Origin of the sequence: Algoriphagus sp. AK58 (assembly GCF_014324365.1) — a bacterium.
Classification (GTDB): Bacteria; Bacteroidota; Bacteroidia; order Cytophagales; family Cyclobacteriaceae; genus Algoriphagus.
In genome coordinates this window covers 1-57,671 of the sequence record NZ_QEIG01000001.1, presented here as the reverse complement: position 1 = coordinate 57,671, position 57,671 = coordinate 1, and the positions used below count along the sequence as shown (strand labels likewise).

Sequence of the window (57,671 nt, the reverse complement as noted above, 5' to 3'; positions counted from 1 at the left end):
AATAGAAAAACTGAATAGGCCTGACATTTTCTTTCAAAATGAAAATGCCCAAGATCGTGGTGAAAATCGGAGATAAGTACTGCATCGTCACAGCACTGGCCAAAGGAATCCGCTGAAGCGTATAGAAAAAAAGAATCAAACTGATCGAACCTACAACTCCCCGGGTGATCAGATTCAATTTATTATTGCCAAAAATGGGTATGCCTTTTTTACTAAGGACAAGCACAGTAAAGACCAAGCTAAAAACCGACCGAAACCAGACAATTTCTATCGCTGGAATATGGGGTATGTACTTGACAGACACATTCATCATGGCAAAAAATATTCCTGCCAAAAGCATGGACTGTACGCTGCTGATTTTCAAAGGAAGGTGATTTTAACTTAAGGGTTCGAATTGCAAATCTATTTCAAAGCCCAATAGTTCTTGCAAACAAAAGTTTGTTTGGAAGAAACCTTCAATCCAGCGGCAGAGTTCTTAAAAGAAAATATCCAATGGCACTCGCACTAGGAACACAAGCACCTGACTTCACCCTACCTTCTACTTCAGAAAAAATCATCAAGCTTTCAAAAGACCTAAAAGGAAAGTCCTTGATCTTATTTTTTTATCCCAAGGACTTTACCCGGGGATGTACTGCCGAAGCCTGTGAATTCCGGGATCAGTTTGCTGAATTCAGAGATTTACAAATCCCGGTATTCGGAATCAGCAGAGATGATATTCCTACCCATGAAAAATTCAAAAAAGCATACAAACTCCCTTTTGAGCTGCTTTCCGACGAATCAGGAAAAGTATGTAAAGCCTATGATGCCTTGATTCCTCTGATCAAAATGCCCAAAAGAGTGACCTATCTCTTGGACAGTGATCACAAAATCGTCGGAGTTTACGAAGGGCTGTTCGAAAATAAGTCCCACGTAGAGGCCATGCTGAGAAAACTCAAAAAGTAATCAGGCCGAAATAATCAACCCATCTTTCATGATCACCTTCCGGTCTGCCATACCGGCCAATTCCTCATTATGGGTGACTATCACAAAGGCCAGTTTCAACTCCTCTCTCAACCGAAAAAACAATTCATGGAGACCTCTTGCATTATGAGTGTCCAAGTTTCCGCTGGGTTCATCTGCAAAAACCACATCCGGATTGTTGATCAACGCGCGGGCCACAGCGACCCGTTGCTGCTCACCACCTGACAGTTCCGAGGGTTTGTGATCCAGCCGGTGACTGATTCCAAGAATTTCAGCCAAACCACCTGCCTGTTTTTTCAATTCATCTTCACTTCGCCCTTGGATAAATCCGGGAATAAAGATGTTTTCCATGGCGGTAAATTCAGGGAGCAGATTGTGAAACTGGAAAATAAAGCCCACTGAATTATTTCTGAATTCGGCCAGTTTATCGCCTTTCAATTGCAAAAGGTCTTTTCCATTCATTTTCAGTTCCCCCCGATCAGGTTGGTCTAATGTTCCCAAAATGTGCAGCAAGGTACTTTTCCCTGCACCGGAAGAACCCACAATGGATACAATTTCAGAATTGGAAATTTCCAAATCCACCCCTTTCAGGACGTGTAAACTTCCATAGGATTTATGAATCCCTTTGGCAATCAGCATGGTAACTTTTTTTGAGTTTTTAAAAGTAAAACAAATCCCTCAAATCCAGGAATTAACGGGCTTTTTTGCCAAAAATTGAAAAATGTGAGTTTGATTTATCCATGTCATCCGCTTATCTTCGGGCAAAAATTTGGTAAGATGAATATTCACGAATATCAGGCTAAAGAAGTATTGAAAGGTTACGGAGTAAGAATTCAGGAAGGCATTGTAGCTGACACTCCTGAAGCGGCTCACGAAGCAGCAGTAAAACTCAACGCTCAGACAGGTACTTCCTGGTACGTGATCAAAGCCCAAATTCACGCAGGTGGTCGTGGAAAAGGCGAAATTAAAGAAACAGGCTCAAGAGGTGTAGTTCTTGCCAAAAAGCTGGAAGACGTCAAAGAAAAAGCTGCGGCGATCTTGGGAGGCACATTGGTAACCATCCAAACCGGTGCCGAAGGAAAAAAAGTAAATAAAGTTTTGGTCGCTGAGGATGTGTATTATCCTGGAGCCTCCGAACCTAAAGAATATTACATGTCCATCCTTTTGGACAGAGCTACCGGATCCAATGTGATCATGGCTTCTACCGAAGGGGGAATGGATATCGAAGAAGTAGCAGAGCACCATCCTGAAAAAATCATCAAAGAATGGATCGATCCAAAGGTTGGTCTTCAGGGTTTCCAAGCCAGAAAAGTAGCCTTCAAATTGGGCCTTTCCGGAAATGCTCATAAAGAAATGGTGAAATTTATCACCGCTCTTTACAATGCTTACGTTGCTACTGACTCTTCTCAGTTTGAAATCAACCCAGTGTTGAAGACTTCTGATGATAAGATTTTGGCTGTAGATGCAAAAGTAAACTTGGACGACAATGCGCTTTACCGTCAGCCAAAGCTTGCTGAACTCAGAGACTTAGCCGAAGAAGATCCTTTGGAAGTAGAAGCCGGAAAATCTGGTCTGAATTATGTAAAGCTTGACGGAAACGTGGGTTGCATGGTAAACGGCGCTGGTCTTGCGATGGCTACCATGGATATGATCAAGCTTTCCGGAGGAGAGCCTGCAAACTTCCTTGACGTAGGAGGTGGAGCAAATGCCACTACGGTAGAGGCTGGTTTCAGAATCATTCTTCAGGATCCAAATGTAAAAGCTATTCTGATCAACGTATTTGGTGGTATTGTAAGATGCGACCGTATTGCAAACGGAGTGGTAGAAGCTTACAAATCAATCGGTGACATTAGAGTTCCGATTATTGTAAGACTTCAAGGCACTAATGCTGAAGAAGGTGCCAAAATCATCGACGAATCTGGTTTGAAAGTATTTTCAGCCATTACATTAAAAGAAGCAGCAGAGCGAGTAAAAGCAGCTCTTGAAGCATAATAAACAAAACGCACTCGTAGTTCAACTGGATAGAATATCGGATTTCGGCTCCGAGGGTTGAGGGTTCGAATCCTTCCGAGTGTACCAAGCTCAGACGAAAGTCTGGGCTTTTTTTTTGCAAAGACATAATCTAAAAGTGGATCAGACAAACTTTATTATCCTTTGATAAAACCTTCCCAAAATGATCAGATTTCAGGAATAGGAACATATGAAATCCGGGGATAAACGATCCAATTGATTTGCAAAAAAATTGCACTATTCAAGGACTCAAAAATAAAAAAGCAGGAGAAGATCCCCTGCCCTTTATTTGAAAACTAAACCAACTATTATTTAACTACCACAATGAATTCAAAAATAATACAATTCTCATTAAATCAAAATCCCAAATAAAAAATTGCATTTTTTTATTTCTTCTCAGGAAAGTTGCCCCGTTTAAATACCAACCCAATCCCCAAGCCCTGGCTAAATTGTACTTTTTCGTCCTGGTCCAAATCATAAATCACCAGACTGGTGAGAGTCACACTGACCAAATTGGAAACCTTTGCTGCCAGAACCAAATCAAGGCGATGGTCGATGGCATCGAAAGCAAAAGTCTCGTAGTTAGCATACATTTGGTATCTGGCCTTGAGATTGATGTTTTTTGAAAGTTGTTTATTCCAATCTGCCAATAAATTAAAGGCAAGCCATTCGGTACGAACTGTCTGACCTATTGGAACACCATAGTTCTTGGGTTCATTGAGATAAAGTTCCTTATCCGTCACAAAAGTAAACCTGGGGGAAAAGGGGGATATTCGTAAACTGAATTCCTCATTGGGTTTGTACTCCATACCAAGTGAGGTCGTAAAGTAGGCGGGGTTTGCAAATTTGGAAATTAACGTCCTGTCTGTGTCGGTAAACCTATATCCGGGTGCAAACTGTGACAAGAAATTCGCTGAGAAGAAATAATTCCATTTATCTCCTGCCTTAAGACCTACTTTGGAGTCAATGAATATCCTATCATTGGATTTCCTCCCGTCTTCGCCTTGGTTTTTGACGACCCCGTATAACAAATCAAGATTGTTGTCCCATGACCATAGACCTTTGGCATAATTGGCCCTAGCGAGCAGACCCGCACTAAATGCCACCGAATTCACGCCACCTCCAGTCCAATTGCCACTGAATGAAGCCTGATTTAAGGCAAACGTTCCTTCTATTGATTTTAACCAATAACTGGTGTCTTTCTTGACAGGAATAGTGTCTGTTTGTGAAAAAGCCGATGTTGAGATTCCCAAAGCGAACAAAATAATAAACAGTCTTTTCATAAATATTTATTTTAGAAATGATTAAAACTCAAAATAATATACAGCGGATTTTAATTTCTAAAAAGCTAACCCATAAAGAATTCTAGAAATAGTAAATTGAACAAAGTAACTAAAAGACGTAGTGAATCACACACACTTTTTATAAAAAAGAGGCTGTCTCATAAAGGGGCATTATTGTCAGCCCGACCCTTCGACTTCACCCAGGGTGACTGGAGTCGAAGGCCGATTCTAGCGATCCAGGACACATTTCGATCTGCCCAACTCTCGTTGGTCAGGTGCTCAATGTCACAAACAGTCCTTATGAGACAGTCTCTTTCATTTAGTCTACTAATTTCACCTTCATCACTTCCTCTGCATCCACATCAAAAAACTCCTTGTGTACATTAAAGTCAGGTTCCCCTTCATTGGGTACTTTGACCACGTAGGTACCGTCTTCCTGCATGACATAGGAATTCACATTGTCTTTTAGGTTAAAGGCAAGGATATTCATCAATTGTCTTTCAAGAAGCGGGGATTCTACTTTAAATAAGGACTCTAAACGCTTGTCAAAACTTCTTACCATCATATCCGCGCTGCCCGAATAGGTACGTGTATGGCCATTGTTGTGGAAGTGGTAAATACGGCTGTGTTCCAAAAAGTCCCCTACAATGGAAATGACCTCGATATTGTCACTAAGACCAGGTCTTCCTGGACGGAGACAACAGATCCCCCTTACAATAAGCTTTATTCTCACCCCGGACTGAGAAGCACGGTAAAGGGCATAAATAATTTCCGAATCCTCCAGAGAGTTTACCTTGATAAATATCCCACTTGGAAGGCCATTTCTGGCATTTTCGGCCTCCTGCTCGATAAACTCGATCAATTGATTCCTCATATCCCTTGGTGCTGTGATCAAATTGCGGTAATCACTAGGTACCGAGTGACCTGTGATTACATTGAAAAACTCCGACACATCATTCGCCAGAATTTCATTGGTAGTCAACAAGCCAATATCTGTATACAGCCTCGCTGTATCCTCATTATAATTTCCGGATCCTAAGTGAACATACCTTGTGATTTCCTGATCGTCTTTTTTGACGATCAATAGGAGCTTGGTGTGGGTCTTTAGGTTTGAAATCCCGTAAATCACAAAACATCCCGCTTTTTGAAGTTTTTTAGCTTCCCGGATATTATTTTCCTCATCAAAACGCGCTTTTACCTCAAAGAGCACAGACACGTGTTTACCGTTTTCGGCTGCTCGGAGGAGGGCCTTGGTGATTCTGCTTTCTTTGGCCAATCGGTAAATAGTCATTTTTATGGCCATTACATCAGGATCTTCAGCAGCCTTTTCGATCAAATCCAAAATGGAATCGATGTTATTGTAAGGGTGGTGAAGCAGGATGTCTTTTTCTTTGAGGATTTCAAAAATGTCAGCACGTCCCTCTTCGGGATAAGAAAGAGGCTTGACAGGTTCGGGGATCTGCGGCAAACGGTCTCTAAAACGCTTATTGCCAACGATCTGCCAAAGGCCTGTAAAATCAATCATGCTGGCACGTCTAACCAGGAAGACTGAATCAGGACGGAGGTTCCATCTTTCTAATAAAGAGTTGAGCATCCATTTGGAGTAGCCTTCCTCGATTTCAATTCTCACTACCCTTCCTGTCTTTCGCTCCATAAGCTTTCGCTTTACTTCCTCCAGGAAGTTGGCATCCATATCCTCACTTTCCTCCAAGGTGAAATCCCCGTTTCGAGTAATTCGGAAAAGGCTTACCGACTCGATCTCCACATTTCTGAAAAGAGAAATCAGGTTTTCACGGATCACTTCTTCAATAGGAATCAGGGTAAGGGAGTTTTCCCTTTCGATTTCAAAAAACCTGGGGATATTGGCAGGAATCTGCACGAAACTCATCTTTCGCATATCCTTCCGCTCTCCCGGACTGGTCGTTACCACCCCAAAAACCAAAAGTTTATTCATCAAAATCGGAAAGGTACGATACCCGTCATACACCATGGGCGTAAGCATGGGATAAATCGCTTTGATGAAGTACTGTCTTACTTTTTCTTGCTCCTCTTCAGTGAGTTTGGAAACATTGACCACAGAAATACCCTCCTGATGTAATTCCGGAAGAATCACTTGGGTAAAATGCTGATGTTGGTCCTGATGAAAGCTCTGACAGTCTTTCATCAATTTTTCTTTGAAAGGTTCTTCTCTAAGACCAGAATAATCCACCCTTTCCTTTTCGTAGTCGAGGTAATTGTACAAAGAACCCACACGGATCATAAAAAACTCATCCAAGTTTGAAGCTGTAATAGCCAAAAACTTCAGTTTTTCGAAAATTGTCCTGAACGGTTTTTTGGATTGATCCAACACTCGCTCATTAAATTTTACCCAACTTAGGTCTCGGCTGACCAAGTCACTTTTTTGGATGATGGACTCGTATTTATCTCCCACTGCCAGTTTCATAGTTCGAGAAGATCTTATGTGATAAAATTCCAAAAGGATTTTTCTATGCTAATCTTTGCAAAAAAGGGGCTTAAACTAAGCCCCTGATGATTAGGTGTCGATTTTCGCGTATTTGGCGTTTCTTTCGATGAAGTCTCTTCTTGGGGCAACTTCATCTCCCATCAGCATGCTAAATAGGTGATCTGCCTCAGCCGCCGATTCGATGGTGACCTGTTTGAGCGTACGGGTATTCGGATCCATCGTGGTAGACCACAACTGTTCCGGGTTCATTTCCCCAAGACCCTTATATCGCTGAATCCCCACACTGTCTTCCCGTCCATCTTTGGCCATTTCGGCTACCAGCCTTTTCCGTTCCTCTTCAGTCCAGCAGTAGCGTTCATCTTTTCCTTTTTTAAGCAAATACAAAGGTGGAAGTGCAATGTAGACATATCCCCTTTCGATCAGTGCTCGCATGTATCGGAAGAACAAGGTCAGAATCAAGGTCCGGATATGGGAACCATCGATATCGGCATCCGTCATAATGATGATCTTATGATAGCGAAGGTGAGAAAGGTCCAGTTCTTTATCGTCATTGGCCGTTCCAAACTTCACTCCCAAGGCGGTCAGGATATTTTTGATTTCATCGTTGTCGTAGATCTTATGCTCATGGGCTTTTTCTACGTTCAGGATTTTTCCTTTCAACGGCAAGATCGCTTGGAAATCACGATCCCGTCCTTGCTTGGCCGACCCACCTGCAGAGTCCCCTTCCACAAGGTACAACTCACAGACGGTAGGATCCGAGTTAGCACAATCCGCAAGTTTACCAGGCAGACCTCCTCCTCCAAGCACATTCTTACGCTGCACCATTTCTCGGGCTTTTCTAGCCGCATGTCTGGCTTGGGCAGCCAGGATCACTTTTCCTACAATGGTCTTGGCTTCCCGGGGATGCTCTTCCAACCAGGTCTGAAGCACATCAGAAACTGCAGAATCCACAAATCCAACCACATCAGAGTTACCCAACTTGGTCTTAGTCTGTCCTTCAAATTGTGGCTCGGCAACTTTCACGGAAATAACAGCAGTCAATCCTTCCCGGAAGTCGTCACCTGAAACCTCAATTTTCAGTTTTTCCAGCATGCCTGACTTGTCTGCGTAAGCTTTCAAAGTACGGGTCAAAGCTCTTCTGAAACCTGTCACGTGGGAACCACCTTCGTAGGTATTGATCGTGTTGACATAAGAAACCACATTCTCTGTGTAAGAGCTATTGTAGTTCATGGCCACCTGTACGGGAACTTCCTGATTTAGAGACTCGATATAGATTGGCTCTTCGATGATTTTTTCTCGAGTCTCATCCAAATACTTGACAAACTCCACCAATCCACCTTCGGAATAAAACTCATCGGACTTGGGATTTCCATCCTCTTCGATTTCACGAAGGTCTTGGAGGTGGATTCGAATACCTGCATTCAAGTACGCCATCTCCCTAAGTCGGTTAGCAATGGTTTCGTACTTAAATTCAGTCACAGTAAAAATACTGGCGTCAGGCTTAAAGTGGATAATCGTACCACGTTTGTCAGTTTTTCCCACTTCACGGGCAGGATACTGAGGCACACCGATTTTAAATTCCTGTTCGGTAATGACGCCATTTCTGTGAACTGTCGCTTTGAGATCAGTGGAAAGAGCATTTACGCAGGAAACCCCTACACCGTGCAGACCACCGGAAACTTTGTAGGTATCTTTGTCGAATTTACCACCGGCGTGCAGGACGGTAAGTACGACCTCCAAGGCTGATTTTTTCTCCTTGGGGTGCATATCAGTAGGAATCCCCCGACCATTATCTTCTACTGTGATGGAATTGTCTTCATGAACCGTGACATGAATGGTATCGCAATGCCCCGCAAGCGCTTCGTCTACGGAGTTGTCGACCACTTCCCAAATCAGGTGATGGAGTCCTTTGATTCCGACATCACCGATGTACATTGCAGGTCTTTTCCTTACTGCCTCCAGGCCTTCTAATACCTGAATATTTCCAGCTCCGTATTCTGCCGGATTCTTCGCTTTGTCTTCACTCATATTTTTTGGAGAAAAACCCTAAAAATGGGCCTAAAAAGGTGATTTAGTGTTCTTTTTTAGATGGGCCAAGATAGACAAAAAAAGTGACTTGGCACAGCTTTATCCCAAGCATCTACCGGAGATTTTTGACTCCCAAATCATCAAAATTGCCCTGTGCTCAGCATGACCAGATTACAGGCTGGAAGTACCTCTATCCCAGCTTCTTTAGCTTTCTGGTAAAAAACGGGATTCTCGGTGCCTGGATTGAAGATGATTCGCTTGGGCTTGAGGCCAATCAGATAATCAATCCACTCCGCCTGATTTGATGGACCGATATAAAGTGTAATGGTATGGATACCTTCCAGGGCGGGCTTTTCACTTAAGTCAAGAATTTCTCTTCCCAACACCTGCCCTTTTTTGATACCGATGGGAATAAATTCCAAACCCCTTTCCTCAAACATTTGGGCTGCCATGAAAGCGTATCTTGAGGGATTAGTTGTTGCTCCCACCAACAGGGTTTTCTTCTTTTCAGCTTTGGCGACTTCCATAATTCCTGTCCCGCTCAAAAGTGTCCATGTGGCGGTGTTTTTTACTTTCATAAATGTCAGCCAAGGTGATCATGATTCCGGTCTCTTCCACCTCTCCAAACTCATCATTGAGCGCAGTTCCGAAAGTCCGCATGGTCGGAGAAAGATTCATGTAGGTATTGATCAGCGGGGGAATGTTTTCTCCCAAAGCTCGGATACGTCCGTTGAGCACCTTGTAGCCTTCTTTGTAATCCAGGCCTTCAAATGGATTTGGCCGGTTAAGAATATCAGTCTCATAGCTCAAGCGTAGATTTTGCTTAGGCCTAACCAATTCTTCATGATCAGGAAAATAATGATTCATAAAAAAGAGCAAAAGATCTCTTCCTTCCCGATTGAAATGGGGATACATCGTCACTTTCCCAAACAGATACTTGACATCGGGATTGAGCAAAACGACCGCCCCCAAACCGTCCCAAAGATTGTCCAGACTGAAAATTCCCTTTCTGTTGTCCAAGCCCGGCTGATATTTTGGCTGGACAAAAGATCTCCCCAACTCTAGCGTGTAGGGGATAAATTCTTTGATAAACTTCTCAGAAAAATCGAAAAGATGCGTTGTGGACAAATTGATGGAACCATCAGGTAGGATGGCATTTTTACACATGATGAGTCGATATCCGGCTACAATTTCATCATCCTCCGGATTCCAGGTGATCAGCTGATCGTAGCATTTTTCGCAGGTGTCATTGTCATCGAGATCCAAAGCCATGCCCGTACCTCCGCCTGCAGCCCGAAACGTCAACTCCCGAAGCCGTCCAATTTCCCTGACCACATTGGGTGCGTTATGGTAATTGACTAGATACACCAAGTTGTCTCCATTATTGGTATGCCGCAAAAACCGCTCTTGGGTTAGCTCTTTTTTCAGCAATTCACGGGAAACAGGTTGGATGATAGGTTCGAGTTTATGCATTAGATCCTAATTTATAGGCCTCGTCTTTGATTTTTACTGCCCAGGAAGCATCGTTTTTTGGATGATCAAACTGAGTGTGGGAAATTGGCTTTCCGATACGAATATCGATTCGTTTGCCTCGCTGCTTATACATTTCGTCCACCAGCCAAAACATCTCTATGTTTGCCTTCACTCCCAATTTTTTTCGCCACATGGCAAGATTATAAAAAAACTCAGAATTCCTACCTCCGATATGGCAAGGCAGTATATCCAATTGGTAATTTCTTGCTTTGGTGACAAAACTTTTTTTCCATTCCAAGTCTTTTATTATTCCATTTTGCTTGCGGGATACCAATCCTGCCGGAAAAATCAACACCGCATGTCCATTGGAGTAAGCTTCTTCAATTTTCAGATTGGCCTCTTTGGAGTTTTTCCCATGCTTATTGACCGGCACAAAAATGGGTTCGAAATTATTAAAAGCCGTGGTCAGCAGGTCATTGACCAAAAAGCGGATATCGGGACGGATTTTGCCCACAGCATGAACAAAAGCAATCCCATCCATTCCACCTAGGGGATGATTGGCCGCTAGGATTACGCCTCCTTCTTTGGGTATATTTTCCACTCCATGAAGCACCACCTCTACCTGATATTCCTCGATCAATGCGTCGGCAAAGTCCACCCCCTTTTTTTCCAAATGCTTCTCAAGCACCTCATTGAGCCAAGCTTCATGAGTCACCCGCTTGATGTACTTCAATACAAAGCCAGGCATCCACTTCAGAAGCTTGGGATTTTTGGAGGCGATAGCCTTTTCGATATCGATAAATTTCTTTGACATAAGGTCAAAAAAGGTCAGGTTAAGCAGGATTTTCTGCAGGAAAATTCAATTTTTCTCAGGCGATTAGTCCAAAAGTACAAAAAATTGCTCCAAGGAACTTTTTCAAAATCAAGGTCATTTTCATACTCTTGAAAACCAAGCTACTTGATTTTTTGTCTTTATCACAAACCTCCTCAATATATGAATCTAGTACTTACAGGAAGCACTTCCGGAATCGGTTGGGAAACACTCAAGGCCTTAATGCCGATTGCTGATCGGGTATTTTTGCCAGTCAGAAATATCAAGAAAGCCGAGAAAATGATTCAGCACCTATTCCAAAAGGAAAAAATCGTGCTGATCCCCATGGACCTGAGCATCATGGCTGAGGTCAAAAAAGGCGCGATCCAGATTCTTGAGCAATGCAAAGAAATTCACCTGTTGATCAACAATGCGGGGGGCATGTTTCCTGCAGGGAAAAAGACTTCCGAAGGACTCGATCTGACTTTCGCTACCAACCATCTCGGGCATTTTCTTCTGACACGGGAACTGATGCCTGCGCTGATCCGAGGAGAAGCAAAAATCATACACGTCAGCTCCATCGCACATCAAATCGCCACTGATCCAAGCAAGGATTTTGGTCTACTGAAGAGCGCAAATACCGGAACAGCCTATGGAAAAGGTAAACTTTATAACATACTCTTTTCCAATGAATTGAAAAATAGATTTGAAAGCAAAGGAATAAGTACCTACGCCCTGCATCCGGGTGCGGTGAAAACGGCTTTTGGATCGGAAACTTCCCTCTGGGCCAAGCTGATCATTGAGATAAGCAAGCTCATTTTCATCAGCCCAAAAGCCGGTGCACAAACCACTATTTTCCTAGCTACCACACCCAAAAGTCAACTCCGAAATGGAGGCTATTACATCAAGAAAAAGCCAAAAACGCCGAGTGCCCTGGCAAGAAATCAAAAGCTTTCTGCAGGACTTTGGGACTACAGCGAATCGGTCTTGAAAAACTTGGGAGTGATTTAAATAATTACATCTATGACAAGAGATGAAGCTCAGACAGCTTACATAAAAATAGTTGAGACGGGATTTTCAGACTATAACAAACTAAGCAGAGAACAACGAGTATGGTTCAACATTGAACCATTGATCACAGACGGGCTATGGGATCATTACATGAATAATGGGGCAGACAGAAATTCAGATACCATTGAGGACTTAGAATATCTCAACTTTACCTCCATAGCAAATCAACTAAGAAAGTTCAATAAATCATACTTCCCTGAGGGTATTCCGCAAGGTCCAGATGCCAGACAAGAACAATTTGATAAATTTCCTGAGTCCCAATTGGAAAAAGATATAGAAGAAATGGACTCTAAATTTTGGGAAATATGCAGTGCTTTAGATCAGGCTTTACTTGACCACATTAATAAAACTGGAATAGGAAAGAGTTGAAATAGAGTTAATTCAAGAGTATCAATTCCAAAAACTTTAGACTAAAAGAAATTTATCAAATGGATCAAAGGTCATTTTGGAGAATATAAATTCCTTTGAAATCCATCAATACCCAAACCTGAAAAGGTATTCCATAGGGAGCTTTTAAATCAACCCAAGGGAATTGCCTATTTTTGTCCCAATGAACGAAACCATCCTATCCCTTTGTCCCGGACCCTGGAAAGATTACGAACTGATCGATACCGGGGGATTTGAAAAACTGGAGCGCTTCGGCAAGTTTATCCTCAGCCGTCCTGAGCCTCAAGCCATCTGGGACAAAAGTCTTCCAGAGTCTGAATGGCGAAAACTCGCCCATGCCCACTTTGCCAAAGAAAAAAACAATCCCGAAAAAGGGCAATGGCAACAACTCAAATCCATGCCGCACAACTGGCAGATCGGCTATGAAAATACCGATGGACTAAAGATAACCCTCAATTTGGCTCAAACTTCCTTTAAACACATCGGACTTTTTCCAGAGCAGGCAGTCAATTGGGATTATTTGTATCGAAAATTGAAAGCATTTCCCGGTCCTACACCCAAGGTTCTGAACCTTTTTGGCTACACCGGGGCAGCAAGTATCGCAGCCCGAGCGGCCGGAGCGGAAGTTTCGCACCTGGACTCCGTCAAGCAAGTGGTCACTTGGACTAAGCACAACATGGAGTCTTCCCATCTGGACGGCATCCGCTGGATTGTGGATGATGCGATGAAGTTTATCAAGCGGGAAGCCCGGAGAGGAAATAGGTACCAAGCAATCATTCTCGATCCTCCAGCCTATGGCAGAGGACCTGAAGGAGAAAAGTGGATTCTCGAAGAGCAAATCAACGACATGCTCAAAACCTGCAAGGAAATCCTCGACCCAAAAAATCACCTCCTATTGCTCAACATGTATTCGCTGAGCTTCTCCTCCATCATTGCGGCCAACCTGATCCAATCCAATTTTGGATCGGTGAAAAATGCCGAGCATGGAGAATTGTATCTTCAGGAAAAACAGGGCAAAAAGCTTCCTTTGGGCATTTTCTTCCGTTTTTCCAGTTTTTGACCGAGAGTTAAATAAATGAATAACCGACAGCTTTTTCTGGCTCATTTGGCTCAAACCACGGATTTTCCCTTGATGATCGAGGTGGAAAAAGCCGAAGGAATCTACCTTTTTGGACCGAATGGGGAAAAGTACATTGACCTAATTTCAGGAATAGGGGTGAGTAACGTTGGGCATCGCCACCCAAAAGTGTTGAATGCGATTCAGGACCAGCTTGACAAATACCTCCACCTCATGGTGTATGGGGAATATGTGCAGACTCCTCAGACCCTTTTGGCCAAGGCACTCACCGATACCCTCCCCTCCCACTTGGACAATGTCTATCTGGTCAATAGCGGTTCAGAGGCAGTCGAAGGTGCCCTCAAGCTGGCCAAGCGATTCACCAACCGACGTGAACTCATCTCCTGTGTCAATGCCTACCACGGCAGCAGTCACGGTTCGCTAAGTGTTGGGGGCAATGAGATTTTCAAAAGAGCTTACCGACCCTTGCTTCCCGGAATTTCCCATATTTTCTATGGAAGCTTTTCTGATTTGGAAAAAATCACGGACCAAACGGCAGCCGTCATCATCGAAACCATTCAGGGAGAAGCCGGAATCCGAGTGGCTTGTCGGGAATATTTTCAGGCTTTGCGAAAAAAGTGTGACAAAACGGGAACGCTCTTGATCCTGGACGAGATTCAGGCGGGATTTGGGCGAACCGGCAAAATGTGGGCTTTTGAGCATTTTGATATCATTCCCGACATCCTAGTCTGTGCCAAAGGAATGGGCGGAGGAATGCCGATCGGGGCATTTATCGCCAATCGGGAAGTGATGGGAGCGTTTAAAAACAATCCGCTTTTGGGTCACATCACGACCTTCGGAGGCCATCCTGTTTCAGCAGCCGCTTCTTTGGCTACGATCCAGATTTTGCAGGAAGAAAACCTTATTTCACAAGTAGAAGCCAAAGCCAACCTGTTTAAATCTCTTTTGGTCCATCCAAAAATCAAGTCAATCCGAAACAAAGGGCTGATGATGGCGGTGGAGTTTGAGTCGTTTGAGGTCTTGAAAAAAATCATCGATCGGGCAATTGAATTGGGTGTGATTACCGACTGGTTTTTGTTTTGCGACGATTCGATGCGGATTGCGCCTCCATTAGTCATTACCGAGGAGGAAATCCAGGAGGCTTCTCGCCTCATCCTTCAAGCTATAGAAGAATCCTGACTCAGGTTGCCATGGGAGAAAAAAGGTGTCCAACTTGTGGAAAATGGTCTAAATGGTCTCAACAACTCCAGGATGTCTGCGAACACTGCGGCCAAGAACTCAGTATCAAAGAGCAGGAAAACATCAAACGGATGGAATCTCACCTTCAAGGGAGGGAAGAAAACTGGATGTTTTATATCAAAGAAACTGATCCGGTCTGGCTGGTGTACCTGAAAAAGACAGGTAATTTTTTTTACACCATTTTCATGGCCATTATCAGTTTTATCCTTTGGCTAGTTGCCGCCTTTCCGGGATGAGTGTGATCAGAAACCCTTATTTTTCCATTCCTGTGGTACTATTTTCCATCAATCAGGTTTTTGAAAAAGTATTTGGGGTGTTTATTCCTTGGATTCATGCCTACCTGGATGATCTTTTGGCCATCCCTGTGATTTTAGGAATCACCTTACAGATTTACCAATGGATTCATCCTCTGAGGCAAAACTTCAGATTCAAGAAGGAGCATGTTTTCGTAGCCTTTCTTTATGTTTCGATTGTATTCGAGGGATTCCTCCCTTGGTATTCCAACTTGTATGTCCGAGATTTTTGGGATATAGTCTGCTATGCCTTTGGTTCATTGGTTTTTTATTTCAAGATCAACCGCTAAAGAAGATAGTTTTGACCCCAATTCAAAAACTGATTTTTCCCCTTCATCCTTCCCTCCTTTTCCCAAATCCTAGGATTCAATTAACTTTCCGAAAATTGAACCCAAATGAAAAAACTGGCGAGTATTCTTGGCGCACTTCTTTTGATCCTAGTATTGGGAGTACTTGGATTTATCCTTTGGCAAACTCCCAGCTACAAAGGCGAACTCCAGCTCAGTGGCTTGGGAAATGAAGTGGAAGTCTATTTTGACAAGTTTGGAGTACCCCATATCTACGCTCAAAGTGAAGCGGATGCCTATCAAGCCTTGGGATACATCCACGCCAAAGAACGACTGTTTCAGCTGGAAATGATGAGAAGAGTGGGCTCGGGAACCTTGGCAGAGTTTCTGGGACCTGACCTTCTGGAGATCGATCAGTTTTTTCATACGTTGGGAATTCCCAAACACGCCAAGGAAAGCAATGCTGCCTTTTTGTCTCAAGGCGATACCCCTTGGAAAAGAGCTGCGGATGCCTATGTAGCCGGAGTGAATCAGTTTATCGAGAATGGCCAATTGCCTGTCGAATACCTTCTTCTGGGAGAAAAGCCAAGGCCCTACACCTTGGAAGACATGCATTCCATCATCGGCTACATGTCTTTTACCTTTGCCATGGGATTGAAAACAGACCCATTGGTCACCAAAATGGCTCGTGAACTTGGGCCGGATTATTTAGCTTCCCTTTCGGTTCAGACCCTTCCGGAGCACCATGTCATCCCCAATCATTATCCTGATTCTCTTAAAACGGAAAACCTTCTGGTGACTTCCGAGCTGACAGCTCTTTTGGAAAAGCTTCCTGTTCCCCTTTTGGAGGGTTCCAATGCCTGGGTGATCTCCGGAAGCCGTACCAAATCGGGTCAGGTGCTTTTCAATAACGATACACACATTGGCTTTGCCTCTCCTTCGGTTTGGTTTGAGGCACATGTGGAGTATCCGGGTTTCAGCTTTTATGGAAATCATCTCGCAGGAGTTCCTTTTGGGCTCGTAGGACATACCCGTCAACACAGCGTAGGCTTGACCATGTTTGAAAACGATGATCAGGATTTTTTCGAAGAAAAACTCAATCCCTCCAATCCCAATGAAATTCTCATCGGTGAACAAGCTTTCCCGATAACTTCCAGAAAGGAAACCATCCACGTGAAAGGAAAAGATCCGGTGGAATTTGAAGTCAGGGAAACCGTGCACGGTCCGATTATGAATCCGGTCGTGAAGGAAATTGCTGCTTTGACTCAAAATCCAGTTTCCTCCTGGTGGGTGTACATCCTCGAACCTACCAAAGCCTTGGAAGCCTTGTATCACATCAATCATGCAGAAACCATGCAGCAGGTAGCGGATGCGGCGGCATTGATTCACGCACCCGGATTGAATATCATGTATGGGGACAAAGCCGGAAATATCGCCTGGTGGGCAGCTGCCAAGCTTCCGATCCGTGCCGAAAAAGTGCATTCCAAGATCTTTGCAGACGGTTCGGATCCAGAATCACAGCCGAAGGGTTGGTATCCCTTTACCGAAAATCCGCAAAGCATCAATCCTCCATCAGGATTCGTTGCCTCAGCGAATAACCAGCCGGATACGACCCGAAGTGGAATTTTCTTCCCTGGCTATTACTATCCCGGAGAGCGCTGGAACCGTATCGCCAAAACCATCACTTCTCGGGAAGATTGGGATTTGGAATCCATCCAATCCCTCCAATTGGAAACCATCAATGAGGTTTCGGTGGCAAATGCCAAGTTTATGATCTCACAGATTGATCATCGCCAGTTTGAAGACAATGCTCAAATTTTGGATGACTTGGCAATTTGGGAGGGAAATCATGCCTTGAAACTTTCGGCTCCGACACTTTATTACAAATGGCTTTACCACACACTCCGATTAGCCATGGAAGATGAGTTGGGAAAGGAGGGCTTCGAAGCTTATCTCCAAACCTTTATGATGATCCGAAGCACAAGGCATTTTCTCACCCATGAAGAAAACAGATGGTGGGACAATCGAGCTACAGATGTATTGGAATCCAGAGCTGAAATCATTTCAGAAGCCTTGAAAATCAGTTTAGAGGAATTGAGCAAGCAGTTTGGAGACAATTCCAGAGACTGGGATTGGGAAAAAGCCGTGACCATCGAGCATCCTCACCCACTTGGCGTACAAAAGCCTTTGGATAAAATCTTTAACGTGAAAACAGACGCTGTGGAAGCCAACGAAGAAGCAGTTAATAAACTGGCTTTCAAGCTCAATGGAGAAGGAATCTACAAAGTCACCTCAGGACCGGCCATGCGAATTATCATGGACTTTGCCGATGTGGAAGGTTCCGTATCCGTACTTCCTACGGGCAACAGCGGCAACCGATTCAGCAGGCACTACGCAGATCAAAAAGAGCTCTACACCAAAGGCAAATACCGCCCTCAACTGATGAACGAGGAAACCATCAAGGAGAAGTCCGAAAACAAAATAGTGCTGAAGCCGGGCAACTAAAACGGATTAGTTGAAGTTATCAGAACAAAGCAAAGATCTCGATAGCGCAGCGAATTAGGATTGAGTTAATCAGTTATAAAGATGTAGAAATGGGAATATTTGATCGAAATAAAGGAAAAAAGGAACCGAAAGTGTATCCGGTTCAGAAGGAGGAGACGGAGTGGCAGGAGATTTTAGATCCTCATTCTTATCATGTATTGCGGGAGAAAGGAACAGAACGACCCTTCACCGGGCAATACTATTTAAACAAAGACACCGGAATCTACGAATGTCGTGCCTGTGGAAATGAGATTTTCCACTCATCCAAAAAGTATGACAGCGGTTGCGGTTGGCCCAGCTTTACCGAACCTATCCGTCCTGAAGCCATCGAGGTGCAGATGGACTACAGCCACTTCATGATCCGCGAAGAAATCCTCTGCGCCAACTGTGGTGGACACCTGGGGCACCGCTTCCCAGATGGTCCAAAAGATCAGGGAGGCATTCGGTATTGTATCAATTCCGTGAGTATGGATTTTAAGAAGGGGGAGTAAAATTTGGATTGAATCAATTGGATAGAAGCACGCCTTTAGCCCGCTTATTCAAGGTTTTAAATCGATTATGGCTTTAGCCGAAGTTTCAAAAAGCTAAAAAAATATTGGCTAAAGCCCTAAAAAACAAATCATATCCTGAAACCTCCAACTAAAGTTGGAGGCAATTCATTTTCCGAATTGCCAAGGTGGATTTCTTCAAAACGTGGCTTTGCTCCATTCCCTTTTTTCCTGAATTAAAAACACTCGCTCCATTTGGATGTTTCTATTCCAAGTCTATCTTTGCCAACGAAAATGGAAAACACCAATAGAAATATTGAATTTTTAGCAACTGCACAGCATGCGCACATGTTGCATCATTTCCATCATTCCTCTTGAGAGGAAGACTTTTACACACCCACCCGGTGATGCTGATGACAGGGATTCGGCCATTCACCAAAATTTAATCCAATCCAAAACTTTCCTAGCGTAACTTGTCCCCATGGAACAGATTATCCGCATTGCCGTGCAGAAAAGCGGCCGACTATCCGATGACTCACTCAGTTTGATTAAAGAGTGCGGCATCAAATTTTACAACGGAACGGGCAAACTCAAGTCCACTTCTAGCAATTTCCCGGTTGAATTCCTTTTTCTTCGCGATGACGATATCCCCGGCTATGTAGCCGACGGCGTGGCTGATTTGGGAATAGTAGGTGAAAACGAACTGGTCGAAAAAGACAAAGACGTCCTCACACTCAAGAAACTGGGCTTTTCCAAATGCCGACTTTCCTTAGCCATTCCAAAAGGCCAAGAATATCCCGGAGTACAGTATTTTCAGGGAAAAAGCATCGCCACCTCCTACCCTAAAATCCTCGGCGATTTCCTTCAGTCCAAAAATATCCAAGCCGAAATCCATGAAATCAGCGGTTCGGTCGAAATTGCCCCTAGCATCGGTTTGGCTGAAGGCATTTTTGATATCGTGAGCTCGGGCTCAACCCTAATGATGAACGGTCTAAAAGAAGTCGAGGAAGTATTCAAATCCGAGGCAGTTCTGATCGGAAACAAGAACTTGGCGGATTGGAAAAAAGCCATTTTGGACAAACTTCTCTTCCGCATCAATGCCGTCCAAACGGGCAAAAGCAATAAGTACGTGCTGATGAACGTGCCCAACAAATCTATCCCAAGAATCATCGAATTGATTCCCGGAATGCGCAGTCCGACGATTCTTCCTTTGGCACAGGAAGGCTGGTCATCTGTTCACTCCGTCCTTAGCGAAGATCAATTCTGGGAAAACATCGAGGAACTCCGCGCCGCCGGTGCTGAGGGAATACTAGTCGTCCCTATCGAAAAAATGGTGTTGTAAAACCCTTTTAGTGAATAGGAATTCGATTCCTTTTATGAATAAACAAAAAAGTTTGAAGTTCAATTTAAGCTCAAATTTTGTGATTCTTCGGTCTTCTGTCATCGGTCTTCCGTCCCAAAGACTTGATAAAAATTGCAAACTCGCTGAGTTACGTACTTATAAAAAAATTGCAACAACATGAAACTCCTGGTCAATCCAAGTCCCGAAAAGTGGAAAAAGCAGCTGGCCCGTCCGGTGCAGAAAACCAAGGAAATCAATAAAATCGTCAAGCCGATCTTCGAAAAGGTGGAGAAAAACGGGGACAAAGCCCTGAAAAAATTCGCCCAAGAATACGATCATGTGAGCTTGGACAGCCTTTTGGCCACCTCTGAAGAAATCAAAGCAGCCAAAGACCAAATCAGCAAAGAACTCAAAGAGGCGATCAAAACTGCCAAAGCCAATATCGAAAAGTTTCATGCGGCACAGGCAAGTCCAGAACTGATCGAAGAAGTGATGCCTGGTGTAGTCTGCCGAAGAAAAAGCGTTGCGATCCAGCGCGTAGGACTTTATATCCCCGGAGGTACAGCCCCACTTTTCAGCACTGTACTGATGCTCGGAGTTCCGGCAAAAATTGCAGGTTGCAAAGAAGTGGTGCTATGCACACCGCCCAATCGGGAAGGAAAAATTCATCCGGCCATTCTATACACCGCCGACTTGGTGGGAATCACCAAAATCGTCAAAGTTGGAGGTGCACAAGCCGTGGCGGCTTTGACCTTTGGAACAGAAAGCGTGCCTCAAGTGGACAAGATTTTCGGCCCGGGAAATCAGTATGTGACCGCAGCCAAGCAGTTTGCCACCAAATACGGTGTCGCCATCGATATGCCTGCCGGACCTTCCGAGGTCTTGGTGTATGCAGATGAAAGTGCTGTTCCGGCATTCGTTGCTTCAGACTTGCTTTCTCAGGCCGAGCACGGCGTGGATTCTCAGGTTGTTTTGGTGACTCCTTCGGAAAAGTTTGCCAAGAAAGTCTTGAAGGAAATTGATGTGCAATTGGAAGACTTATCCCGAAAGGACATTGCTTTCAAAGCCCTTCAAAACTCTACCGCTGTGGTGATGGAGGATCAAAAGACCGCTTTGGAACTCATTAATGACTATGCTCCGGAGCACTTGATCATTGCGGTAGAAAATGAGGAAGAAGCTGTGGAAGCGATTTACAATGCCGGTTCGGTGTTCATCGGAAACTTCACCCCTGAATCAGCCGGTGACTATGCATCAGGAACTAACCACACCCTGCCGACTTACGGCTATGCCCGCAATTACAGTGGCGTGTCATTGGATAGCTTTTTGAAGAAAATGACTTACCAAAAAATCACTCCCGAAGGACTTAAAACCCTCGGGCCTGTGGTGGAAGTCATGGCTGCCAACGAGCAACTGGACGCGCACAAAAACGCCGTCACGATTCGTCTCAACTACCTGAAAGAGAACAAAAAATGAGCTTTGACTTAAATTCGCTTTTGCGACCACATATCGCAAAACTTCAACCTTATACTTCAGCTAGAGACGAGTACACCGGTAAGGAAGGGGTATTTTTGGATGCCAATGAAAACCCGTACGGTTCGATTACCGAGCAGGATTTCAACCGCTATCCTGATCCTTATCAAAGTGCGCTGAAGGAAGAAATTGCCAAGATCAAGGGAGTTAGACCCAGTCAGATTTTCTTGGGAAATGGATCTGACGAAGCCATCGATTTGCTTTACCGCGCCTTTTGCAATCCGGGAAAGGATAACGTGATTCTTCTCCCTCCCACCTACGGGATGTATGAAGTGAGCGCCAATATCAATGATGTCGAAATCCGCAAAGTCGCCTTGACTCCGGATTTTCAACTTCAGCCTGAAAAGATCCTCGCCGCGGCAGACGTCAACTCCAAAATCCTCTTCATCTGCTCTCCGAATAACCCTTCGGCCAATAAGGCCAAGCGGGAAGACATTCTCTTCCTGTTGGAAAATTTCAAAGGGCTGGTTGTCGTAGATGAAGCCTATATCGATTTCAGCGACGAACCGAGCTTTACCACTGAATTGGATCAATTTCCAAATCTGCTGGTCATGCAGACCTTTTCCAAGGCTTGGGGCTTGGCTTCCCTCCGACTTGGGATGGCTTTTGCCAGTGAGGAACTGATTCGAATCTTGAACAAGATCAAGCCTCCTTACAATATTTCCGGCTTGACCCAGGAGACCGTTTTGGCAGCGATCAAGGACAAGGCCAAAGTGGACCGGATGATTCAGGACATTTTAGCCGAACGGGAATTTCTGAAAGGTGAATTGGAAAAGTTGCCATTCGTCCAAAAAATCCATCCTTCCCACGCCAACTTCCTTTTGGTCCAAATCCCTAATGCCAATCAGGTATATAATGATTTGATCGAGGAAAAAATCATCGTCAGAAACCGTGCAAAAGTGCTGCTTTGCGAAGATTGTCTGAGAATCACGGTGGGAACGAGGGAGGAAAATGAAGCGCTGTTGAAGGCATTAAGGAAGGTTGTAAAGTAAGCATTAATTGAGGTAAAATACTGTTATCAGGTTATCGGGTTGTCAAGGTTATCAGGTTGTAAAAGCTTAAGATTAGCATGATTACCACAGTCAATCGGACAACATTGACAACTTGGACAACAAGACAACCTTGACAACTGGATAACACAAAGTACTGGATCTAAGGATCTAACAAGACAAAAAACAATGAAAAAGAAAATACTCTTCATAGATCGCGACGGCACAATCATCAAAGAACCGCCTACAGACTTTCAAGTAGACAGTCTGGAAAAACTGGAATTTGTTCCAAAAGCCATTTCCAATCTTCGGAAAATCGCCGAAGAAACGGACTACGAATTGGTCATGGTGACAAATCAGGACGGCTTGGGTACGGATTCCTTTCCTGAGAAGGACTTTTGGCCGGCACAGTACAAAATGCTCAAAACGCTGGAGCAGGAAAATGTCTTTTTCAAGGCCATTCACGTGGACAAGACATTTGAACACGAAAATGCGCCTACCCGAAAGCCAAGAACCGGACTCTTGACCCAATATTTCTCCGAAGAATACGATTTGGCCAATTCCTATGTGATCGGAGATCGGTTTACCGACGTACAATTGGCGAAAAATCTGGGTTCTAAATCCATTTTCATCGGAGACCCTAATCCTGATGCAGCCCTTTCTACCAAAGATTGGGACGAGATTTACAATTTCCTGAAGATGCCTCCCCGACAGGCCGAAGTGAAGCGAACCACTTCCGAAACGGACATTTACATCAATTTGAATCTGGACGGAAGCGGAAAATGCGACATTTCCACCGGCTTGCATTTCTTTGACCACATGCTCGAGCAATTGGGTAAGCACGGCAGCACCGATCTGGAAATCAAGGTCAAAGGCGACCTCCACATCGATGAACATCATACCATAGAAGATACAGCCCTGGCTTTGGGAGAAGCTTATTTGAAAGCTTTGGGTGACAAAAAGGGAATCTATCGCTATGGATTTATGCTTCCGATGGATGATGCGTTAGCACAGGTAGCGATCGATTTTGGAGGAAGACCTTGGATCGTTTGGGATGCGAAGTATACCCGTGAAAAGGTGGGAGACATGCCTACCGAGCTGTTTTACCATTTCTTCAAATCCTTCTCCGACACTGCCAAATGCAACCTCAACATCAAAGTGGAAGGTGACAATGAACACCACAAGATCGAGGCTACTTTTAAGGGGCTTGCCAGAGCCATCAAAATGGCGGTGATGCGAGATCCGAGAAACATCAATCAACTCCCGAGCACAAAGGGGGTTCTTTGAGTAGTTGGATATCCATTTCAAAAAGCGATTTCATTATGAGATCGCTTTTTTCTTTAATGCTCCCTTCTTATTAAAAATCCCTTGGATTTCACCTTCATTTCATCCCTATTAAATTTTACAGCTCACCCTCCCGAAATAGGTAACTCGCATCGGGACTGCCGCTTCAGGGCTCAAAAATCTCCTCTTACAAATTGCCCCAAATTGAATTTGGAGCCTTTACATAATGCGCCTTAAGCGCAAGTATTCAATTTAGCGCCAAATGCACATAATGTAACAAACCCAGAATTCAATTCTGGGCAAAGAAAGTATCAACCATAAAAGAGTGCTGTAGGCACAATCCATCTTAATCAATAAATACAGTTTAAGAAAAGTACCTTCATCAATTTTTAATTCTTAAAAAGAATCAAAAACCCTTTAAGTCGCTTTTCCCGTTCCTTAGAAAAAAATTACAAGAGTTCTTTTATCTGATGATTTTTATTTTGTTTATTTAGGTATGAAACGATTTAAACATATACTTACGATTATTTCATCTACCCTTCTTCTGTATTCCTGCTCGGCGGATCCTGCTGAGATCGAGTCCCTTTATCAGTCAGGAAAGTATGAAGAAGCTATTTCTGCCATTAATAAACGGCAGTTTTTCCATGTCGGAGAGATCAAAATGTTTCACATACGGGCGAGGTGCTATGAAGAACTCGGAAATACCAAAGAAGCCACCAAGGACTATGAAAGAATCCTTGATATGGACCCAAACTATGCCCAAGCCTATGCTGGAATTGGTAAAATCATGTTTGAAAAAGAGTATTATCGTCAAGCAGAACTGCCCATCTTGAAAGCAGCAAGTCTGGATCCTGAAAATTTTGAGATCATCTATCTAGCTGGAAGATCCCAACTCATGGTCAAAAACTGGGAAAGAGCAGAGGAATTCTTGAAGCAGGCTCAAATGATGGATCCAGAGTTTGCCGGAGTTTATTATTACACAGGTATGGCAAGAGCAAGTCGTGGAGACATTTATGGAGCAGCTGCCTCGTTCAACATTTACCTTCAAAAAGAACCCGATAATCTGGTAGCCAGATATAACCGTGGCTTTGCCATGATGAAAATCGGGTACCTGCCCTGGGCATTGGAGGATTTTGAATTTGTCTTGAAAAACAATCCTGATCACTACGAAGCCTTAGGTAAAAAGGGCATCTGCCTAGCAAAAATGGGGAATCCGGAAGGCTGTCAGTTGATTCAGGAAGCTGCCAAAAAGGGGAGCGATTATGCCAAGAATAAGATAGAAGAAGTATGTTCGTGATTTAAGGAATTGCTTTAAAATATCTGTGAGTACCTGTCTTGGGTGGGTACTCACAGTGGATAAATCTAAACATCAGAGCATCAACCTCCTCTTCAACGCCTCCCTATAATTCGGAATCGCCTTATCCGAAAGCCCCAAAAACAAGTACGGCTCGATCAACTCTAACTCCATCAGGTAAAATACCCCGTCAATCAGGACTCCATCTACCCTACCGTATAGCGTTCCTTTTCCAAAGGTATCGATCAGCTTTTGTGCTGGTTCCAATAGACTGGAATCCGGCTGGATTTCCTGAATTGTACCTCCGTAGTAGTGCTGAACCCTGAAATCTGATTTTGCAGGAGTCTTCAACACAGCATGTGAAAACTGTTGGTTGAAGAAAATAAGAGAATACTCTCCTACCTCAGACACTTCTTTCACATAAGGTTGAGCCAAAAAGGCTTCTTCTTTGACCAACTCAGTTACTTTTTCCTCAAAATTTGACCACTCGGAAACAGGTATTCTCAGGGTATTTTTTGCACCTCCGCTCACCAAAGGTTTTACGACAATCGTATCCGAGTTTACTTTTTTCTGAATCTGATCCAAAGTCGGCTTGCTGCCTTTTTCCAACATCACCCCTGCAATGGTTGGGAATCCTTGGGATTCTATTTCCAGCAAATAGTCCTTCGAAGAATTCCATCGGACGATGTCCAAATCATTCAGTACGGGAATACCCAAAGCCTTGATCTTTTCAATCCAGAGAAGAAATTCGGGATAAAAATCAAAGTAATCCCAAGTGGATTTAATCAAAAGAAGGGAAAAGGAACTCCAATCGACATTTGGATCTGACCAAGCCTGAATCTCATGCGAAACTCCCAATTCGGTCAGGATCTCTGACAAAAGTTTATCCTCATCGATAGTATTGGTATCGTATGCTCCCGTGGAGAAATAACTGACTATGGCGATATGCTGTGACATGGGGAATATTTTTGCGCAAAAGTAGCCTTTACGCTTTTTTCACCTAGACCATTCTTCAAAAATCCACCTGAAACCTTACTTTTGAACATTGAAAGCACTATGACCCACCGCAAACTCGTCATCATCCCCACCTACAATGAGCTGGAAAATATCAGCGACATGGTCCACACGGTGATGAACCTGGAAGGAAACTTCGAACTGTTGATCATCGATGACGGTTCCCCTGATGGTACGGCGTCAATTGTCAAATCCCTTCAACCCATCTTTTCCGACCGCCTGCACCTCATGGAGCGAAAGGGCAAATTAGGTTTGGGAACCGCCTATATTGCGGGGTTTCATTGGGCGTTGGAAAGAGGGTATGATTTTATTTTTGAGATGGATTGCGATTTTTCCCATGATCCAAAAGATCTGATCCGGCTTTATAACGCAGTAAAAAATCGGGATTATGACTTGGCAATCGGATCCAGATACATCACCGGCGTCAATGTCGTCAATTGGCCAATTGGACGGGTATTGATGTCCTACTTTGCCAGTGTCTATGTAAAGTTCATTACCGGATTGCCTGTAAAGGATGCCACGGCGGGATTCAAATGCTATCACCGAAGTGTCTTGGAAGGAATCCAATTGGATGAAATTAAATTTATCGGGTATGCTTTCCAGATTGAAATGAAATTCACAGCCTGGAAACTGGGATTCAAATTGATCGAGGTGCCGATTATTTTTACTGACCGAACCCGCGGCCAATCCAAGATGAGCCCAAAAATCTTCAAAGAGGCTGTTTTCGGGGTAATTTGGATGAAAATCAAAAGTATTTTTTCGCCTTACCGCCTCAATCAAAGCGGATCGATTTGATTGGATCGACCTTCGAAATCACCAAAACAGGAATCCAAAGTACCAGAGCAGTCAGAATAGAAATCCCTACATTTAAAAGGATAAAAATCGGCCAGTTCCAGTCGATCGGCACATAAGCCATGTAGTAACTGATCGGGTCTAAAGGCACCAGACGGAATTGATCCTGCATAAACCCGATTCCAAGACCAAAGGCATTTCCGATAATCAACCCTCTCCCAAGGATTTTTATCCCATTCCAAAAGAAAATCCTTCGAATTTGAGAATCTTTTGCTCCCAAAGCTTTCAACAAACCAATCATCTGCGTTCGCTCCATGATCAGGATGAAGAGAATGGCCCCCATATTGAAAACAGCTACAAAACCAATCAGGGAAATAAAGACAATCACATTGGTATCCAAAAGCTTCAGCCAGTCAAAAATCTCCAAAAACCTTTCCCGGCTATCAATCAATCGAAGATCAAAGTCTAATTCTTGGTCAATTCTTTCGAAATATTGATCCGAATTCTCAGCTCTATCTACAAACACCTCCAAGCCGCCCACCTGATCTTTGGTCCATCCATTTAGGTTTCGAATGGTCTGCAATTCTCCGATCACGATCTTTTCATCAAAATTCTCCAAGTAGGTCTCAAAAATACCGACCACTTCCACTCTTCGAAATCTGGGAGGCTCCTGCACAAAGTACATGGTCACTTTGTCTCCTACCTTGAGCAACAGCTTATTGGCAATCAAGCGACTAAGCATCACTTCATTGCTTACTCCTGAGTCCGGGATATGGAGCATTCGCCCATCCACGAGGTATTTGGCAAATTCGAGGGAATCAAAGTCACTCCCCACCCCTTTCATCAGCACCCCTTCCACTTCTTCATCTCCCTTGAGCAAAGCAGCCTTATGCGCAAAAGATTGCACTTTGGTGATAAAAGGAAGATTGGAGTAGTTTTTGTAAAAATCCGAATTCAGGGAAAAAGGAAGTTCCTCAAAGGCATTACTCATCTGGAACTTTTGAACCTGAAAGTGTCCTGTAAACCCGTAAACCCGATCTGAAACAGTCTTTTGAAAGCCTCCCAAGACCATAATCGCCAAAATCGCAACTCCCAGCCCCACTGCCAAACTCCCCACAGCAATCCGGTGAATCGTTCCCGAAAACCCCCCGGCTTGCTTAAAACTGATTCTTTTTGCGATGAAATAGGAAAGGTTCAAGGGACTCGGTTAAATTTGTTTGTCACAACTCCCCGCAAAATAGCATGAAGCAAGCGAAAAATTCACTCCTGATTTGTTTTTTGGCCTTTTTCATATCGGCTTTACTTCCCCAATCAGCTAAGGCTCAGCAGGTACTTGTCGGTGCAGAACAATCTCAACTTTACCTTCCGCTTCTTCAGGGCAAAAAAATCGGGCTGGTAGGAAATCAAACTTCCATCCTGCCCCAATCTTCCAACAAGCATGTCGTGGATTTCCTGTTGGAAAAGGGAGTACAGGTCAAAAAGGTATTCGTACCCGAGCATGGCTTTCGCGGTACGGCCGATGCGGGTGAAAAGGTGGACAACAGTGTGGATCAAAAAACTGGGTTGCCCATCATTTCCCTTTACGGAAATAATAAAAAGCCTTCTGCAGACCAAATCAAGGATCTGGATATAGTGATTTTTGATTTACAGGACGTAGGCACCCGTTTTTTCACCTATATCAGCACTATGCACTATGTCATGGAAGCCTGTGCCGAGCAGGGCAAAAAGGTGATCATCTTTGACCGACCCAATCCAAACGGTGGCTATATCGATGGACCGATGCTGAAGCCCGGTTTTGAGTCATTCGTAGGTATGCACAATATCCCGATCGTTCACGGATTGACCGTAGGTGAATTGGCCCAAATGATCAATGGAGAAAAATGGCTGAAAGGAGGTTTGACCGTGGACTTGAAAGTGATTCCGGTTGCCAATTGGACCCATGCTCAAGCCTACAGCCTTCCGGTGAAGCCTTCACCAAATTTGCCGAGCGACTTGGCGATCAAACTCTATCCCAGTACCTGCTTTTTTGAGGGCACAGTAATGTCTTTGGGACGGGGAACTTACGATCCATTTCAAATGTACGGCTATCCCGAACCCAAATTCGGCACCTTCACCTTCAAGCCTGTCAGTATCGATGGCATGTCCAAAACCCCTCCACACCAGGACAAACTTTGCTACGGCGTGGACCTTCGAGGAGAGTCTTTGAACCATCACTTCACCCTCAAGTATATCTTGGATGCCTATCAGAAATCAGGAATGAAAGAGAAGTTTTTCAACAACTTCTTCAACACCCTGGCTGGCACAGATGAGTTGAAAACGCAGATTCTGGCAGGAAAAACAGAAGCAGAAATCCGGGAAAGCTGGAAGGCTGGACATGAGGATTACAAGACCAAGAGGCAGAAATATTTGATTTATAAGTGATTGAAAATTTGAGGTTTGATATTTGAGATTGGCGTGAATTAAATCTCTAATTTCAAATCTCAAATTTTTAATATCGAATAAAGAACACCGAATGTCGAATAACGAAGTTGTAGCGGGTAGATCCCTCAGAATAGTGTACATGGGCACACCGGAGTTTGCTGTGCCTGCCCTGGAAAAACTGGTTGAAGCAGGCTGGAATGTAGTCGGAGTTATCACTGCGCCTGACAAGCCTCAAGGCAGAGGACAAAAATTGGTGGGTTCTCCGGTGAAGGAAGCCGCTGAGCGACTGGGGCTTCACATCCTCCAACCCACCAATCTGAAAAATCCTGAATTCCAGCAGGAATTAAGAGACTTGAAAGCTGACCTTCAAATCGTAGTGGCTTTCCGGATGCTTCCCGAATCAGTATGGAATATGCCTCCCTTGGGTACTTTCAATCTGCACGCTTCCCTCCTTCCCAATTACCGTGGAGCCGCCCCGATCAATTGGGCGATCATCAACGGGGAAACTGAAACCGGAGTGACTACCTTTTTTCTCAAACATGAGATCGATACCGGTAGCATCATTTTCCAGGAAAAAGTTGCCATACTTCCGGAAGATGACCTTGGCTCCTTGTATGAAAAGTTGATGACTATAGGCTCCGATCTCGTTCTCCGCACAGTAGATGCCATTGCCAAACAGGAAGTTCATCCACTTCCTCAAGACGAAAACAAGGCCATCCATCACGCCCCAAAAATCTTCAAGGAAACGGGCAAAATCGACTGGAGCCAACCGGCTGAATCCATTCATAACCTAGTCCGTGGACTTTCTCCCTATCCGGCTGCCTGGACAGAATTCCAAGGTAAAACATGCAAAATCTTCAAAACCAAAGTTCTGGATTCCCCTATCAATGGAAAGGAGATTGGGGATTGGGAAAGTGACGGGAAATCCTACCTTCGATTCCAATGTGGAACAGGAAGCCTGGAAGTCCTTGAAATCCAATTGGAAGGAAAAAAACGCATGAAGACGGAGGAATTACTCAGAGGGCTTAAACTTTAAGCCCTTTTTATTTTTCAATCTTTCCATAAAGCTTATTTTTATAGTATTGTTTGACATTTTTAATGACTGTTCTATGATAAAATTCATTTTCTCAGTTTCCGTTTTGATTTTGCTCGGCTTCTTCTCAGGTACTGAAGCCCAAATCATGAAAAAAATTCAGAATGCCGCAGCTCAGGGAACTCAAAACGCACTCAATAAGAAAGCCGGACAAGAGGCTGAAAAAGCCACGTCCAATCAATTGGACAAAATGTTTGCAGGCATTGGCGGTGAACCAGCCGACACCCAATCTGAGTATCAATTTACCGGCTACATGGTCATGGAAGTGACTACCATAGACAAAAAAGGAAAAAAAGATGAGCCCGTGAAGATCAATTATCTTTTGTCGCCTTCCGGAGAATACACGGGAATGTGGTTTCAGGACGAAAAAAATCCGGACACCCAAACCTCAACCATCCTTGACTTTAAAAATCAGGCGAGCATCATTTTAATGAATGATGGAAAGCAAAAATCAAGTCTTGCGATCAAAATGGATTCAAAAAGCATCCAAAAATGGACGGAAGAAGAGATGGAAAACCAAATGGAAAATAAGGAATATGAATTGGTGAAAACGGGCAATTCCAAGACAATTTTGGGATATGAATGCGAGGAGTACCTTGTCAATTCTGAGGAAGGAACTGGGCAATATTGGGTTACCAAAGAACCCATTGAGGGCTATTCGCTTTTTTCACCCCAAAGCAATCCCTTGGTGTCTCAAAACACCATGGACAAGTATGCAAGCTTTTTCAGCAAAGCGCCAAAAGGATCTTTTTTGGAAATGATTTTCACAGAAAAAGACGGATCAAAGTCAGAGATGAAAGTGATTGAAATGCAGAAAAACAAACCCCAAAAGTTTGTGATGGCAGATTACCCCAACCTGATGTCGGGGGACCAGAATTAAGTCAAGGGCAGTTTTTCTGCCCTTTTTCATTTTTTAAACACTCAAAGAAGGTAAATTCAGGCCAAACTTTGGAGCCTTGTGAAATCGAGCCTGAAACCCTCCATAACACGGGAATAAATGCCCATTGCGATATTCCAACAGTCCAACGGCTGAGGCAAGTGCGTTCTTTGAGAAGTTATTTGAAGATGCATGGAATGCACATGGTCCTGAATGTTGGGGATCACAAAGGGGTATGATTAGTAAATAAAGGCATTCCACCTGCCAGCAAAGGTAGGTTTGCCGGCTAAAAACAAATTATAAACAGATGAAAATCATCCTCATCGTAGCAAAAGCGAAAAATCAGGTCATAGGCAAAGACAACCAGTTGATCTGGAAACTGTCTGCTGACCTCAAAAGATTTAAAAATCTTACGACCGGAAACTTTATCCTCATGGGCCGAAAAACTTTTGAATCGCTTGGAAAACCCCTACCCAATAGAACACACCTGATCATCACCCGCAACCCGGATTTCCAGGCACCTGAAGGACATTATGCCTTTCTTTCTTTGGAAGACGCGGTCATTTTTTGCAACAAATTAGGCGTGGATAAACTTTTCATCATTGGCGGAGGTGAAATTTATCGGGAAGCTTTACCACTCTGTGATCAGTTGGAAATCACAGAGGTAGATGCTGAACCAGAAGGAGATACCTTTTTTCCGAAAATCGATTCAGACCAGTGGAAGGAAGTCGGAAGAGAGGAATTTCCCTCAGATGAGAAAAATGAATATCCCTATGCTTTTGTGACTTACGAAAAAATTTAAATCATGTCCCATCCTGTGATCTGGATTACAGGGGCTTCTTCAGGAATAGGAGAAGCCGCTGCCAAAAAGTTTTCTAAAGAAGGGTATTCTCTGATTCTTTCTTCCAGGAAAATCAATGAGCTCCAACGTGTGCAAAAGGAATGTAGTCATCCTCATGCCATTCGAATACTTCCTCTAGACCTATCAGACAGTTCGGATTTCGAAAATATAACCCGACAAGCCATTTCTTTTTTTGGAAAAGTAGACATCCTGCTTCACAACGGGGGAATCAGCCAACGCTCTCTGATCAAGGATACCAACCTGGAGGTAGACAGAAAGCTAATGGAAGTGAATTATTTTGGAACAGTGGCCTTGACCAAAGCCATTTTACCTCACTTCATCCAAAGAAAAAGCGGTCAATTTGCCGTAGTGACTTCTTTGGTAGGAAAATTTGCCTCGCCCTATCGATCCTCTTATGCCGCATCCAAGCATGCCCTTCACGGGTTTTTCGATACACTGAGAGCAGAACACTTTCAGGATGGGATCAGTGTCACCATGATCTGTCCGGGATTTATCCGAACCAAGGTATCTATCAACGCACTCACAGCTGATGGAAGTCCATTAGGAGAAATGGATGAAGCACAGGCCAAAGGAATGAGCCCTGAAGCTTGTGCGGCCGAAATGTTTGATGCGATACGATCCCAAAAAGAAGAAGTCTATATCGGAGGAAAAGAAACTCTTGCAGTGTACCTCAAACGTTTCTTTCCGGGAATTTTCTCCAAAATCCTTCGAAAAGCTAAAGTCAGATAATCACTCAACTTCCTATGCAACAAGTAAAAGCCGAAATCATCGCTATTGGCGATGAGCTATTATATGGACAAATCATGGACACCAACTCCCATTGGATCAGTCAGGAACTGGACCTGATGGGGGTGAAGGTCGTAAGAAAAACCACGGTGGGTGACAACCGGAAGGATATACTTACAGCCTTTGCCGAAGCAGAGCAAAGGGCAAACCTGATCTTGATCACGGGTGGTCTAGGTCCAACACAGGATGACCTCACCAAGCCACTTCTGGCAGAATATTTTGGCTGTGAAATCATCGAATTTCCCGAGGCAGTGGAAGCAGTCACTTCATTTTTTAAAAGAAGAGGAAGAGAAATGACCCAATTAAACATCCTACAGGGCTATCTCCCTTCCTGCTGCACCTACGTGCCCAATGAAGTAGGCACCGCTCCGGGAATGTGGTTTGAAAAAAACGAAAGCTACTGGATGTCCATGCCCGGGGTACCTCATGAGATGAAAAAACTCATGAAAGACTTCGTGCTCCCCAAGCTGCCGGAAATTTTCGACCTGCCCGTCATCTATCATAAGATGATCAAAACTGCCGGAATCGGCGAAAGTTGGCTTGCAGATCTGATCAAAGATTGGGAAAATAACCTTCCCGAGCATATCCGATTGGCCTATCTGCCCTCCCTTGGTCACGTTAAGCTTCGATTGACAGCCTTTGGTCAAGATAAAGTTCAATTGGCAAACGAGGTAGAACATCAAATCCAAGCCGTCATGCCTCTGATTGACAAGTATGTGTATGGCTACGATGAAGAGACTCTGGAAAGCGCGATTGGCAAACTTTTGAAGAACGCCGGGAAAACTTTAGCTTTAGCCGAAAGTTGCTCCGGAGGATATGTTTCCCATTTGGTGACTACGGTTCCCGGCAGTTCTGAGTATTTTCAAGGATCCGTGGTTGCTTATCATAATCAGTTCAAAGAACAAATCCTGGGAGTAAATGTAGAAACGCTACGTTCTTTTGGGGCAGTGAGTGAGAAGACGGCAAGTGAAATGGCAGAAGGAGTAAGAAACTTATTCGGTTCTGACTTTGGATTGGCTAGCACAGGAATCGCCGGACCGGACGGGGGTACAGATGAAAAACCTGTCGGCACTGTCTGGATCGCCTGTGCAGGAGAAGGATTTTTGGAGACCAGAAAGCTCCAACTCACCCAAGACCGAATGCTGAATATTCAATTAACCGGCGTTTCGGTTTTGAATTTGTTAAGAAATTGCTTCAATCAGAATAACAAATAAAATTTTATCTAGATGGTTTGGGTAGGTGTTCAATAAAATTTAATTTTAAAAGTTGAATATAAACCCAATTAAATTACCTCAACCGATATGGCAAGTGTAGAAATGCTGATGCCCAAAATGGGCGAAAGTATCATAGAAGGCACCATCCTTACCTGGCTGAAAAAAGAAGGAGACGCAATTGAGCAGGATGAATCAGTTCTGGAAGTGGCTACGGATAAGGTGGATACTGAGGTACCTGCTACTCACGGTGGGATCCTGAAAAAGATTTTGGCCAAGGAAGGCGATGTGGTGGCAGTAGGCGCACCTATTGCAATCATCGAAACTTCCGGAGAATCCTCCACTGCTCCTTCCCAATCCAAAGCGGTGATCGAATCAGCCAAGGAAGAACTTATTGCTGCAGCGCCTGCCAACACATCCACTCTTTTAACTGAGCCTGAAGTCCTGGATGAAACTCCCGGAGAAGACGGCAGATTTTATTCTCCATTGGTAAAAAGTATCGCGAAAGAAGAGGGTATTTCCGCTTCGGAGCTTTCCAAAATCCCCGGAACAGGAAAAGAGGGAAGAGTGACCAAGCAGGACATGATGGATTATTTGAAAAATAAATCCGTACCTGCACCTGCCAAGGCTGCTTCTGTGGCACCTGCCCCATCGATTGCAGAACCAAAAGTATCAATCAGCATTTCGGCTACCGATGAAATCATCGAGATGGACCGTATGCGCAAAATGATCGCCCAGCGAATGGTAGATTCCAAGCGGATTTCTCCGCATGTGACTTCGTTCGTGGAAGCAGATATGACCAACATTGTCCTCTGGAGAGAGAAAAACAAGGACGCTTACAAGGCAAAATATGGGGAAGGAATCACCTATACGCCTTTCTTCATCGATGCGGTAGCGAAGGCGATCCGGGATTTCCCGATGATCAATATTTCTGTGGACGGTGACCGTATCATCAAAAAGAAAGACATCAACATAGGAATGGCCGTAGCCCTTCCTTCAGGAAACCTGATTGTTCCCATCATCAAAAATGCGGATCAGCTTAATTTGGTGGGCATTTCTAAAAAAGTCAATGATCTAGCCAACCGAGCCAGAAACAACAAGCTTACCGCAGATGACCTTGCCGGAGGTACTTACACCGTATCGAATGTCGGGTCCTTTGGGAATGTCATGGGTACTCCAATTATTCCTCAGCCACAGGTGGCGATTATGGCTGTAGGCGCTATAGTGAAAAAACCGGCTGTAGTCGAAACCCCAACCGGTGATGTCATTGCGATTCGCCACAAGATGTTTTTGTCCCATTCCTATGACCACAGAGTGGTCGATGGTTCTTTGGGCGGAATGTTTGTGCGTCGAGTGGCTGATTACCTGGAGGCTTTTGATCTCAACACTACCATTTAAACTTAAAGAGCCCCAAACTAATGGGGCTCTTTTGATTTAAGGTCATCTTGATTTCTGTTCTATTTCAGATGCCTTACCTTTCTAAAATAAAACTCGAGTTTATCTGCCAAAACCGCCAGACGGATGGGTTTGGTGAGGTAATCGTCCATACCGATTTCTAAGGCTTTCTTTTGGTCTTCTTCAAAAACATTCGCAGAAAGGCCTATGATGATCAAACCTTTTCTGTTTTCCAGTTTTCTGATCTCCTGAGTGGCCTCCAGCCCGTTCATGACCGGCATTTGCACATCCATCAACACCACATCAAAATCCTGAGATTTAACCATTTCGAGCGCTTCTTGGCCATTTTTGGCGATTTCAAACTCGAATCCTAACTGCTGAAACATCAGTGTCATCAACTGGAGATTGAGTTCATTGTCTTCTGCCAATAAAATTCGCAGTGGAAACTCCGTTCCCATTTCTTTGATATCCTTCCAGGTGAGTTCCTGATCTTTGGATTTTCTGATGGATTCATCTGCCTTTTTAACCAAGACTGAAAAGCTGAAAACAGAACCTTGTCCGGGTTCACTTTCTACCGAAAGCTCTCCCCCAAGGAGCTCGATGATCTTTTTGGCAATTGCCAAACCAAGGCCTGTGCCTTGATAAGATCTGGAATTGGAGCTTTCCACCTGATAAAACGGGTCAGTCAAGTGGGCGATATGCTCCGGAGAGATTCCAATACCGGTATCCTCAATCCTATAAGCAAGAGACACCAACTGCTCATCAATGATCTCTGCCTCCATAAGGATACTCACTTTACCTTTTTCCGGAGTAAACTTGAGTGCATTTCCAATGAGATTCAGCAAAACCTGATTGATTTTTTCCTTATCTCCTTCCACCAAGAGCTCCGGTTGATGACCGTAGTCCAAAACCAGGTTGATTTGTTTCTTCTTAGCAATTCCGGTCAGGATCTCTACCTGGTTTTTAATTTCCTCCACCGGGGAAAACACGGAAACCTGAATCTCAATTTTTCCTGCCTCAATCTTGGAATAGTCCAAGATGTCTTTGATAATCGAAAGAAGGGAGTTACCCGAATTTTTGATAATCTCCACGTATTGTTTCTGAATCTTATTGAGATTGGTTCCTTCCAACAGGTCAATGATACCCAACAGACCGTTCATAGGCGTTCGGATTTCATGACTCATATTGGCCAAAAACTCGGACTTGGCGCGACTGGCCTGATCAGCAGAATTCATCGCCTCCACAAGCCCCTTCTCCCAAATTTTCTGACTTGTGATGTCCTTCGAAATGGAAATCATATTACTTTGATCCAAAGGAAAAAACCGCATCTCATAATGCTTAACTCCCTCTGGAGAATCCTTCCAAACTACATCAATCGTTTGTATTTTCCCGGTTTTCCTCGCCTTGTCAAAAGCTCCCAAAATGCGTTCTTTTTGATCTATTGGCACAAATTCCTCCAGTTTTCTACCCAGTGTCAATCTGGAAGGTTCCAATAGGTTTTCTCTTCCCTGGATATGGAAATCCAAAACTTTACCGGAATTGTCATAAATAAAAATTACATCGGGAAGGTTATTGATCAACGTTCTGAGACGGTTTTCACTGTCTACGATTTTCATCTTCGACTGGTATTGCTGTGAGATGTCTGTACAGATCCCCATCCCTCCGTTGAATCGTCCTGATTCATCATAAATCAGTTTTTCGAAAACTCTGACCCTTATTTTATCGCCATTTCCTTTAATCACATCGTATTCCAAATCCACAAAATCCCTTCGCTCTTGGATGGCTGAGCTAACTTCCTCTTTGACTGCAATAGCCGCTGGATGCTTTGATCCCTCCTTAAATGCCATGACAAAACTTGCCTTGGGATGACCCAATACATCCTCCACCTCATCACTGACCCTTTGTATTTCTCCTTTGTAATTATGAAAAAAAACAAAACCTCGAAGTTCTTTAAGAAGGAGATTTTGCTGTTCGAAAAGTTCGGAAACCTCACGGAGGTTGTCTTCCCTGGCTTTGGAGATCTCAAGACTGCTTTTGATAGAGATGATGAAAAAGCCAATAGTGCCAACCAGCAAAAAAATCACTGCAATGAACAGAAAAAAATAGGTACTATATATACCAGAGGTAATACTATCTATAGGTGAAGTAAAAACCAGAGAAGCAAAATGACCTTTATTCCAATAAGCAAAAGGATATTGGGCCAGAATCCCCTTAACCACTTGCTCGTCATCCTCCCAGATTATTTCATAGAAGCCTTTTAAACCAAGCTTGATATCACTTTCAATGATCCTGGTTTGAGGTCCTGAGAGGGTTTTGATTTTCTCAGAAGAGGATGGTCCTATATCAATCAGCCTAGACTCGGTAAACAGATATTTACTCCCTCCCGGAGTCTGATAAAAATTGGAGGCATACTCTTTGGCAAATCGAGTCAAATCCAGTGAATAGAGAAGTTTAATCCCGGATTTACTTTCCAAAGACAAATACCTAGTGCCGTTTTTTACCGGAAAAGAAGTCAAGCTCTTCGTCAGAAAGTCATTTCTGGAGGTAAGTGTAAACATCAATACGGTATCTTTCCAACCTACCCAAAGAGAATCAATCAACCTTGGAAACGAGGTAAAGGACCTTCTGGCTTCTATCCCAAGACTATTTTGGAATTTGGTATCTCCCCGATTTGAATTTTCAAGGTAGGATAATAATGACTTGGAATCTTCCTCGAATCTGTTGAGCTCAAACTCCAGCCCTCTGGCTGCCAGTTCGGTTTGCTTATTCAAAAATTCTTTTCGAGCCGCAAGCTGGGAATTGTAGATAGCGTTGAAAAAACTGAATCCGATGGAAACCACCAATACGACCAACACCGCACCCACTATTGTGGTCAAGCCAAAGTTGGAGCTGTCAAAAAACTTTTTGGTCATTAATAATTGGGGAATAATTCAATAAGATACCAGTCGATTCCTTGAAATGAAAGACAAAGCGCTGATTTTAAGTTGGCTTCTTCCTTAAAGTTGAATTGATTTCTTCTTTCCAGTAAAAATGTCTGAGCCATTTTTCTTACCTCCGGACTTTTGCTTTGGAACAGGTTAAAATCTGAAATCCGGAAATTGTCCGATTGAATAGTCTCTCGATAGACATGATTTTTGAGCGGAGGCATGCTCAGTGCTTCTATGGCCTCCCCTTTCCCGGCCACAATGTCTCCTTTCGAGTTGACCAATACAAAGTTTCCCTGCACTGATTCGAGGTAATTGTGAATGACATCCGAAACCGTAAAATCCACTCCCAAAACTGCAAACAGCTCCTCCCCATCATAGACGGGATGGACAAGAGAGAGAATCCAACCCTTACCAGCAGGGTCTACGTAAGCATCCGGTATCCAAACCAGTCCTTTGGAAGGATTTCGCTCACGGTCTGCCTCATAGTAAAAATTAAAAGTGGTGACATCAATATTGGGATCGACGATGTTTTTGGTGTCATAGGCTGGATAAACCCTACTTACCTGAAGGGCAGAATTGGAATAAATCTGAACTGCCATTGGATTTTTTCTAAAAAAAGAGGCAAAGACGCTGTCCAGAGAATTGGTCAGAAGTACTTCCTCTTCCGCTTTTTTTCGATCCTTGGTCGTATTGAGAATGATGATTGAGCTCAGAGTGGAATCTTCTTCTGGAAGATTCACAGAAAAAGGTCCATCCATCGTGTATTTGAATGGTCCCGGGTTTCTCAGGATAGAATCCTTCTTTTCAATCAGGGCCTGATAATAATGAGCCACTTGGTCCAAATCGCTGCTCATTTGCTGCCCCTGAGTCTCCAGGTTCTCAATGATGCCCTTCAGCTTGGCGAGATTTTCCTCGACTTGGACTTCCCTATTCTTCTGGCAGCCAAAAAGAATGAAAATAAGGACCGAAAGGATAAAGAATCTAAAAAGAGACATGAATTCGAAAGCTTTTAGGAAATTATAAATTTTCCACCTGTCTCCGAAAGGAAAGACCCATTTCCTGAAAACGATTTTTGACTTCCTCAAAAAATCCACCTTCCAAAAAGGCATCTAACTCCGCTTCGTCCAAGACATCCAGTTCGCTGAGCTTGAAGGTCTGCTCCATGGGCCCCAGCTCGTACTTGATAAGGTATTTGTTGTTCCAGGAGAAAATACTCACCCGTATTTCCTCCCGAACCAGTTCTTTGACTACTCTCATTCCGGTCTGCGGACTTCAGATTTAAAGGTGATATTGGACTTCAGGGAAGAGGCCACAGAGCAGTATTTCTCCACAGAAAGTGCTACCACCTTGGCAAACTCTTCCTCCGTGGCATTGGGGGAAACCAAGACAAACTTCAATTCGATATCGGTATAAAACGCTGGTACACCGTCATTTCGAATGCCCTCTACCTCCACAAAAAAATCCACGATCTCTCTTCGCTTTTTCTTCATCATGAGCACGGCATCCACGGAAGCACATCCACCCAGCGCAGAAAGCAACAAATCCATTGGGGACTGTGCATGCTTATGCTCAGGATCATACATATCGATATTGACCAAGTTGCCCTGCGGATTGCGGGACTCATATTCTAAATCCGCCTTCATGCGGACGGTAACATTGCGTTTGTTAGCCATGTGGATTTACGATTTACGAAATTTTGGATGTCGGAATTTTGATTTCGGATTTCGGATTTTTTTTGAAACTCGAAACTTTTACTCCAAGATTAAACTCCGACATTACTTTTTTTATTTAGGAATAACCTATTTCAAATTACGTGAGACTTGAAATTCAATACATCCGAAATCAAATATCCGAATTCCGAAATCTCACACCTTAAGTTTCCCTTCTTCAAGCTCTTGGTTGTGCTGCTTCTCCAGAAGCAGCACTCATACTTGACTCATTATTATTTCGAGCACCAAGTGCCTAGTTTCTTTTGTCAAACATCTTGCATCTAAAGTCTAGCTTCTTGGTTCTAAGCTCTCTTCTTCGATCTCCCGTCTCCCCTCTTCCAACTACCTCACATATTCCTTCGATACTGTCCTCCTACCTCATACAAGGCATGAGTAATCTGCCCCAGAGAACAGTATTTCGCCGCTTCCATCAGTCGCTCGAAGACATTTTCATTGTGGATCGCAGCCTTTTGCAAAGACAACAGTTGATCTTTTTCCAAACCTGCATATACCTGATGAAGGTTCCTCAAGGTGGCGATTTGCGCTTCTTTTTCCTCCACCGTGGCTCGGATTACTTCTCCCGGAATGATTGTCGGTGAGCCTTCGCTGGAAAGGAAGGTATTCACCCCAATGATCGGATACTCCCCGGTATGCTTGAGCATCTCGTAGTGAAGACTTTCCTCCTGGATTTTACCACGCTGATACATGGTCTCCATCGCACCCAGCACACCGCCTCGCTCGGTGATTCGATCGAATTCTGCATAGACCGCTTCTTCCACCAAGTCGGTCAACTCCTCGATAATGAAGGAACCCTGAAGCGGATTCTCGTTTTTCGCTAAGCCCAACTCCTTGTTGATGATCAACTGGATGGCCATCGCCCGACGAACCGATGCTTCCGTAGGCGTGGTGATCGCCTCATCGTAAGCATTGGTGTGAAGAGAATTACAGTTGTCGTAGATCGCATACAGGGCCTGAAGCGTGGTACGGATATCGTTGAAGTCTATTTCCTGTGCATGCAGGGATCTGCCGGATGTCTGGATATGGTACTTGAGCATTTGAGAACGCTCGTTCCCTCCGTATTTCAACTTCATCGCCTTAGCCCAAACTCTCCTTGCCACACGGCCGATGACCGAATACTCAGGATCGATACCATTGGAAAAGAAGAAGGAAAGGTTTGGCGCAAAGTCATTGATGTTCATTCCTCGGGACACGTAGTATTCCACGTAAGTAAATCCGTTGGAAAGCGTCAAGGCCAACTGCGTGATCGGATTGGCACCCGCCTCGGCGATATGGTAACCGGAAATAGAAACCGAATAGAAGTTTCTGACTTTGTTCTCAATAAAATACTGCTGCACATCTCCCATCAACCGAAGCGAAAACTCCGTGGAGAAAATACAGGTGTTCTGTGCCTGATCTTCTTTGAGAATATCTGCCTGAACTGTTCCTCTTACTTTGGAGATCGTGTCCGCTTTGATCTTTTCATACACCTCTTTTGGTAGAACCTGATCTCCGGTCACACCGAGAAGCATCAAGCCCAACCCGTCATTACCTTCTGGAATCGGAGCATTGTATCTCGGTCTTGGAAGACCTTTTTCTTTATAAATAGCTTCGATTTTAGCTTCGACTTCCCCTTCCAAACCATTGGCTTTGATGTACACCTCACACTGCTGATCGATGGCCGCATTCATGAAGAAGGCCGTCATCGTAGCTGCAGGCCCATTGATCGTCATGGACACAGAGGTCATCGGATCGACCAGGTTGAATCCTGAATACAGCTTTTTCGCATCATCCAGACAGCAGACGTTTACGCCTGAGTTACCGATTTTACCATAGATATCCGGACGGTAATCGGGATCTTCTCCATACAGGGTCACTGAGTCAAAAGCGGTAGAAAGTCGCTTTGCCGGCATGGCCTTGGACACGTAATGGAAGCGCTTGTTGGTTCGCTCCGGCCCACCCTCTCCTGCAAACATTCGGGTAGGATCTTCCCCTTCTCGCTTAAATGGAAATACTCCAGAAGTGTAAGGGAATTGTCCGGGCACATTTTCCCTTAAGCCCCATTTCAGCAATTCTCCCCAAGCTTCATACTTCGGAAGGGCTACTTTTGGAATTCGGGAATTGGCTAAGGAGGTGCTGTAGGTTTTTACTTTCAGTTCCTTGTCACGGACTTTGAATACATAAAAATCATCTGAATAACGAGCTGCTTCAGACGGCCATTCTTCCAGCCACTTCTTGTTTTTCGGGTCGAGGTTTAGCTCAACTTGCGCATATACCTCTTGAAGTTCCTTGATCAAGCGATCCTTGTCCGCCACTTTCGTAGCCCGGATTGCCTCGATTGATTTCTTTATGGAGTAGAGTTGCTGGGCGATTTCCTTCTGCTCCTCCACCCACTTGTCATAGTTGCGGTTGACTTCCGTGATCTCGCTGAGGTAGCGGGTACGGGCAGGCGGAATGATATAGATTTTCTCCGAAGTACCGGCGGTAAGTTCAAATGAACTTTCCAATCCGGAGAATTTCTCATTGACCTTGCCGATGATCGCTCGGTACAGCTGATTCATTCCCGGGTCATTAAACTGAGAAGCGATGGTACCAAACACCGGAATATCCTCATCGGCAATGTCCCATAGGTTGTGATTGCGCTTGTATTGTTTCTTGACATCACGAATCGCATCAAGCGCCCCACGCTTGTCAAACTTGTTCAGCGCGATCACATCGGCAAAGTCCAGCATGTCGATTTTCTCCAATTGCGAAGCCGCACCATACTCTGGAGTCATGACATAAAGCGAAATATCCGAATGCTCGATAATCTCCGTATCGGACTGACCGATACCGGAAGTTTCCAAAATCACCAAGTCAAATCCAGCTGCTTTCACCGTATCTACCGCATCCTGCACGTATTTGGAAAGGGCCAAATTGGACTGACGGGTAGCCAAGGAACGCATGAATACACGAGGATGATTGATGGAATTCATACGAATTCGGTCTCCCAAAAGTGCTCCCCCTGTTTTTCTTTTGGAAGGATCGACAGAGATGATGGCGAGGTTTTTATCCTCAAAATCGATGATGAATCTTCTCACCAATTCATCCACCAAGGAAGATTTACCCGCTCCACCTGTTCCGGTGATGCCCAACACAGGCGTCTTGCTGCTTTGGCTGGCTTTTCTGATTTTCTCCAAAAGCGAAGCCGACTGCTCAGGGAAATTTTCAAAAGCAGAGATGGCTCTAGCTACGCTTCCTTTTTCACTTTTATCCAAGACAAAATCAGCGGACACTTGATCTCCTACCGGAAAATCACAGGCAGAAACCAGGTCATTGATCATTCCCTGCAAGCCCATCGCTCGTCCGTCGTCCGGAGAATAGATTCGGGTAATCCCGTACCCATGCAATTCTTTGATTTCATCCGGAAGGATGGTTCCCCCTCCCCCGCCAAAAATTTTGATATGTCCCGCTCCCTTTTCTTTGAGCAAGTCATACATGTATTTGAAAAACTCCACATGACCGCCTTGGTAGGAAGTAATCGCTATGGCCTGCACATCTTCTTGAATGGCACATTCAACGATTTCCTGAACCGAGCGATTGTGACCGAGGTGAATCACTTCACAGCCCGTGGACTGGATAATTCTTCTCATGATATTGATCGCCGCATCATGTCCGTCAAAAAGCGAGGCGGCGGTCACGATCCGGATGTGGTTTTTGGGTTTGTAAATCTCAGTTGGTAAAGTCATGACCTTGGGTTTGTATTCGGTATAGGGTACAAATTTGACACAAAATGGTTTGGTTTCTGCGCCTGCGAATATAAGGATTTTCACCCGAGCGGAATTTTCCGAACATGGAAAAACAGAATTTTATTTGGTTACTGATAAAATTTTTCAGCAAGGAAATCGATTGATTCCACTTTTGATGGCTTGGAAATGGTTGGCTCTGTTTTGAAATAAAAACCTTCTCCTTAGTTTAGTAAGCATTAAACCCTCAAGCACCTCCATGTCTTCGAAAAACTACGCCTTTTTTGTCTCGATCACAGCCGCGTTAGGCGGCTTTTTATTTGGCTTTGACACCGCGGTCATTTCCGGTGCCGAGCGAGCAATACAGGAAGTCTGGGAGCTAAGCGATTGGACGCATGGAATGGCGATTGCCTCAGCGCTGTATGGTACGGTGATCGGTGCTCTGTTTGGAGGGATACCGGCAGATCGATTTGGGAGAAAGAAAAGCTTACTTTGGATCGGTTTATTCTACTTCATTTCAGCATTAGGTTCTGGTATCGCTTGGGACGTCACCTCCTTCACGTTCTTCCGATTTTTGGGTGGATTGGGAGTAGGTGCTTCTTCAGTGGTAGCTCCGATGTATATCTCAGAGATCGCTCCTGCCAAAAACCGTGGACTTTTGGTTGCCCTTTACCAGTTCAATATCGTGTTTGGTATTGTGATGGCTTATGTGTCAAACTATCTCATCGGCACAGCCCAACTCCCAGAAGACTGGCGCTGGATGCTGGGGGTAGAAGCGATACCGGCATTAATCTACAGTGTGATGATCTTCAGTATTCCGGAAAGTCCACGCTGGTTGATCGCCAAATTCAACCATCTGACCAAAGCCAGGGAAATCCTCACCCGAACCGACCCGGATGGAGTAGATGAAGCGATCCGACTGGCGATTGAAGAAGAGAAGAGCATGAAGCAAAAGGCGGGCTTTGGCACTCTTTTCAGTTCACGATTTTTTTCCAGCACCATGCTGGCCGTGATGATTGCCTTTTTCAACCAGGTTTCAGGGATCAATGCGATCATCTATTTCGCTCCTAGAATCTTCGAAATGGCAGGAATCTCTACTGAAAACGCCTTAATCTCTACGATCGGAATCGGTTTGATCAATCTTTTTGCCACCTTTTTTGGCCTCTATCTGATTGATCGACTGGGAAGAAAAAAACTGATGTACATCGGTTCCTTTGGCTATATCATCTCCCTCAGCCTGATGGCGTACAATTTCCTCGGACCGGGAATTCCGGCCTTTTGGCTGCCCATTTTCGTCTTTGGATTCATCGCTTCCCATGCAGTTGGCCAAGGCTCGGTGATTTGGGTATTTATATCTGAAATGTTCCCCAATGAGCTACGGGCTTCGGGTCAATCTTTGGGTTCCTTTACCCACTGGATTTTGGCAGCGGTGATCGCCAACGTCTTTCCGTTCTTTGCCAACAATTTCGGACCGGGCTACATTTTCGCCTTTTTCTGCCTGATGATGGTCTGGCAGTTGCTTTGGGTAATGTTTAAAATGCCGGAGACCAAAGGCCGGTCTCTGGAAGAAATTCAAAAAGATTTACATAACTAATATGCGAGATCACGTCGTCATCTTCGGTGAAATGCTTTGGGACTGCCTTCCTACCGGCCCGGTGGCTGGTGGCGCCCCTATGAATGTGGCTTTGAATCTGCACCAACTGGGATTGAATTCCAGGCTTATTTCCGCGGTAGGAGCCGATGAAGACGGAAGAAAACTCCTTGATTTCCTCCAGGAATTTAACCTGCCCCTTGATCTGATTCAAACCAAAGCGGATCAAGAAACCTCCAAGGTTCTGGTGGACACCTCGGATCCCGAAAACATCAAGTACACCATCGTATCTCCTGTCGCATGGGATTTTATCGAATGGTCGGAAGACCTTGATCTGGCTGTAGAAGAAGCCGATGCTTTTGTTTTTGGCACCTTGGGAGTCAGAAACCCGGAAAGCCTAAAAACCTTGCTTAAGCTCCTTCACCATCCCACTTTGCGGATTTTTGATGCCAACCTCAGACCTCCGTTTTATGATTTTGAGGTGATCGAGACACTTCTCGGGTATGCAGATATCCTCAAAATCAACGAAGACGAGTTGGAGATTTTTGCTGACTATTTTAAAACCGAACCTACCGTAGAGAGTCTTTGCAGCTTCCTAGACACTCATTTCCCCATGGAGATCATCTGCATCACCCGAGGGGCAAAGGGTGCTGTAATCTATCAAAAGGGAAAAATCATTGAGCATCCCGGATATCAAGTGAAGTTCCAGGATTCCATCGGAGCAGGAGACGCGTTTTTAAGCGGTTTTATCAAGATGTATCTGGAAGAAAAAAGTCCGGAAGAAATTCTAGACTTCGCCTGCAAGCTCGGTGGATTCGTGGCCACCAAAAAAGGAGCAACTCCGAGATACACCGAGGCTGAGGTACATCGGGAGATCCACTGATTCTTACTGAAGGATTTCCTTCAGGGTGGCTGTATTCATCCCGATCATGTACCATTCAGATAATTCCAAATCCAGGATAGCCATCATTCCGGGTTGGAGGCCGATGTAATTGCCTGAAGTGAGGTGAGAAAGCAACAAACTGATGGTGGGATTATGTCCGATCAGCAAACAGGTGGAGACCACTTTCGGCGTGTTTTCGATCAGCTTTATCAATGTCTCCAAATGCGCAGAATAGATCTCCTTTTCATAGATCTCCTCTGCAATAGAAATATGGGATTTGATGATTTGGGCAGTCTCCCGGGTACGGGTAGCAGCCGAACAATACATCAAGTCTATTTCAAGGCCCCGCTCTTCAAGGGTATTTCCCAATTTATTTAATTGATCTTTTCCCCTAGCAGTGAGCTGTCGTTGGAAATCCACTCCATCTGAAAAACCTGCTTCCCCATGCCTTAAAAGAATTAACTGCTTCATTTCGATATCGATTTTTCCAAAAATCCAAGTTTAACAATCCAAAAATCAAACCAAACCTCCACATTGGATTTTTTTATTATTTGGAGGAGAAAACAATGCCCTCTATTTTTAGCCCTTCAAGAATGGCCTCAGAGGTCACCAACTTCTTCTTTTATGTCTAAAAATCTTGTCATCGTCGAATCCCCTGCCAAGGCCAAAACCATCGAAGGTTACCTGGGCAAGGATTACAAAGTAGTCTCCAGCTACGGCCACGTGCGGGACTTACCCAAAGGCGATAAAGCGATAGATATCAAAAACCGCTTCAAACCGACCTACGAGGTGACTCCTGACAAAAAGGAAGTCATCAAAAACCTAAAATCCTTGGTAAAAGATGCCGAAACGGTCTATCTCGCAAGTGACGATGACCGCGAGGGGGAGGCTATTTCCTGGCATTTGAAAGAAGTATTGAAGCTGGATGATCAACATACCAAGCGCATCGTCTTTAGGGAAATCACCAAAAATGCCATCACTAAGGCCATTGAAAATCCCAGAGGCATTGACTACGATTTGGTGAATGCACAGCAGGCCAGGCGAATTCTGGACCGATTGGTGGGATTTGAACTTTCTCCTATCCTTTGGAAAAAAATCAAAACCGGTCTTTCTGCCGGACGTGTGCAGTCCGTGGCGGTAAGGCTTATAGTAGAAAGAGAACGGGAAATCGAAGCCCACAAAGCCAAGTCTTCCTTCCGTATCACCGCCATCTTCGAAGTGGATGGAAAAAGCTTTCAGGCTGAACTGCCCAAAAAGTTTGACACCAAAGCAGAAGCAGAAGAATTCCTAAAGAACTGTCTTAACGCGACTTTTTCTGTAGGTAATCTAGAAAAGAAACCAGCTAAAAAGTCTCCTGCTGCACCTTTTACCACCTCCACCTTACAGCAGGAAGCTTCCAGAAAGCTGTACTTCTCCGTGGCTCAGACCATGTCGGTAGCCCAGAAGCTCTATGAGGCAGGTAAAATCACCTACATGCGTACAGATAGCACCAACTTGTCTCAGGACGCCTTGGCTGCCGCAAAAAATGCCATCGAAAACTCATTTGGACCTCAATACCACAAGTCCAGACAATATTCTACCAAAAGCGAAAGTGCCCAGGAAGCCCACGAAGCCATCCGCCCTACTGACTTTTCCAAAAGCCAGGTAAGCGGTGACCGCAATGAGCAAAGACTGTATGAACTGATCTGGAAGCGGGCCATCGCCTCTCAGATGGCTGATGCCGAACTGGAGCGCACCACCATCACCATCGACATCTCCAATTCTCCTCAGCATCTGGTAGCCACTGGAGAAATCATCAAGTTTGATGGCTTCCTCAAAGTATACCTTGAGGATACTGACGACGAACCGGAAGACGACGAGGAAGGCAACAAGTCCCTTTTGCCTCCACTTTCGATTGGACAGGCCCTGTCCTTGAGAGAGATGAAAGGAAAAGAAACCTTTACCCGACCAGCTCCCAGATATACCGAAGCTTCTCTGGTGAAAAAATTGGAAGAATTGGGGATTGGCCGACCTTCCACCTACGCGCCTACCATCTCTACCATCCAAAAGCGAGATTACGTAGTGAAGGAATCCAGGGAAGGAACTTCCAGAAACTATGTGGAAATGACTATTTCAGGAGGGAAATTCAAAGAAGCCCAGAAAACGGAAAATACCGGGGCTGAAAAGAATAAGCTTTTCCCAACCAACATGGCCATGGTAGTCAATGATTTCCTGGTGGAACACTTCCCCAATGTAATCGATTTCCACTTCACCGCTAAGGTGGAAAAGGAATTTGACGAGATAGCGGCCGGAGGCCAGGATTGGCAGGATATGATCGATGCCTTTTATGGAAAGTTCCACCACAGCGTGGAAGAGACCGAGCAAGTCTCCCGTCAGGAAGTAAACTCCAGCAGACTAATTGGTCAGCATCCTACCTCAGGCAAAAATGTATATGCCCGTCTGGGCAGATTTGGACCTTTGGTGCAAATCGGGGAAAATGAAGACGAGGACAAGCAGTTTGCCAGCTTGAAAAAAGGGCAGTTTATCGAAAACGTGACCATGGAAGATGCCTTGGAGCTTTTCAAACTTCCCCGAGAAGTGGGCTTCTTTGAGGACAAAAAAATGACCGCTGCTGTAGGTCGCTTCGGCCCATACATCCGTCACGACAATGCTTTCTATTCTCTCCAAAAAGGCCAAGACCCACTGGCGATCACCGAAGCAGAGGCGATCGAACTGATCCAAGCCAAGCGTGAGGCAGATGCCAACAAGCATATCAAAACCTTTGACGAGAATCCTGAGATACAAATCCTCAACGGCCGATGGGGACCTTACATCAAGTTTGGGAAAAATAACTTCAAAATCCCGAAGGGTAAAGAAGCTGAGCAGTTGACCTATACGGAAACCGTCGAAATCATCGAAGCTCAACCCGACAACGGCAAGAAAAAAGGGAAATTCCCTGCCAAGAAAAAATAACCCTAAACCGATCCTGAAAAGGGTCGGTTTTATTGTATCCCGTAAATCCGCTTTTTTACCAGAAGGCTTAGCTAGCTTAAGAAATTTCTCGAAAAGGCTGAAATCTGGAATCCTTCGGTCATCGGTCGCCTGTGCTAAGCACCTTAACGACGAGAGTCGGGAAGTTCAAAGCATCCGACCCATTAATCAAAGAGTATTTGGCTGGTGGTGCAATTGCGGACAATCATAAATTATATTTTAAGTCAGGTCGTCGTTGATGGAGTCAAGGATCACCCTAAAAAATTTCGATTACCTGCAATTCTGCCGGTTACCAAATTTACATAGAAACACCTCGCCGAATCCTGGACATGTTGAACTACCTGCAACAAAGCGGATAAGAAAAAAAAATGACGCGGGATTACCAGCGTCATTTTCTACTCCTTAAACTCAAGCAATCATTTAAGGATTTTTGGGGCCATGCTCAGCGAGCATTTTTTCGTGATCCATCTTCAATTCTGCATGCTCTTTTTCCATTTTCTCGTGGTCAGCCATCAATTGATCGTGCTCGGTTTTCATAGCTTCATGCTCTGCATTGACTTCTTCATCCGTCATTTCTCCGAGTTCATGCTTCTTTTCGAGTTCCCCATGCTTCTTGATGATTTCCTCATGCTGGGCCAAGAGTGCCTTATGGGACTCGATTAGCTGTTGATGCTTAGCTTCCAGTTCTACGTGAAGGGAATCAGTCTCCGGTAAAGCTGCATGCTGGGTTACCCAAGATTCATGTTCCGCCTCGAGAGTGGCGTGACTTTCTTCCATAGACTGATGGGCGGCCTCCATTGCAGCATGCTCTTCTGCGATTTGCTGATGGAGTTCGGCATTGAAGGAAGGCTTACAAGACCAAGCCGTAATCGCGGCTAAGACTAAAATGATACTCAAATTGGTTTTCTTCATGGTGGTTTGGGATTTGTTTTTGATAAAATATTTTAAAATTTTAATAAAATTAAAATTTTTTACTTCACATTTTTATTTTTTCAAAATAAAAAATTGAAAAATAGCCATTTTTTGAATAGCATCACTAGCGAGTGTAAAAGTAATCTTAACCAATCAAACTGCTTTTTTAAACTGACTTTTGGTCTTCAGTATTGGATTGAACTGCGAAAGCAAGGAGGAAAGTACATTTTGCCTTTCAAATTCTTTGAAGAAATCCGTGTAACACCGATAGTTACTAGTCGTTAGTTGATTTTATTCAATATTGGTACAAACCACTTCAAAATCCCTAAGAGTAAAAAAGCTGAGCAGTTGATCTATGCGGAAACCCTCAAAATCAACAAAGCTCAACTCGACAACGGCAAGTAAAAAGGAAGTTCCCTTCCAAGTAAAACGTAATCCCAAACCGAACCTGAGAAGGGCCGGTTTTGTTTTTTGGGCTAAAGCCCAAGGGATTTTTTATTCATCAATTGAATGGGCTAAAGCCACATTCCTATTCATAGATTTATTTCCCAATCCTTGAATTGCCTCCAGCTTTAGCTGGGGGAAATATGATATTGTTAGATTGTCCTATGGCTTTAGCCAAATCCTTTTTTGCTCATTGCTCCAATTTTATCCTAAATTCCATTTTAAATCTCTACCCATGTCCCGAGAAAAACTAGTCGTCCTCACCGGTGCCGGCGTATCGGCGGAAAGCGGCATTCGCACCTTCCGTGATTCCAATGGCCTCTGGGAAAACCACAACGTGATGGAGGTTGCCTCACCCGAAGGCTGGAGAAAAAACCGCGCCTTGGTCTTGGAATTCTATAACCAACGGAGAAAACAAGCCCGGGAATGCCAGCCGAATGCCGCTCACTTAGCCCTAGCCCGGCTGGAACGGTACCTTGACGTCGAGATCATCACTCAAAACGTGGATGACCTGCATGAGCGTGCCGGCTCCACCAAAGTCCTTCACCTTCATGGCGAACTCAACAAAGCCCAAAGCACCCTCGATCCCCAACTGGTCTATCACCTGGAGCATTGGGAAATCAAAGAAGGTGACAAATGCGAAAAAGGAAGTCAACTCAGACCCTTCATCGTATGGTTTGGAGAGGCGGTACCGATGATGATTCCTGCAATCAATCTGGCCAAGTCGGCTGATTTCTTTTTGGTATTGGGGACCTCCCTGCAAGTCTATCCGGCAGCCAGTTTGATAGATTATGTACCCACGGGAGCTCCAAAGTTTTTGATCGATCCTGTCAAACCCGACAAGTACCTCGGAAAAGAAATCCAGGTTATTCAGGAAAAAGCGACAGTGGGAATGGAAAAATTCACCGAATTGATTCTGACCCAGCTCGGATTATAGATTCAAACCAAGAAGGATGAGCGGACTAGAAGGCAAAAGTCGATTTTTTGTCCTAGATTAATTCCCGAAAAACCAAGAATCAGCAGCCCCTACTTACTCATAAACCCAAAATCAGTAATGAAGTACAAAATCGCGGTGATCGGTGCAGGTCCCTCCGGAATCACTGCCCTCAAAAATCTACTCGACCAAGGATTGGATGCAGTGGCCTTTGACCGCAACGAAGAGGTGGGCGGAAACTGGATTTATTCTGAAAACGAAAGTCATTCCAGCGTTTTTGAAACCACACATATCATTTCCTCCAAGACACTCTCCCAATACGAGGATTTTACCTTTGATGAGTTTGATCCCGAGACGGCAGACTATCCTTCCCATGAGGTATTGAGAACTTACTTTCAGGCTTATGCCCGAAAATTCAACCTCTATCCTTACATCAGGTTTGGGACGATGGTCAAGCACTGTAAGTGGGTGGACGAACTCACTTGGGAAATCACTACCGAAAAGAACGGCGAAGAGAACACCGAAAAATTCACCCACTTGGTGGTAGCCAACGGGCATCATTGGAAACCGAGGTACCCTGAATATCCAGGAGAGTTTACCGGAGAATTTCTCCACTCTCACCATTTCAAAAAAGCTGCTCCTTTTGCAGGAAAGCGGGTGTTGGTGATCGGAGGAGGGAATTCCGCCTGTGATGTGGCCGTGGAAACCAGCCGTGTTTCCGCCTCCACTGCCATTTCCTGGAGAAGAGGTTATCGGATCGTTCCCAAGTTTTTCTTTGGAAAACCATCTGACAAAGTAGCAGAACAATCCAAATGGCTTCCTGTCAAGGTAAGGGGATTTTTCAATCAGCTTTTATTGAAGGTGATGCTTGGGGACAATAAAGCCTATGGACTCCGACCCATTACAGAGCCTTTTGGTGCCACCCACCCCACCATCAACGATGAACTCTTGCACAAAATCCGTCATGGAAAAGTCAAGCCAAGACTGGACATCAAACGCTTTGATGGAAAGAAAGTAGTATTCGAAGACGGAAAAGAGGAGGAATTCGATTCCATCATTGCCTGCACAGGCTATTGGCTGAGTCATCCTTTTTTCGACAAGGACTTCATTGATTACTCTTCCGGTCCGGTGCCCCTGTACCTGAAAATGTTCCATCCAAAAATCACCAACCTATACTTTATCGGGATGTTTCAGCCCCTGGGATGCATTTGGCCCGGTGCGGAATTGCAGAGCAAACTGATGGCTCAGGAGCTGATCGGAAAGTGGAAGCGGCCAAAGAACATCGAAGAATTGTGCGAGCGGGAAGTCACCCATCCGCACTACAAGCAGGTGAATACGCCAAGACATACCATCACCGTGGATTTTCATTTGTTTGTGAAAAGCCTAAAAAGGGAATTACCAAAAGATTATGTTTCCAAACTCCCAAAAGCAAAAGCAACTCCTTTGGTAGAATCTGCCCCCTAATCCTGCGCATGAACCAGAAAATCAAATATCTCCTTATCGGACTGGTCTTCTGGTTTCTGCTTTTCCTGAGCTGGGAATGGTGGAAGAGCTATCCCAGCATCAGGTGGACTCACCTTTCTTTTCCTAAAACCAAAACAGAAAGAATAGATTCCATAATCTACCAAAGCCTCATGGAATACCGGCTTCCCGGCATTCTGATTGGGCTGGTTGAAAACGAAAAGCTGGTTTACCTGAAAAGTGCCGGCTTTTCAGACTTGGAATCCAAGGATTCCCTGAAAGTCAACACTCCCTTCCCAGTGGGATCTATCTCAAAGCTGGCAACGGCATTGACCGCTTCTGCCTATTTCAAAGCAGCCGGAATTCCTCTTGAGTCAACTGTCAATGAGCTTTTACCCCAACCCAAAAAACTGGGACCCACGTTTGATTCGATTTCCATTTTGGATCTTTTGAATCATTCTTCCGGGCTAAAAGATCCCAGAAGACTGGAACAACTTTTTATCCATGAGGAAAACCGAAAACTTGTCAAACTTCCCTCCCAGCTGCCAAAATCGAAAAGCAAGGCTAAAGAGACGCAGTATTCGGACCTCAATTATGACCTGTTGGGATATGTTTTGGAGAGTCATTCCGGCCAATCCTTTGATCAATTGGCTGAAGAACTTATCCTGATTCCTTCAGGAATGAATTCTTCAGGCTTCAACACGTCTCCTGATCCCATGGAACACACGGATCTGAAAGCCTACCAACCCACGTTTATCTGGAAAAGGCTGGAGGAAAAAAAGACGAGATTTGAGCGATTCCCCTCTCCATCTTCAGGATTGATCAGTACCGGTGTGGATCTGGGAAATGCCATGATTCACTTTAGCCGCTGGGAAATGGGATTTATCCACAGGCATTTAGACCATCTTTCAGGAGGTAATGGCAAGCCCGCAGGATTTCAGCAATTGGATTTGTCTGGTTTTTCTTTCTTGGGCCATTTTGGGGAGCAAGGAGGATACAATGGATTGTTCTTCTTTTCAAAAGAACTGGATAAGGGAATTTTCTTACTCACCAACGCCAGAGATGTGAAGGATCATCGGGTAAAAATTGCCGAAGCTGTGATTTCAGTTTTAATTTCGAACCCATGAAACTATCCTTTCCCCATCCACTCGTCATTTTATTGATTTTTATCTTTTTGGCCGGAGTGGCCAGTTATCTCATACCTGCCGGAAAGTTTGACCGGATTTTGGATGAGGAAACCGGCAGGGAATTGGTGGTACCGGGGAGTTTTAAAGCCGTTGAACAGGCAAAACCTGGCCTTGCAGATCTCTTTTTGGCGATCCCGGAGGGAGTCATTGCGGGTGCAGAGATCATGGTGCTGATCTTGTTCATTGGGGGAGCATTCTTTATCGTAGAAAAAACCGGAGCTCTTCAGGCAGGAATTGAAGCCCTGATTTACCGGTTCAGAAATTCCAAAGCCCTGTTGTTTTACCTCTTGGGACTGGTTTTTGCCTTGGGTGGAGCTGCCATTTCCATGCAGGAGGAGATCATCCCCATGGTTCCTGTTTTTGTCATTTTAGCGTCCAAACTCCGATACGATCTCCGGTCCATTATCGCCATTACACTCGGAAGCTCCTTGGTTGGAGCGGCATTTTCTCCGATCAATCCCTTTGTCGCTTTGCTTGCCCAAAAAGTAGCCGAGGTAGAACCTTTCAGCGGGGCGGCATTTCGGGGTGCCTTTTGGCTGATCATTCTACTGGGTTGGATTACCTACCACCGGCTCACGGGCGTCAAACCCTCAAGTGATGAGGCTGCTCAAGAGTTTATTCCCAGTCCTATTTCGGGCCGTTTTGGCTTGATTTTACTGATTTCCTTTGGGGGAATCGGGGTCATGGCCTATGGAATCACAGAGCTGGACTGGGGCTACAATGAAATGTCAGCCCTGTTTTTTGTGATTGGGATCAGTTGTGGATTGATCGCAGGAATGGGCGTAAATGGAACAGCCCGAACCTATGTGCAGGGATTCGGAGAGATGATTTTTGCAGGGATTATTGTGGGTTTGGCCAGAAGCATTTATCTGATTTTGGAGAAAGGGGCAGTGATTGATCCCATCATCCAAGGTCTTTTTGCTCCTCTGGAATCCCTGCCCGATGCTTTGGGAGTTGCTGGCATGTTTATCAGTCAGGCCCTGATCCATATTCCTGTTCCCAGCACCTCCGGTCAGGCGGTATTAACCATGCCTTTGACCGCTCCTTTGATGGACCTAATGCAGATCAGCAGGCAGGTCGCGGTGCTGGCCTATCAGTTTCCAGCCGCCTTGATGGACATGGTCACCCCTACCAATGGTGGAATGATGGCGATCATTGCCGCATCCGGCATTAGCTTTAAAGATTGGATTTCCTACATTTGGAAGAGTTGGCTTTTCCTCCTCACGTTTGCTTTGGGAGTCACTCTCCTGGGCATCCTCTGGTTTGGCTAAGCCCTAATCACCAACCCTGTTTACCTATGCATATCAACGATCACAACCCTCTTTTACCCTATTTTCCGGCTGCTGACCGATACGATCAGATGAAGTATCGCTATTGTGGAAAAAGTGGCCTTCAACTTCCTGAAATCAGCTTGGGACTTTGGCACAACTTCGGTCATAATGCAGATTTTACACTGGGGAGAAAAATCCTCAGACGAGCTTTTGACCTGGGCATTTGCCACTTTGACCTAGCCAACAACTATGGCCCGCCGTTCGGATCGGCTGAGGAGAACTTTGGCAGAATCCTGAAAAAGGACTTTTTGCCCTATCGTGACGAACTCCTGATTTCCTCCAAAGCCGGCTGGGATATGTGGCCCGGACCCTATGGAAATTTCGGTTCCAGGAAATACCTCATCGCCAGCTGCGACCAAAGTCTCAAGCGAATGGGACTTGATTACGTGGATATTTTCTACCACCATCGCCCTGATCCTAACACTCCTTTGGAAGAAACCATGGGAGCCTTGGCTCAACTTCATCGACAAGGAAAAGCGCTCTATGTAGGCATATCCCAATATTCTGCGGAAGACACCGCAAAAGCTCACCAAATCCTAAAGGAAATGGGAGTGCCTTTGCTGATTCATCAGCCACGCTACAGCATGATGGACCGTTGGGTAGAAAACGGCCTGATGGATGTCTTGGGTGAGAAAGGAATCGGAAGTATCGCTTTCTCTCCTTTGGAACAAGGCCTGCTCACTGACAAATACCTCAAAGGAATCCCTGCCGACTCCCGAGCGGCCAAAGACGGGCGATACCTGAAGCCTGAGCAAATCGCTCCTGAAAAACTCTCCAAAATCCAGGCCCTGAACCAAATTGCCCTCCAAAGAGGTCAGACCCTGGCCCAAATGGCCATCGCTTGGCTACTCAAAGACCCAAGAATCACCTCTGTTCTGATTGGGGTTTCTAAACCGGAACAATTGGATGACAACGTGGCCGCGGTGAAAAACAGCAGCTTTAGCAGTACGGAATTGTCAGAAATCGAATCGATTCTAAAAGCCTGATGGCAAAATCAATTTCCTCTCGAAGTGCCCTGATATTGATCGTGATCGCTCAATTTCTGGGCACTTCGCTTTGGTTTGCCGGAAATGCAGCTGCCCCCGAGTTGGAACTCATCCTGGGAGAAAAAGATCTTGTCCCGCTGATTACCTCCATGGTCCAGCTGGGTTTTGTGGCAGGGACCTTCCTATACGCCTTCTTTTCCATCCCAGATCGTTTTTCCCCTTCGGATGTTTTCTTTTTCAGCGCTATCCTAGCCGCTGCCTGCAATCTAGTCTTACTCCTTTTTCCCTTGCAGTTGGGTTTGGTGATCGGCAGCAGGTTTCTGACCGGATTCTTTTTGGCGGGTATTTATCCTGTCGGAATGAAAATCGCCTCCGACTATTTTGAGAAAGGCTTGGGCTCCGCCCTTGGATTTCTGGTAGGTGCCTTGGTTCTGGGAACTGCCTTTCCTTTTTTCCTAAAAGCATTTGAAGTATCCATTTCCTGGAAAATGCTCCTGTTGGCCACATCCGGATTGGCTATAGGAAGCGGAGCTTTGGTTGGCTTTGGCATTCCCGATGGGCCTTTTCGCAAAATCAATCCTAAGTTTGACCTCTCTCTTCTCCCCTCTTTTACCCAAAACAAGGCGTTGAAAGGTGCGGCTGGGGGATATTTCGGTCACATGTGGGAGCTGTACACGTTTTGGGCATTTTTACCGGCCTTAATCCTGTTTTTGGAAAAAGGAAACCTCACAGGTACTACCCAATCCCTTTGGACTTTCCTGATTATTGCCTCAGGAGGTATTTCCTGTGGGTTTGGGGGAATCATTTCAGGCAAAAAAGGAAGCGAAAAAGTAGCCCTTTTCAGCCTGATGGGTTCCGGAATCTGTGGATTGGTACTGCTGATGGCACCGGAAATTCCTACCGGGCTTGTATTTCCTTTTCTGTTGATTTGGGGGATGTTGGTCACGGCTGACTCTCCTCAATTTTCCACCTTGGTAGCCCAAAGCGTCAGGCCCGAACATAGAGGAACTGCGTTGACTCTGGTCAATTGCTTGGGATTTGGGCTTACCATAGGAAGTATTCAAGTGGCTAGATTTCTTTCAGATTTTCTTTCTGCCAAGGTTTACTTGGGCCTTTTGGCTATCGGTCCGATTTTGGGGCTGTGGATCTATCGGTATTTCAGGACTAAGGACTTGGATATTTAATCAATCAAAACAATCACTAGAAAGTATGAAAGGAATCCTATTCCGATCCCGCAGTATATCTCCTTATCTAACTCTCTCTTAAGTCTTTTTATCTTATGTCTTGTGTCTTGCTTCTTGCGTCTAG

The 57,671-nt window shown here is 44.7% G+C and carries 49 protein-coding genes and 1 tRNA gene (1 of these 50 running past the window's edge); 33 read left to right on the top strand and 17 right to left on the bottom strand.

Annotated features, from left to right (window positions below; translation table 11 throughout):
- A protein-coding gene (locus DDT91_RS00250; RefSeq protein WP_187174263.1) for a DMT family transporter crosses the window boundary here: on the bottom strand, positions 1-340 show its start. Its footprint begins 464 nt before the window's first position; 340 of the gene's 804 nt are visible here — the first part of the coding sequence; it begins with the start codon at positions 338-340; the stop codon falls past the left edge of the window.
- Positions 341-492: 152 nt separating this feature from the next.
- Between DDT91_RS00250 and DDT91_RS00245 the strand changes: the two genes are divergently transcribed.
- Positions 493-942, top strand: a complete 450-nt coding sequence (locus tag DDT91_RS00245) for a peroxiredoxin (RefSeq protein WP_187174111.1) — start codon at positions 493-495, stop codon at positions 940-942.
- Here the strand turns inward: DDT91_RS00245 and DDT91_RS00240 are convergent, their stop codons facing one another.
- Positions 943-1,599, bottom strand: a complete 657-nt coding sequence (locus DDT91_RS00240) for an ABC transporter ATP-binding protein (RefSeq protein ID WP_187174110.1) — start codon at positions 1,597-1,599, stop codon at positions 943-945.
- A gap of 138 nt (positions 1,600-1,737) precedes the next feature.
- Between DDT91_RS00240 and sucC the strand changes: the two genes are divergently transcribed.
- Both sucC and DDT91_RS00230 read left to right on the top strand, forming a co-directional pair.
- Positions 1,738-2,952, top strand: a complete 1,215-nt coding sequence (gene sucC, locus DDT91_RS00235; protein WP_187174109.1) for an ADP-forming succinate--CoA ligase subunit beta — start codon at positions 1,738-1,740, stop codon at positions 2,950-2,952.
- A gap of 10 nt (positions 2,953-2,962) precedes the next feature.
- Positions 2,963-3,039, top strand: a tRNA-Arg gene (locus tag DDT91_RS00230).
- A 317-nt stretch (positions 3,040-3,356) separates the two neighbouring features.
- Here the strand turns inward: DDT91_RS00230 and DDT91_RS00225 are convergent.
- The 6 genes from DDT91_RS00225 to DDT91_RS00200 all read right to left on the bottom strand — a co-directional run bounded on the left by DDT91_RS00225 (position 3,357) and on the right by DDT91_RS00200 (position 11,032).
- Positions 3,357-4,253, bottom strand: coding sequence for a DUF3078 domain-containing protein (locus DDT91_RS00225; RefSeq protein ID WP_187174108.1), 897 nt, complete (start codon positions 4,251-4,253; stop codon positions 3,357-3,359).
- A 319-nt stretch (positions 4,254-4,572) separates the two neighbouring features.
- Positions 4,573-6,696, bottom strand: coding sequence for a polyphosphate kinase 1 (gene ppk1, locus DDT91_RS00220; protein WP_187174107.1), 2,124 nt, complete (start codon positions 6,694-6,696; stop codon positions 4,573-4,575).
- Between the two features lie 90 nt (positions 6,697-6,786).
- A complete protein-coding gene (gyrB, locus tag DDT91_RS00215; RefSeq protein ID WP_187174106.1) occupies positions 6,787-8,745 on the bottom strand; it encodes a DNA topoisomerase (ATP-hydrolyzing) subunit B in 1,959 nt (652 codons plus the stop codon).
- 140 nt (positions 8,746-8,885) lie between these two features.
- Positions 8,886-9,272: a CoA-binding protein gene (locus tag DDT91_RS00210; RefSeq protein WP_187174105.1), complete on the bottom strand. Its 387-nt coding sequence runs from the start codon at positions 9,270-9,272 to the stop codon at positions 8,886-8,888.
- The gene (locus DDT91_RS00205; protein ID WP_187174104.1) at positions 9,253-10,218 is read right to left on the bottom strand and encodes a GNAT family N-acetyltransferase; all 966 of its coding nucleotides are present in this window, start codon (positions 10,216-10,218) and stop codon (positions 9,253-9,255) included. Before DDT91_RS00205 ends, DDT91_RS00210 begins: the two co-directional genes overlap by 20 nt.
- On the bottom strand, positions 10,211-11,032 hold the full coding sequence (locus DDT91_RS00200) for a 1-acyl-sn-glycerol-3-phosphate acyltransferase (protein ID WP_187174103.1): 822 nt from the start codon (positions 11,030-11,032) through the stop codon (positions 10,211-10,213). The genes DDT91_RS00205 and DDT91_RS00200 overlap by 8 nt, the downstream gene beginning before the upstream one ends.
- Before the next feature lie 180 nt (positions 11,033-11,212).
- Here DDT91_RS00200 and DDT91_RS00195 point away from each other — a divergent pair, with 180 nt between their 5' ends.
- The 13 genes from DDT91_RS00195 (at position 11,213) to DDT91_RS00135 (ending at position 24,858) form a co-directional block, all read left to right on the top strand.
- Positions 11,213-12,040: an SDR family NAD(P)-dependent oxidoreductase gene (locus DDT91_RS00195; RefSeq protein WP_187174102.1), complete on the top strand. Its 828-nt coding sequence runs from the start codon at positions 11,213-11,215 to the stop codon at positions 12,038-12,040.
- 12 nt (positions 12,041-12,052) lie between these two features.
- Positions 12,053-12,469 carry a DUF4375 domain-containing protein gene (locus DDT91_RS00190; protein ID WP_187174101.1) on the top strand — a complete coding sequence of 139 codons (417 nt, stop codon included), beginning with the start codon at positions 12,053-12,055 and terminating at the stop codon, positions 12,467-12,469.
- A gap of 181 nt (positions 12,470-12,650) precedes the next feature.
- On the top strand, positions 12,651-13,547 hold the full coding sequence (locus DDT91_RS00185; protein ID WP_187174100.1) for a class I SAM-dependent methyltransferase: 897 nt from the start codon (positions 12,651-12,653) through the stop codon (positions 13,545-13,547).
- Positions 13,548-13,562: 15 nt separating this feature from the next.
- Positions 13,563-14,744 carry an aspartate aminotransferase family protein gene (locus tag DDT91_RS00180; RefSeq protein WP_187174099.1) on the top strand — a complete coding sequence of 394 codons (1,182 nt, stop codon included), beginning with the start codon at positions 13,563-13,565 and terminating at the stop codon, positions 14,742-14,744.
- 11 nt (positions 14,745-14,755) lie between these two features.
- Complete coding sequence (locus DDT91_RS00175; protein WP_187174098.1) at positions 14,756-15,040, top strand: hypothetical protein; 285 nt, start codon at positions 14,756-14,758, stop codon at positions 15,038-15,040.
- The gene (locus DDT91_RS00170; RefSeq protein ID WP_187174097.1) at positions 15,037-15,387 is read left to right on the top strand and encodes a magnesium citrate secondary transporter; all 351 of its coding nucleotides are present in this window, start codon (positions 15,037-15,039) and stop codon (positions 15,385-15,387) included. The genes DDT91_RS00175 and DDT91_RS00170 overlap by 4 nt, the downstream gene beginning before the upstream one ends.
- Before the next feature lie 105 nt (positions 15,388-15,492).
- Entirely contained in the window at positions 15,493-17,889 is a 2,397-nt protein-coding gene (locus tag DDT91_RS00165; protein ID WP_187174096.1) for a penicillin acylase family protein, read from the top strand.
- Between the two features lie 89 nt (positions 17,890-17,978).
- Positions 17,979-18,419, top strand: a complete 441-nt coding sequence (gene msrB / locus DDT91_RS00160) for a peptide-methionine (R)-S-oxide reductase MsrB (RefSeq protein ID WP_187174095.1) — start codon at positions 17,979-17,981, stop codon at positions 18,417-18,419.
- Between the two features lie 478 nt (positions 18,420-18,897).
- Positions 18,898-19,758 (top strand): ATP phosphoribosyltransferase, encoded by an 861-nt coding sequence (gene hisG, locus DDT91_RS00155; protein WP_187174094.1) that lies wholly within the window; start codon positions 18,898-18,900, stop codon positions 19,756-19,758.
- 177 nt (positions 19,759-19,935) lie between these two features.
- Positions 19,936-21,231 carry a histidinol dehydrogenase gene (gene hisD / locus DDT91_RS00150; RefSeq protein WP_187174093.1) on the top strand — a complete coding sequence of 432 codons (1,296 nt, stop codon included), beginning with the start codon at positions 19,936-19,938 and terminating at the stop codon, positions 21,229-21,231.
- On the top strand, positions 21,228-22,280 hold the full coding sequence (gene hisC / locus DDT91_RS00145; RefSeq protein ID WP_187174092.1) for a histidinol-phosphate transaminase: 1,053 nt from the start codon (positions 21,228-21,230) through the stop codon (positions 22,278-22,280). Before hisD ends, hisC begins: the two co-directional genes overlap by 4 nt.
- Before the next feature lie 186 nt (positions 22,281-22,466).
- The gene (gene hisB, locus DDT91_RS00140; protein WP_187174091.1) at positions 22,467-23,564 is read left to right on the top strand and encodes a bifunctional histidinol-phosphatase/imidazoleglycerol-phosphate dehydratase HisB; all 1,098 of its coding nucleotides are present in this window, start codon (positions 22,467-22,469) and stop codon (positions 23,562-23,564) included.
- 493 nt (positions 23,565-24,057) lie between these two features.
- Positions 24,058-24,858 carry a tetratricopeptide repeat protein gene (locus DDT91_RS00135; RefSeq protein ID WP_187174090.1) on the top strand — a complete coding sequence of 267 codons (801 nt, stop codon included), beginning with the start codon at positions 24,058-24,060 and terminating at the stop codon, positions 24,856-24,858.
- Between the two features lie 72 nt (positions 24,859-24,930).
- Here DDT91_RS00135 and DDT91_RS00130 read toward each other — a convergent pair whose 3' ends face one another.
- Entirely contained in the window at positions 24,931-25,812 is an 882-nt protein-coding gene (locus DDT91_RS00130) for a RimK family alpha-L-glutamate ligase (RefSeq protein WP_187174089.1), read from the bottom strand.
- A 99-nt stretch (positions 25,813-25,911) separates the two neighbouring features.
- Between DDT91_RS00130 and DDT91_RS00125 the strand changes: the two genes are divergently transcribed.
- A complete protein-coding gene (locus tag DDT91_RS00125) occupies positions 25,912-26,664 on the top strand; it encodes a polyprenol monophosphomannose synthase (protein ID WP_187174088.1) in 753 nt (250 codons plus the stop codon).
- Here the strand turns inward: DDT91_RS00125 and DDT91_RS00120 are convergent.
- Positions 26,642-27,859, bottom strand: a complete 1,218-nt coding sequence (locus DDT91_RS00120; RefSeq protein ID WP_187174087.1) for an FtsX-like permease family protein — start codon at positions 27,857-27,859, stop codon at positions 26,642-26,644. The two genes, DDT91_RS00125 and DDT91_RS00120, sit on opposite strands and share 23 nt — an antisense overlap.
- Positions 27,860-27,903: 44 nt before the next feature.
- Here DDT91_RS00120 and DDT91_RS00115 point away from each other — a divergent pair, with 44 nt between their 5' ends.
- The 7 genes from DDT91_RS00115 to DDT91_RS00085 all read left to right on the top strand — a co-directional run bounded on the left by DDT91_RS00115 (position 27,904) and on the right by DDT91_RS00085 (position 35,309).
- A complete protein-coding gene (locus tag DDT91_RS00115; protein WP_187174086.1) occupies positions 27,904-29,082 on the top strand; it encodes an exo-beta-N-acetylmuramidase NamZ domain-containing protein in 1,179 nt (392 codons plus the stop codon).
- Between the two features lie 91 nt (positions 29,083-29,173).
- Complete coding sequence (fmt, locus tag DDT91_RS00110; protein WP_222718565.1) at positions 29,174-30,118, top strand: methionyl-tRNA formyltransferase; 945 nt, start codon at positions 29,174-29,176, stop codon at positions 30,116-30,118.
- Between the two features lie 145 nt (positions 30,119-30,263).
- Complete coding sequence (locus tag DDT91_RS00105) at positions 30,264-31,055, top strand: DUF4412 domain-containing protein (RefSeq protein WP_187174085.1); 792 nt, start codon at positions 30,264-30,266, stop codon at positions 31,053-31,055.
- A 304-nt stretch (positions 31,056-31,359) separates the two neighbouring features.
- A complete protein-coding gene (locus DDT91_RS00100; RefSeq protein ID WP_187174084.1) occupies positions 31,360-31,854 on the top strand; it encodes a dihydrofolate reductase in 495 nt (164 codons plus the stop codon).
- Between the two features lie 3 nt (positions 31,855-31,857).
- The gene (locus tag DDT91_RS00095; RefSeq protein ID WP_187174083.1) at positions 31,858-32,643 is read left to right on the top strand and encodes an SDR family oxidoreductase; all 786 of its coding nucleotides are present in this window, start codon (positions 31,858-31,860) and stop codon (positions 32,641-32,643) included.
- A 14-nt stretch (positions 32,644-32,657) separates the two neighbouring features.
- Complete coding sequence (locus DDT91_RS00090) at positions 32,658-33,914, top strand: competence/damage-inducible protein A (protein ID WP_187174082.1); 1,257 nt, start codon at positions 32,658-32,660, stop codon at positions 33,912-33,914.
- 87 nt (positions 33,915-34,001) lie between these two features.
- Complete coding sequence (locus DDT91_RS00085; protein ID WP_187174081.1) at positions 34,002-35,309, top strand: dihydrolipoamide acetyltransferase family protein; 1,308 nt, start codon at positions 34,002-34,004, stop codon at positions 35,307-35,309.
- Positions 35,310-35,368: 59 nt separating this feature from the next.
- On the opposite strand, the gene DDT91_RS00080 is transcribed toward DDT91_RS00085, so the two are convergent.
- From DDT91_RS00080 to DDT91_RS00060, 5 genes are all read right to left on the bottom strand, one after another.
- Positions 35,369-38,218: a PAS domain-containing hybrid sensor histidine kinase/response regulator gene (locus DDT91_RS00080; RefSeq protein WP_187174080.1), complete on the bottom strand. Its 2,850-nt coding sequence runs from the start codon at positions 38,216-38,218 to the stop codon at positions 35,369-35,371.
- Positions 38,218-39,228, bottom strand: coding sequence for a hypothetical protein (locus tag DDT91_RS00075; protein WP_187174079.1), 1,011 nt, complete (start codon positions 39,226-39,228; stop codon positions 38,218-38,220). Before DDT91_RS00075 ends, DDT91_RS00080 begins: the two co-directional genes overlap by 1 nt.
- A 22-nt stretch (positions 39,229-39,250) precedes the next feature.
- On the bottom strand, positions 39,251-39,490 hold the full coding sequence (locus DDT91_RS00070; RefSeq protein WP_187174078.1) for a hypothetical protein: 240 nt from the start codon (positions 39,488-39,490) through the stop codon (positions 39,251-39,253).
- Positions 39,487-39,906 (bottom strand): OsmC family protein, encoded by a 420-nt coding sequence (locus DDT91_RS00065; RefSeq protein ID WP_245943402.1) that lies wholly within the window; start codon positions 39,904-39,906, stop codon positions 39,487-39,489. Before DDT91_RS00065 ends, DDT91_RS00070 begins: the two co-directional genes overlap by 4 nt.
- A 383-nt stretch (positions 39,907-40,289) precedes the next feature.
- The gene (locus DDT91_RS00060) at positions 40,290-43,667 is read right to left on the bottom strand and encodes a methylmalonyl-CoA mutase family protein (RefSeq protein ID WP_187174261.1); all 3,378 of its coding nucleotides are present in this window, start codon (positions 43,665-43,667) and stop codon (positions 40,290-40,292) included.
- Between the two features lie 256 nt (positions 43,668-43,923).
- Between DDT91_RS00060 and DDT91_RS00055 the strand changes: the two genes are divergently transcribed.
- Positions 43,924-45,258, top strand: a complete 1,335-nt coding sequence (locus tag DDT91_RS00055; RefSeq protein WP_187174077.1) for a sugar porter family MFS transporter — start codon at positions 43,924-43,926, stop codon at positions 45,256-45,258.
- 1 nt (position 45,259) lies between these two features.
- Entirely contained in the window at positions 45,260-46,138 is an 879-nt protein-coding gene (locus DDT91_RS00050) for a carbohydrate kinase (RefSeq protein WP_187174076.1), read from the top strand.
- 3 nt (positions 46,139-46,141) lie between these two features.
- On the opposite strand, the gene DDT91_RS00045 is transcribed toward DDT91_RS00050, so the two are convergent.
- Positions 46,142-46,609 carry a histidine phosphatase family protein gene (locus tag DDT91_RS00045; protein WP_187174075.1) on the bottom strand — a complete coding sequence of 156 codons (468 nt, stop codon included), beginning with the start codon at positions 46,607-46,609 and terminating at the stop codon, positions 46,142-46,144.
- A gap of 153 nt (positions 46,610-46,762) precedes the next feature.
- Here DDT91_RS00045 and topA point away from each other — a divergent pair, with 153 nt between their 5' ends.
- On the top strand, positions 46,763-49,090 hold the full coding sequence (gene topA, locus DDT91_RS00040) for a type I DNA topoisomerase (RefSeq protein WP_187174074.1): 2,328 nt from the start codon (positions 46,763-46,765) through the stop codon (positions 49,088-49,090).
- A 438-nt stretch (positions 49,091-49,528) separates the two neighbouring features.
- Here topA and DDT91_RS00035 read toward each other — a convergent pair whose 3' ends face one another.
- Complete coding sequence (locus tag DDT91_RS00035) at positions 49,529-50,020, bottom strand: hypothetical protein (protein ID WP_187174073.1); 492 nt, start codon at positions 50,018-50,020, stop codon at positions 49,529-49,531.
- A gap of 679 nt (positions 50,021-50,699) precedes the next feature.
- Between DDT91_RS00035 and DDT91_RS00030 the strand changes: the two genes are divergently transcribed.
- From DDT91_RS00030 to DDT91_RS00005, 6 genes are all read left to right on the top strand, one after another.
- The gene (locus DDT91_RS00030) at positions 50,700-51,401 is read left to right on the top strand and encodes an NAD-dependent deacylase (RefSeq protein ID WP_187174072.1); all 702 of its coding nucleotides are present in this window, start codon (positions 50,700-50,702) and stop codon (positions 51,399-51,401) included.
- Positions 51,402-51,518: 117 nt separating this feature from the next.
- The gene (locus DDT91_RS00025; RefSeq protein WP_187174071.1) at positions 51,519-52,862 is read left to right on the top strand and encodes an NAD(P)/FAD-dependent oxidoreductase; all 1,344 of its coding nucleotides are present in this window, start codon (positions 51,519-51,521) and stop codon (positions 52,860-52,862) included.
- Positions 52,863-52,870: 8 nt separating this feature from the next.
- On the top strand, positions 52,871-53,986 hold the full coding sequence (locus tag DDT91_RS00020) for a serine hydrolase (RefSeq protein WP_187174070.1): 1,116 nt from the start codon (positions 52,871-52,873) through the stop codon (positions 53,984-53,986).
- Positions 53,983-55,317, top strand: a complete 1,335-nt coding sequence (locus DDT91_RS00015; protein ID WP_187174069.1) for a YfcC family protein — start codon at positions 53,983-53,985, stop codon at positions 55,315-55,317. The genes DDT91_RS00020 and DDT91_RS00015 overlap by 4 nt, the downstream gene beginning before the upstream one ends.
- 26 nt (positions 55,318-55,343) lie before the next feature.
- On the top strand, positions 55,344-56,363 hold the full coding sequence (gene mgrA / locus DDT91_RS00010) for an L-glyceraldehyde 3-phosphate reductase (protein WP_187174068.1): 1,020 nt from the start codon (positions 55,344-55,346) through the stop codon (positions 56,361-56,363).
- Positions 56,363-57,547 (top strand): MFS transporter, encoded by a 1,185-nt coding sequence (locus DDT91_RS00005; RefSeq protein WP_187174067.1) that lies wholly within the window; start codon positions 56,363-56,365, stop codon positions 57,545-57,547. Before mgrA ends, DDT91_RS00005 begins: the two co-directional genes overlap by 1 nt.
- Positions 57,548-57,671 lie beyond the last annotated feature (124 nt).

What these genes read in the sequence shown, in the direction of transcription:
- DDT91_RS00100 (WP_187174084.1), top strand. Translation starts at nt 31,360, where the DNA reads ATGAAAATCATCCTCATCGTAGCAAAAGCGAAAAATCAGGTCATAGGC.
- gyrB (WP_187174106.1), bottom strand. Translation starts at nt 8,745, where the DNA reads ATGAGTGAAGACAAAGCGAAGAATCCGGCAGAATACGGAGCTGGAAAT.
- DDT91_RS00050 (WP_187174076.1), top strand. Translation starts at nt 45,260, where the DNA reads ATGCGAGATCACGTCGTCATCTTCGGTGAAATGCTTTGGGACTGCCTT.
- hisD (WP_187174093.1), top strand. Translation starts at nt 19,936, where the DNA reads ATGAAACTCCTGGTCAATCCAAGTCCCGAAAAGTGGAAAAAGCAGCTG.
- DDT91_RS00030 (WP_187174072.1), top strand. Translation starts at nt 50,700, where the DNA reads ATGTCCCGAGAAAAACTAGTCGTCCTCACCGGTGCCGGCGTATCGGCG.
- mgrA (WP_187174068.1), top strand. Translation starts at nt 55,344, where the DNA reads ATGCATATCAACGATCACAACCCTCTTTTACCCTATTTTCCGGCTGCT.
- DDT91_RS00205 (WP_187174104.1), bottom strand. Translation starts at nt 10,218, where the DNA reads ATGCATAAACTCGAACCTATCATCCAACCTGTTTCCCGTGAATTGCTG.
- hisG (WP_187174094.1), top strand. Translation starts at nt 18,898, where the DNA reads ATGGAACAGATTATCCGCATTGCCGTGCAGAAAAGCGGCCGACTATCC.
- DDT91_RS00060 (WP_187174261.1), bottom strand. Translation starts at nt 43,667, where the DNA reads ATGACTTTACCAACTGAGATTTACAAACCCAAAAACCACATCCGGATC.
- DDT91_RS00210 (WP_187174105.1), bottom strand. Translation starts at nt 9,272, where the DNA reads ATGGAAGTCGCCAAAGCTGAAAAGAAGAAAACCCTGTTGGTGGGAGCA.
- fmt (WP_222718565.1), top strand. Translation starts at nt 29,174, where the DNA reads ATGTCGAATAACGAAGTTGTAGCGGGTAGATCCCTCAGAATAGTGTAC.
- DDT91_RS00200 (WP_187174103.1), bottom strand. Translation starts at nt 11,032, where the DNA reads ATGTCAAAGAAATTTATCGATATCGAAAAGGCTATCGCCTCCAAAAAT.
- DDT91_RS00005 (WP_187174067.1), top strand. Translation starts at nt 56,363, where the DNA reads ATGGCAAAATCAATTTCCTCTCGAAGTGCCCTGATATTGATCGTGATC.
- topA (WP_187174074.1), top strand. Translation starts at nt 46,763, where the DNA reads ATGTCTAAAAATCTTGTCATCGTCGAATCCCCTGCCAAGGCCAAAACC.
- DDT91_RS00170 (WP_187174097.1), top strand. Translation starts at nt 15,037, where the DNA reads ATGAGTGTGATCAGAAACCCTTATTTTTCCATTCCTGTGGTACTATTT.
- DDT91_RS00090 (WP_187174082.1), top strand. Translation starts at nt 32,658, where the DNA reads ATGCAACAAGTAAAAGCCGAAATCATCGCTATTGGCGATGAGCTATTA.
- DDT91_RS00245 (WP_187174111.1), top strand. Translation starts at nt 493, where the DNA reads ATGGCACTCGCACTAGGAACACAAGCACCTGACTTCACCCTACCTTCT.
- DDT91_RS00195 (WP_187174102.1), top strand. Translation starts at nt 11,213, where the DNA reads ATGAATCTAGTACTTACAGGAAGCACTTCCGGAATCGGTTGGGAAACA.
- DDT91_RS00180 (WP_187174099.1), top strand. Translation starts at nt 13,563, where the DNA reads ATGAATAACCGACAGCTTTTTCTGGCTCATTTGGCTCAAACCACGGAT.
- DDT91_RS00020 (WP_187174070.1), top strand. Translation starts at nt 52,871, where the DNA reads ATGAACCAGAAAATCAAATATCTCCTTATCGGACTGGTCTTCTGGTTT.
- DDT91_RS00165 (WP_187174096.1), top strand. Translation starts at nt 15,493, where the DNA reads ATGAAAAAACTGGCGAGTATTCTTGGCGCACTTCTTTTGATCCTAGTA.
- DDT91_RS00225 (WP_187174108.1), bottom strand. Translation starts at nt 4,253, where the DNA reads ATGAAAAGACTGTTTATTATTTTGTTCGCTTTGGGAATCTCAACATCG.
- DDT91_RS00240 (WP_187174110.1), bottom strand. Translation starts at nt 1,599, where the DNA reads ATGCTGATTGCCAAAGGGATTCATAAATCCTATGGAAGTTTACACGTC.
- DDT91_RS00130 (WP_187174089.1), bottom strand. Translation starts at nt 25,812, where the DNA reads ATGTCACAGCATATCGCCATAGTCAGTTATTTCTCCACGGGAGCATAC.
- hisB (WP_187174091.1), top strand. Translation starts at nt 22,467, where the DNA reads ATGAAAAAGAAAATACTCTTCATAGATCGCGACGGCACAATCATCAAA.
- DDT91_RS00190 (WP_187174101.1), top strand. Translation starts at nt 12,053, where the DNA reads ATGACAAGAGATGAAGCTCAGACAGCTTACATAAAAATAGTTGAGACG.
- DDT91_RS00185 (WP_187174100.1), top strand. Translation starts at nt 12,651, where the DNA reads ATGAACGAAACCATCCTATCCCTTTGTCCCGGACCCTGGAAAGATTAC.
- DDT91_RS00115 (WP_187174086.1), top strand. Translation starts at nt 27,904, where the DNA reads ATGAAGCAAGCGAAAAATTCACTCCTGATTTGTTTTTTGGCCTTTTTC.
- DDT91_RS00070 (WP_187174078.1), bottom strand. Translation starts at nt 39,490, where the DNA reads ATGAGAGTAGTCAAAGAACTGGTTCGGGAGGAAATACGGGTGAGTATT.
- DDT91_RS00035 (WP_187174073.1), bottom strand. Translation starts at nt 50,020, where the DNA reads ATGAAGAAAACCAATTTGAGTATCATTTTAGTCTTAGCCGCGATTACG.
- DDT91_RS00175 (WP_187174098.1), top strand. Translation starts at nt 14,756, where the DNA reads ATGGGAGAAAAAAGGTGTCCAACTTGTGGAAAATGGTCTAAATGGTCT.
- DDT91_RS00065 (WP_245943402.1), bottom strand. Translation starts at nt 39,906, where the DNA reads ATGGCTAACAAACGCAATGTTACCGTCCGCATGAAGGCGGATTTAGAA.
- sucC (WP_187174109.1), top strand. Translation starts at nt 1,738, where the DNA reads ATGAATATTCACGAATATCAGGCTAAAGAAGTATTGAAAGGTTACGGA.
- DDT91_RS00085 (WP_187174081.1), top strand. Translation starts at nt 34,002, where the DNA reads ATGGCAAGTGTAGAAATGCTGATGCCCAAAATGGGCGAAAGTATCATA.
- DDT91_RS00105 (WP_187174085.1), top strand. Translation starts at nt 30,264, where the DNA reads ATGAAAAAAATTCAGAATGCCGCAGCTCAGGGAACTCAAAACGCACTC.
- ppk1 (WP_187174107.1), bottom strand. Translation starts at nt 6,696, where the DNA reads ATGAAACTGGCAGTGGGAGATAAATACGAGTCCATCATCCAAAAAAGT.
- DDT91_RS00025 (WP_187174071.1), top strand. Translation starts at nt 51,519, where the DNA reads ATGAAGTACAAAATCGCGGTGATCGGTGCAGGTCCCTCCGGAATCACT.
- DDT91_RS00015 (WP_187174069.1), top strand. Translation starts at nt 53,983, where the DNA reads ATGAAACTATCCTTTCCCCATCCACTCGTCATTTTATTGATTTTTATC.
- DDT91_RS00045 (WP_187174075.1), bottom strand. Translation starts at nt 46,609, where the DNA reads ATGAAGCAGTTAATTCTTTTAAGGCATGGGGAAGCAGGTTTTTCAGAT.
- DDT91_RS00095 (WP_187174083.1), top strand. Translation starts at nt 31,858, where the DNA reads ATGTCCCATCCTGTGATCTGGATTACAGGGGCTTCTTCAGGAATAGGA.
- DDT91_RS00125 (WP_187174088.1), top strand. Translation starts at nt 25,912, where the DNA reads ATGACCCACCGCAAACTCGTCATCATCCCCACCTACAATGAGCTGGAA.
- hisC (WP_187174092.1), top strand. Translation starts at nt 21,228, where the DNA reads ATGAGCTTTGACTTAAATTCGCTTTTGCGACCACATATCGCAAAACTT.
- msrB (WP_187174095.1), top strand. Translation starts at nt 17,979, where the DNA reads ATGGGAATATTTGATCGAAATAAAGGAAAAAAGGAACCGAAAGTGTAT.
- DDT91_RS00075 (WP_187174079.1), bottom strand. Translation starts at nt 39,228, where the DNA reads ATGTCTCTTTTTAGATTCTTTATCCTTTCGGTCCTTATTTTCATTCTT.
- DDT91_RS00080 (WP_187174080.1), bottom strand. Translation starts at nt 38,218, where the DNA reads ATGACCAAAAAGTTTTTTGACAGCTCCAACTTTGGCTTGACCACAATA.
- DDT91_RS00055 (WP_187174077.1), top strand. Translation starts at nt 43,924, where the DNA reads ATGTCTTCGAAAAACTACGCCTTTTTTGTCTCGATCACAGCCGCGTTA.
- DDT91_RS00135 (WP_187174090.1), top strand. Translation starts at nt 24,058, where the DNA reads ATGAAACGATTTAAACATATACTTACGATTATTTCATCTACCCTTCTT.